Raw genomic sequence first — 57671 nt, forward strand, 5'->3', positions numbered from 1 at the left:
GTATGAGGATGCTGCGCTCGTTCCGGACGAATGAGCCGACGTTCCAAATCCCGATGGCCGGACTGCCGGCAGGACTGTACTTCGTGCGCGTGGTCAAAAACGGACAGACGTACACGCAGAAATTGATCAAAAAATGAGAAAAGTGAAAAGTGAGAAACGAAAAGTGAAAAGTGATGCCCTTCGGGCGTTGAATTGTTGAACTGTTGAGTTGTTTGATTGTTGGATGGAAGCTGATGGCTGAATACTGACCGATAAATTACATCAGGCTTACAGCCCTCCGAACAAGGTTGGACGGGACCCCACCCTTACGGGATGGGGCTGAAATATATCGGGTTTGCAGCCCTTTCGGGTAATGGTTATGTACAGGGTACACGGTGTCCGAATGCAAATTTCGCAAATGAACGCAGTACGCACCGTAGAGACGCAATGATTTGCGTCTCTACGACATGTACCCCTGTCATTCCGAACGCCGTGAGGAATCCCGCGAGGAAGAGGAAAGATTCATCGCTGACGCTCTGAATGACAAGGAAAGTGCTCTGAATGACAGGGTAGAGGAAAGGGCAGTTCATGTAGGGGCAAACCTCTGTGTTCAACCGTCATAACGCCGATATGCACATCCCCCTTTCCCCCCTTCCAAGGAGGAATGCGGAACTGACGGCTGACTGCTGTAAGAGCCCTGAAAGGGCGTGTTAATTCAGCCCAATGCGAAGCGCTGGGGAAAAAGGCATCGCGTCTCGGCGAAGGGCTGTAAGCCTGACGTAACCCTTGTCGTACATTCGTACGTTCATTATTAATGGTAAACGCCGAACCGTGTATCGCGTAATTTGGGTTCAATCATCCCGAAAAAGATTGGGAAGCGAGGCTTAAAGCAACAGCGGAATCACCTCTGCTACAATTATCGTTTTTTGACTGGGGGGCTTGGAAATCAAAAACAGATACTTGACTTTGGATTATCAATTGTCAAGCATCTGTTTGTTGGCTCTATGCCGTTTTATCGGACGGCAATGAATTTTTATTTCAAATAGTCGGTAATCGTACGAGGCAGGTAAAAGGTTTCGTTCTTGTCGACATAGACGATCACCGTCTGCAGCCGCATTTCTTCTTTTCCTTTCTTGCCCAGTTTGACAATGTTCGTATAAGGCGTGATGGTGAGCTGTTTTTTCTTGTTTTTCACCACCAGTGTGGGGTTTTCTTTTTCCGTAGCCGGAGGCAATATGGAATACGTATAGCCTTTCAGCACTTCGGTATGCGGTGCGAAGTTGGCGTCGGTCAGCTCGTCCAATTTGCCCGTCAGCCCCACGGCGGCGGTCATATAATGGTTCAGCTCAATATTCGTATGCATTCCCATAGGCAGAGTACCTGCCGGATGATAGGCCGCCAGAAGTACATCTTCGCCCGTATGGCCGTTTGTTGTAAAGCCGAAGCATGTTTTCGAGGTAATCAGTTTGGCAATGAACCCATTCAGCGAGCTGCTGTAGAGCGATGCAAGTGCTTCTTTCTCACTGCGTTCGTTCTCAGAGATCGGACTGTTCTTGTAGCCTTTGCAATGATAGAGACTCTGGAGTTCTTCGTCGGTCAATTCAAAGCCGGCATATTGGCGGAAAATCTCCTGCACGGCCGAAGACGGTTGTTCGTTGAGCTTCTTGGCAAATCCGTCGGCCGAGAGTTTGATTTGTGTAACGGTTCCGAACAGCTGATCTTTCGTGAGTTTGTCGTATCCTTTGCAGTCGCGGCGTCCGAGGCTGAACCCGCTGTTTCCATGGTCGGATACCATCACAACGAGCGTATGGCCGTCGCGGCGTGCAAAATCGAACGCTACGCGGCACGCCTTGTCGAAAGCCAGATAATCGGTCAGCATGCCCACCGGATCGTTGCCGTGCGCTGCCCAGTCTACTTTACTTCCTTCTACCATCAGGAAGAAACCGTTTTCGTTCTTCGAGAGTTTGTCTAATGCTTTTTTCGTCATCTCTTCGATGGACGGTTGTTGTGCCGGGTCGCGGTCGATGTCATACGCCATATCGCGGTCGCCGAACAGGGCCCACATTTTATTCGAGTTGTCGCTGCGCATTCCGGCCATGTCGTTACGGTATACATTGTATCCGTTTGCTTTCAGATAAGCTTCGCCGGCTTCGTCGAGCAGCGAAGTGCCTCCGCCAATAACTACATCAATATCGTTATGTACCATCTGCGGAGCGATCCATTCGTAACGTTTGCGGCTGTAACTGTGCGCCGAGCAGTCGGCCGGTGTTGCGTGCGTAAATTCACAGGTGAAGACTAATCCCGTAGCCTTGTGTTGCACAAGTTTCATGGCTTCTAACAGCGTCGTCATCGGCTGGTAGGCGCGTTTCGGGTCCATCGGATAAATGTCATTTCCGGGATCATGCGGCGGATAGGTCGCCACATAGCCTGTACGACTGGGGTGACCGGTCATATAGCATGAAGTGGTTGGTGCCGAGTCGCCGATCGGAGCGTTCGACGAGTGTGTGCGTACCGTACCACAGATGTAAGGGTCGATAGCCAGCTTGGGCATGTCAGGGTTCATGTACCACTGATACCAGCGGGCGGTAGAGATCGTGGCCAGCGACGTCCCGTCAGGGATCAAGACAATCAGGTTTTTAACCGGTTTTACCTGTTCCGGTTCCATAGCGCGGGCTTGCCATGCAAGACATGCCAGCAAGACCAAAAAAACTGTTTTTTTCATCATGTTAAAGAAATTATTTGTTCCTCAAATCGAGTCAATTTTTCAAGTCCCTCCGTCGTAACACGGAAGCTGTTTTCAATGCCTACGGCTCCCGAGCCTTCGATCACGAACTTCGGCTCGAAGGCAAAGACCATATCGGGTTGCAAGACTTCTTTCGAACGCGGTGTGAGTACGGGGAGCTCATTGATTTCGAGTCCGATGCCGTGACCGACAAACCTGGCCTGCTGGCGTATGCCCATGAAGCAGTCCGCCAGTCCGGCTTTCTCTGCCATCGAGCGGGCTAACTGATACAGCTCGGCGCAAGCTGTTCCGACCCGCGCGGTCGCCTCTACGGCCGCCTGTATGTCGAGCGCCGTTTGATGAGCGCGATATGCCTTATCGGACAGTCGACCGACGGAAAATGCCCGTGTCATATCCGTCTGGTAAGGCGTATAGTTTCCGGCCATATCGATCAGGATGGCTGTGCCGTCGGTCAGCGGCGTACCATTAGCGCCGATGGGGCAAATAGCCGTCTGTCCTGCTCCGCCAAGCGCGAAATCGAAAGGTGAAGAGGCGGCGGCATTTCGTCCGGCCAGCACGCTTCCCATAAAAATGCTCATGTTGGGGCCGTAGGTGCGGAACAGTCCGATGGAGCCGTTGAGCCGCATTCGGTGTTCAATCTCCACCTGCAACTCCAGATCGGTCATTCCCATGCGAAAACAAGAAGGGATTTCAGCGTAGGTGGTTGCATGTCGTTCGGCCGAGTAACGCATCTGCTCCAGCTCCCAGGGGGTCTTTACCATTCTTACAGTGCGCATCAGCGTGGAGGCATTGCCTGTCTCAACAAGAGAGAAGAGCGTAGCCAGACGCATATAATCGTTGTAAGAGAGTCCGTCGGCTTCGAGCATGAGTCTTTGAGGGAGTGGCCGGCCCTGCGCCTTGAAACAGGCGGTGATATCGTCCGGTCGGCGGATAAATATTGCCTGTTCGCCTGCAAAATCGATCGGACGCTTTACGAAAGACTGTGTTTCTCCTTCGGCCGATAAATAGAAATAGCCGTTGAAGACGTACCCGGTCATGTAATAGATATTTACTTCGGAGGCCAGTAAGAGACCTTCCATTCCTGCCCGAACGAGCGCTTCCTGTACCTTCTTTCGCCTGATCAAAAGATCGTCGACCAATGTGCTTCCTGTCATCATTGCCTGGTTTTAGAAATCATCGACCGCAAAGATATAAATTTTTTTTTGTGCTGTTTGAAGAATGCTGTGTTTTTGTGGCATCCATTCAAATGAGAAAAGAAACAAGAACAAAACAGATAAAAAATATCGGATTTCTTTATAGGGTTTTGAAAAGATTTGTATCTTTGCGGAAATTCTGATTGGAAACAATTATATACATATATTATAGTATTAACTTTTAAAAAATAGTTTAGTATGTCACAAGAAAACTTTACCGCAGATCCGCAAGATGTACAGGCTAACAAAGTAATGGCCATCCTTGCTTATTTTGGACTTCTCGTTTTTGTTCCGCTGTTTGCCGCTAAGGAATCGCGTTTTGCACGTTTCCATACGAATCAGGGGCTTATTCTTCTTATTGCAGGATTCGTGATTTGGTTACTATCCACGGTATTGACATTCGTGTCTCCTTTTTTCGGCATTATCGGTCTCTTGAACTTTGTAATCCTTATTTTTGCCATTATCGGGATTATCAATGCCGCTAAAGGTGAAATGAAAGAGCTTCCGTTGGTCGGTAAATTCAGGATCATTAAGTAAACATATTTCATCACTACAAAGAAAAGGGCTGTCTCGGGAAATACGAATCTTCGGGACAGCTTTTTTTTTGAGTTATAAAGACTCTTTTTTATCGTCAATTGTTAATTGTTCGTCGTCTTTTAGATAAGCACCTTCGATCATCAACAAACGGCTCTTTAATATCTCTTCCCGGCTTTGACGGATACGGAGTGTCATCTCGCAATTTGTTTCGAATGTTTGTGAAACGATCGCAGGTTGCATATCTTTCACCACCCGCATGATATCCTTCAAAGAAGGATATTCGAATACCACAGTACATTCCGCATCTACCGTACGCTCTTCTACTTCGGCGGCAGCAATCGCTTCGGCAGCGGCCGAACGATAAGCAACTATCAGGCCGCTTGTGCCAAGTTTGATGCCCCCAAAATAGCGCACGACGATCACGAGGATATCCGTCAGTCCTTTCGAATTGATCTGTCCGAGTATCGGTTTGCCGGCTGTCGATGAAGGCTCTCCGTCGTCGTTGGATCGAAAGGTGGTTCGATCGGCACCCAACATATAAGCCCAGCAGACATGACGCGCATCATAATATTTCTTTCGGCAGGCCTCCACCTGCAACTTAGCCTCTTCGGGGGTACGCACAGGGATGGCGAACGATAAAAAACGGCTGCGTTTCTCCGTATAATAGCCTTCGCTTGTGGCACGAATAGTTTTGTATAGATCGGACATCGGTTGCGGTTATCCTTCTCGTTGTTTTTTTTGTCAGCAGGTCAGTCCGGAATGTGCATCTGCTGTTCTTCCGAATAGGCGCGGAAGTCTTTCATGATTTCTTCGATCTCTTCGATAAAACGCGAATCTTTCACCTTGTCTTTAACATTTTCGTAATAAGTTTCGATGGCAGGAAGTGCACAAATATCCTGACCGCGCAACAGAAAGTAGGGCTCGTCCTTCTCGTTGCATTGCTTGATCATCTGTATCGGATTCTTCATCTTTTTATTTCATATTATTATTGTCAGATAGTTCTTCTTTTAAAAACGGTGCTGTAAAACTCTTTGTCCGCGCTTTTACCAACGCTTCCGGTGTTCCGGTAAACAGTATCTGTCCGCCTTGTTTTCCGCCGTCAGGGCCCATGTCGATTAAATAGTCGGCACATTTGATGATGTCCAGATTATGCTCGATCACGATGATCGTGTTTCCTTTGTCGACAAGTTTGTTCAGCACGTCCAGAAGTACGCGGATATCTTCAAAATGCAATCCTGTAGTCGGTTCGTCCAGAATATAGAGTGTACGTCCCGTATCGCGCTTTGACAGTTCGGCCGCAAGTTTCACCCGTTGACTTTCCCCTCCCGATAAGGTTGTCGAAGGTTGTCCCAGCTTGATGTATCCCAGTCCCACATCTTGCAGCACCTTGATTTTATTGAGAATAGAAGGTATGTTTTCAAAAAACTCGACAGCCATGTTGATGGTCATATCCAGCACGTCTGCGATGGATTTGCCGCGATAGCGTACTTCCAGCGTCTCACGATTATAACGTTTGCCGTGGCAATCTTCGCAAGGAGCCAATACGTCGGGCAAGAAGTTCATTTCAATCGTTTTATATCCGTTCCCTTTGCAAGTCTCGCATCGCCCTCCCGACACGTTGAACGAGAAACGTCCGGGTTTATACCCGCGTATCTTCGCCTCGGGCAGTTCGACAAACAGGTTACGAATATCCGAAAACACTCCGGTATACGTAGCCGGATTACTGCGAGGAGATCGTCCTATCGGCGACTGATCCACATCCACCACCTTATCGATATGTTCCAATCCTTCGACTGACTGATAGCTGAGAGGCGAGCGGTGCGAACGGTAGAAATGTCTGCTCAGGATCGGTTGCAAGGTCGCATTGATCAGGGTTGATTTTCCACTTCCCGAAACGCCGGTGACGCAAATCAGCGTACCTAGCGGGAACGAGACATCGACCTTCTTCAGGTTATTCCCTGTAGCTCCTTTTAACACAAGCCAATGGCCGTTCCCTTTACGGCGAACGGCCGGTACATCGATCGATCTTTTTCCGTTCAAGTATGAAGACGTCAGCGTGTCGGTTGCGATCATTTCTTGCGGAGTACCGGCAAAGACGACTTCGCCGCCCAGACGACCGGCCTTAGGCCCCATATCAACTACGTAATCGGCATTCAACATCATGTCTTTGTCATGTTCCACGACAATCACAGAGTTACCCATGTCACGCAATTCCTTGAGTGAGTCAATGAGCCGTTTGTTATCTCGCTGATGTAGTCCGATGCTCGGTTCGTCGAGGATATACAGCACATTGACTAATCGGCTGCCGATCTGCGTAGCCAGTCGGATACGCTGACTCTCTCCCCCGGAGAGGGTGGACGAAGGTCGGTTCAAGGACAAGTAATCAAGGCCGACTTCCAGAATAAATTCAAGCCGGGAACGAATCTCTTTCAATATCTCCACCGCAATTTGCTGTTGCACGGGCGACATTTTCTTCTCTATCCTGTTTACCCATCGGGCTAACTCGGCTATATCCATCTGAGCCAGCTCGGCAATATTCTTGCCATCGATACGATAATGAAGGGCTTCTTTATTCAGGCGTTGCCCATGACATTCGGGACATTCCGTCATGCTGATAAACTGCTCTGCCCATTTCTGCGCCGAAGCCGGAGCATCATCGTCCTGCTGCATCAGGATATATTTGACAACTCCTTCGTAAGCATAAAGATAGCCGGAATTTCCCATCGATTCGTTCCGAATATGAATCCTCTCTTCGGTACCGTTCATAATCTCATCCATCGCTTCTTCGGGAATCTCTTTAATAGGTGTTTTGATCGTGACACCATGTTTTTCGCAAAGTGCTTCGATCTGCCAGAAAATGAGTGACTTTTTATATTTCCCTAATGCCACGATACCTCCGTTATAAATGCTCATGGAAGGGTCCGGGACAATTTTTTTCATGTCCAGAATATTCACTTCTCCGAGTCCTTTGCAGCGTGGGCATGCTCCATGCGGGGAATTGAACGAGAAGTTATGCGGTGCCGGTTCACTGTAGGATAGTCCTGTCACAGGGCACATCAGTCGCCGGCTGTAATACCGCGTCTCGTCACGGTCGGCATCCAGCAGGAGGATCAATCCATCGCCTTGCTTCATTGCCGTACGGAGACTTTCTTTCAGGCGTTGCCCGTCGGTTGCGGAAACAATCATCTTGTCGACCACTACCTCGATGCTGTGCATCTTATAACGATCCAACTTCATGCCGTGACGTATCTCCTGCAACTCGCCATCGACACGAACATGCAGATAACCTTTCTTGCGTATCTGTTCGAACAGTTCCTTGTAGTGTCCCTTTCGGTTGCGCACTAACGGAGCCAGTATATAGGTTTTCTTGCCTTTGTATTCTTGAAAGATCCGTTCCAAGATTTGTTCTTCGGTATACTTGACCATCTTTTCGCCGCTCAGATACGAATAGGCATCGCCGGCACGTGCATAGAGCAGACGTAAGAAGTCGTATACCTCGGTGGTCGTCCCGACCGTTGAACGCGGGTTTCGGTTCGTCGTTTTCTGTTCGATCGAGATCACCGGACTCAATCCGGTGATCTTATCTACATCGGGACGTTCGATCACCCCTAAGAAATTTCGTGCATACGCCGAGAACGTATCGATATAACGTCGTTGCCCTTCGGCAAAGATCGTATCGAACGCCAACGACGATTTACCGCTTCCACTCATCCCAGTGATCACGGATAAACTGTTACGGGGCAGTACGACATCAATATTTTTCAGGTTGTGAACACGTGCTCCCCAGACGCCGATACTTCCCCTTTCGATCTGCTCGCTTTGACTATTTTCTTTTTTTTTCGCCATAATTATTTACTGAAACATTCCGTAGCCGGTATTTACCGTACCACCCAACGTTTATCGTGCACCGTTTGGTTCGGTTCGTTATAATACATGTCTTTTTTGTTCGGAATCAAGATTGCAAAGCTTTTCCCATTGACGACGAGTTTCGTATCTCTCAACCATGAATTAAAACGTTTCAGGTCGGCATACGTGATGTTATGCGATTTGGCAAATGCTACCAGATCGGGAATATCGTTTGAAACGATCACCTTTTCGCATGAAATCGGACGGTATAAATCTTTCGTATGTAGCACAAAGCCATATTTATACGGATTCTCAAAAATCTGTTTGATGGCGAAAATCCGATATACATAGCGCGATGTCTCTTCGACTAACCACAAATTCAGTGCCGACGCTTCGTTCTGACGAGCATATTCGGTCGAGATGCGCCCCATTCCGGCATTGTACGATGCGGCCACCGAAACCCAGTCGCCATACTTGACATAAGCCTCCCTGAGATAACGGCAGGCAGCTTCCGTAGCACGTTCCACATGGTACCGTTCATCTACTGTCGGGGTAACAATCAATTGGTACTGTTTGGCGGTTGCCTCCATAAACTGCCATATGCCCGCAGCCCGCGCCGGAGAAACGATTCGCGGATCAAGGTGACTCTCGATAACGGCCAGATACTTGAAATCGTCCGGGATATCGTTGGCTCTCAAGATCGGTTCGATCACGGGAAAATAACGGTTTGCCCGTTTGATCATCAGCATGGTCGTTGAGTGAAAGTAAGTGAAGCTGCTCAACTCTCTGTCCATGCTTTCATACATATTATATCGGGTCAGATCGATTTTCTCTCCGCAAAATGTAACATGCGTAGGGACAGCAGGCGTCATGGTGACCGACGAAACAGCCGGCCGTTCCTGCATCACCTGCTCCGAGTCTTGTGAACCGACCGACAGGCATGCCGTCAGGCCGATCCCACCAGTCAGCGAAATAGCAATGATAATTGTGCTTATGTCTTTTTTCATTAGGGTTTTTGACTGTTTCTTCTACTTGATCTTACGACATTAATATCTCCGCTCAGTGTATGCGTTTTTCCGTCGGTTCCCGTATATTCGATCACATAATAATAAGCTCCCGCAGGTACATACTTTCCGCGATACTTACCATCCCATCCTTCATTCGGATCGGTCCAGTGATACAATTCATTTCCCCATCGATTGAATACCCACGCCTGAAAACGTACCACCGACTTATGAACCACCTTGAAAATATCATTCACTCCCGGCGAATCGCCCGGAGTAAATACATTCGGAACCTTAACGACGGTCTCCGTAATATGGATATGGTATGATGTCTCGTTGTGCGTACATTTTCCCGAGCGATCGCTCACTTCGAGCGTTACCTTATATTCGCCCGCCGTATCGAACGTATAATCCATCTCCGGCTCCGTAAAACGGACAAGCGGTCTGTCGCCTGCCGGTTCTTTCTTCACAATCTGCCAAACGAACAGCGAAGCGACGGGAGTATTGGCATACGCTTTAAAATGAACATCGGCCGGAGCGAGCAACTCTCCGTCCTTTCGTGATAGATTCGTTTTGCTTTCCGACGAAACAAGCGTGTCGGCATGTACCTCGATGGCTGCCGTTTTAAATAAATCGGTCGCAGCGGATCGTTCTACTCCGAAGTGACGTGCAAACAAATCTCCCGTCAATTCAATTTTCGTATCGCGTAGAGGTGGACGGATTTGCGTACCGAACGGATTTCCTCTGAGCGTATCCATCGCCAACTCTTCAATAAATTGTTTTCCGGATTCACTCCATTTTTGCGTCAGATAACTTACTTCAAACTCGCGCTTGACCTCGGCTTCTTTTCCGTCCGGCAGAAAGTATGTTAACGACGGCATGTCCACCGTGCCGGCAAGACGTAAGCCCGAGCAGGGATCGGATGATTCGTCAACCTTCAGATGGTTGATGTTAAACGGATATTTGCTGTAATCGATTAGCCAAACATAATGTTTCATCCCCCCGTCATTAACAAAATAGCCGTATCCTTCCGCCGGATTGATCACCGTCGAAGTTGTTCCGTTCTGTGTTGCAGGGACAGCTTCCCATTCATCTTCAACGGTTGCCTTCGTTTTATAACGAAACCATTGATGCGAAGCAGAGGCGGAAGTATATCTGATCGTCACCCCTTCCATGCCATAGACTAAATAGACCTGCAATTTATATGCCGTATTTTCCACCACTTTCAACGGCTTTTTGGTGCTACCCTCGACCTGATACTGTGCCCACAGTTTAGCTCCTGAAAGTATCAGTAGGAGCATACTGCCTGTGATTATCCTAAACATTCTTTTTTGCATACGTATTCCGAATCAGCTTACAAAAGTACAACTTTATCCTACAACGACAAGGAGACTCCACCCACTTTCCTTCACGAGTTTTTTCTATTATCGGTTGTTCGGATGAAAAAATATATGCTATCTTTGCCTAAAAAAAATAATTGAAGAACAATGAATAGATATACCATTCACCTGCTCACCTTTTTATTCAGCTTGTCGATAACGTTTGTTTTCGCACAGGAAAATCGGTCACAACCTCTTACAAATAACGGAGAAGACGAAAATATATTTCACCATACGGTCGAACGCGGACAGACGGTATATGCCATCTCGGCAATGTATAATATTGATAAAGAAGAAATCTATCGTCTCAATCCGACAAGCCGAGACTATATCAAAGTGGGTGAGATATTGAAAATCCCTCAGAAACATGCTTTTGATCATCCCGCTACGGGAACAGAAGACCTACACACGTATCATACCATCCGTGCAGGTGAAACGCTGTATGGCATATCGAAACAATATAATGTGCAGGCTGAAGCTATTACGAAGGCTAATCCAGGGCTGACATCTTTGACTTTCTCTGCCGGAAAGACCATCCGTATTCCGGCTACCCTGATCGAATCGTTACCGACGAGAGCCCTCCAAAAGGTCACGAAAGAAATCGAATATAAAGTCAAGAAGAAAGAAACGATGTATCGCCTCTGCAAGAAATTCAACACGACCAGCAGTGAGCTCATCAAACTTAACCCGGGGTTGAAAAGCGGACTGCAAGCAGGCATGATCATCAAGGTGCCGATGGAAACGGAAGAAACGGTCACGACACAAGCGCATGAAGCGAATGAATTCGATATCAATGCTCTGATTAAGTACCGGAAAGAGATGCAACGTGTCGATGTCGCGAAAATAGCTTTGCTACTGCCGTTTCAAACGAGCGACACAAAGAATTCGGCGCGTATCGTTGAGTATTATGAAGGTTTTCTGCTGGCAGTAGATAGTTTGAAGAAGATGGGCTGTTCGATCGACTTGTCGGTGTTTGATATTGGCGACGGCATACAGAAAACACAAGAAGTGCTCAAAAACGAACGTCTGACGGATGTACATCTGATGATTGGAGGCGTTACAAACGAACAAATCGAGATGATTGCAAATTTTGCCAGAAAGCATGAGATCAAATACGCGATCCCTTTATCGTCGAAGAGCGACAGGGTTACTTCGGGCAATGCCTACGTCTTTCAGGTGAATACCCCTCAATCGTACCTCTATTCCTTTGCGACGATGCGCGCTTGCACATTGTTCGCGAATTACAATGTGATACTGGTCAATACGGGCGATAAAGAACCGAAAATGGAGTTTATCCGCACATTCAAGGCTGATATGAATCAGAAAAATATTCCGTTCCGTGAGATCAATTATAACGAGCGAACCTTCCGTAACGATATTGCCGGCATGCTGAGCACTACAAAACCCAATCTCGTCATGCCTTTATCAGGTTCACTCGAGGCTCTCGTGAAAATCAAAGGGCCGTTGCGCACACTGGCCGACAAAAATCAGGCATATCAACTGACGCTCTTCGGCTATCCGGAATGGCAGACGTACACGAATGAGTGTATCGAAGATTTCTTTGCACTCAACACCTATATCTATACGCCGTTTTATGTGAACAGCCTCTCGTCACAGACACAAAGCTTCAGCGCAAAGTACAGATACTGGTATAAAAAAAATATGAGCCAGACGTATCCCCGTTATGCGATGCTGGGATTCGACACGGGCATGTACTTCATGAGCGCCATCTGTAAACTCGGTGCTCATTTCGAAGACTATCTCCGGCAGATGCCTTACAAGAGCCTGCAGACCGGTCTGCGCTTCGATACGCGCACCAACAACTGGGGCGGATTCATGAATACGAACCTCTACTTTGTGCATTACAACAAAGACTTATCTATCGTACGAACCGAATGAGGACGAAAAGACGGAACTTACTTTTTATGGCTCTGGCTGTCGTGCTTTTTTGCCCTTTACAGGCGCAGGAAACGTTTCATAAGGAATGGGTAGCCGGTGTTTCAGGTGGCATCAATGCTTCGTCGGTGTTTTTTGCGCCCAAGGTGCAGCAACAATTGCTATTAGGGTACAACGGGGGACTGACGGTGCGATGGATTACGGAAAAAAACCTTGGCTTGCAACTCGAAGCCAACTTCAAGCAGCAGGGCTGGAACGAACGTTTCGAAGCGCCCGAAGGTTATCCCAATCCCGAAACGTATCTTGATTATCGATACATCCGCCGAATGAACTACATCGAAATGCCGTTTTTAACGCATATTTATTTTGGTAGTGAACGGGTGCGTTTTTTCTTCAATATGGGTCCGAAAATTGGATGGCTGACGGGTGAAAGCACGGAAGAAAACCTGCGGGGAGCAACCCCCAATAAAACAAATGCTCAGCATACGATGGCGGCCGAAAAAAAATTTGCGTGGGGACTGTGCGGCGGGCCGGGACTTGAAATACGTACCGGAATCGGTTGCTTTCAGCTCGAAGCACGCTATTACTATTCGTTGGGAGACTTCTACAACACTCGCCGTCAAGACGTTTTTTCCAAAGCCTCCCCTCAGGTGTTCTCGGCCAAACTGTCTTACCTGATTCCTATTCGCTGAACGAGCGTTAGCAAAGAGCAATTCTTCCGAATAAGCCGGTATCACAAATTACAAACCATGACGTAATCTTCACTGTTTTCTTTTACGACGGTGAAGCTCAATTGTTGATACCGCCTTGCCGCATCATTCGTTTTCTGCACGGAAAGAGAGGTGCTTGTAAGCAACAGCCCGTACCGGAGCGGCAGACCACCGCAAAATATTCATAGCCTATCTTGTTTCTGTAGGCTAAAAGTGCTTATCTTTGTTGCGATGAAAATATTGATTACAGGAGCAAGCGGATTCATCGGGAGTTTTCTCGTTCAGGAAGCCCTCGCACGAGGCTACGAAGTGTGGGCCGGTGTGCGTAAAAGCAGCTCGCTGAACCGTTTGCCGAAAAACCAAATACATTGTATTGATCTTCGCTACAACGATGTCGACATGCTGACCAAACAACTGCAGGAGCATATCTCGGTGTACGGAGCATGGGATTTTGTCGTGCATAACGCGGGGCTGACCAAAGCCGTGCATCCGGCCGATTTTTTCGAGGTCAACGCCGAAAACACACGCCGCCTGCTCGAAGCCTTGGCTGCAACCGGCGAACATCCGAAAAAATTCTTGCTGATGAGCAGTCTCAGTGTCTATGGCAAAGGTGATGAGCAAACATTCCGCCCCATCTCGCTGGACGATCCGCAGAGACCGGATACCATTTACGGAAAAAGTAAATTGCTGGCCGAAAGTTATGTGCGAAAACAGAAAGCATTCCCCTATATCATTCTCCGACCTACCGGCGTCTATGGGCCGGGCGACAAAGATTACGGAATGGCCATCGCAAGTATCCGCTCGGGATTCGACTTTAAAGTCGGAAAAATCCCTCAGCGGCTCACATTTATTTATGTGAAAGACTTGGCCAAAGCCGTTTTCCTCGCATTGGAAAATAAGGAGATCGTAGACCGCCACTTCTTTGTTGCCGACGGCGATGTCCATACCGATACGCAATTTGCCGGATTGATACAGGAACTGCTTCGGAAGAAACATGTTTTTCATGCGCGTATCCCATTAAGACTCGCGTATCTCGTATGTTTCTGCTCCGAAAGAATCAGCCGTTTGCGAAACCGTCCGTCGACCCTCAATACCGACAAGTATAATATTCTAAAACAGCGCAATTGGATTTGTGACGTGCAACCGTTACACGAAGCGCTTGGTTTTGAACCGTCATACAACTTGCGTAAGGGGCTGGAAGAAGTGATTCAAGCGGATTTCACCCCATCGAAACGATCGAATCGGAATCCATCGGAAACAAAACAAAAAACATGATTTATCGTTAAAAAATCACCCTCAGATCATCGAATACAAAAACATGCAAACAATGAAAAATAACTGTCGTCTATCGAATATCAAACTTTCTCTCTCCCCTCTTCTGTTCGGCTTGCTTGTCCTCTGTTCATCATGTGGTACTTCACGGATGATAAAGCAGGAGAAACTGCTGTATCCCAAACGGGAATTTCGCGGAGCATGGATTCAGACAGTCCATCAGAACGACTACCGTACCCTCTCGGCCCAAGCCTTCCGCGAACTGATGAATGAACGGCTTGACCGATTGAAAGATTACGGCATCAATGCGATCCTTTTTCAGGTACGTCCTGAAGCCGATGCGTTTTATATTTCCGAATACGAACCATGGAGCCGTTTTCTGACCGGTACGCAAGGGGTTGCCCCGGACGAGCCGGATTTTGATCCGATGGCGTTCCTCATTGACGCCTGTCATCGCCGTGGAATGGAGTTTCACGCGTGGCTGAACCCGTATCGTGCCGGAACCACCGACTTTACGGATTTTGCCGATACGCACATCTGCAACACTCATCCCGAGTGGTTTGTAAAGTACAACCGATTGACACTCTTCGACCCCGGGATTCCGGATTGCCGAAGATTTATCCGACAAGTGGTAAGAGATATCGTATATCGCTATGACGTAGATGCGATTCATATCGACGATTATTTCTATCCGTATCCGGTAGCAGGCGAAGAATTTCCCGATGCCGAGAGCTTCGAACGCTACGGCAAACCGGCAGGTTATACCCTCAGTAACCGGAACGACTGGCGGCGCGACAATGTGAACCGTCTCATTCAAGAACTGAAGCAGACCATCACTGCAACAAAACCATGGGTACGGTTCGGAGTCAGTCCTTTCGGAATTTATCGCAACAAAAGCTCCGACAAACACGGAAGCGACACGCGCGGACTGCAAAATTATGACGATCTGTATGCCGATGTCCTGCTCTGGATGAAAAAAGGCTGGGTCGATTATTGTGCACCGCAACTCTATTGGGAGATCGGACATAAATCGGCCGATTATACAACCTTAATTCGCTGGTGGGATAATCAGAAAACCTATGTCCCGCTTTATATCGGACAAAGTGTGAAGCGCACAATGGAAGCCCGACAGCTTACCCCCAAGATGCTCGAAGAACGCGAGTTGAAACACGTACAGGGGCATGTGCTCTGGCCTGCCAATGAACTGCTTTGGAACAACGGTGGAGTGGTAGACAGCCTGAAACGTATCTGGCACCGCTATCCGGCGTTGATCCCTCCTTATACACACATGCACGCCCAAGCCCCCAATGCCGTGCGTAATGTACGGATCGAACGTGCTACCGACGGGATCATACTGCGATGGGATGCTCCCCAGCATTCCGGTCATCCGGAACAAGTCTTCCGTTACGTCGTTTACCGTTTTGCTCAAAATGAAAAGTGCGACACCGGGCGAGCCTCTGCCATTCTTGCCGTGACGAGAGAGCCATCCTACCGCATCATATCAGACCTTACGGGTAGATATACGTACGTTGTGACAGCCCTCGACCGGTTTCATAACGAGAGTAAGCCGAGTAAGAAAATAAAATTTTAACAAATATCTTCCAATCCGTAGGCCTTCAAAAATTATTTTCTACCTTTGTGAAGCAAATAAAAACAACGCCTCCTCTGAAAAAGTTCAGGCATCAGATTTCGCAGCATATATAAATATAATGTATGAAAACGGATAGCATTGTCATTATTCCGACGTACAACGAGAAGGAAAATATCGAGAACATCATCCGGGCCGTTTTCGGCCTCGAGAAAGCATTTCATATCCTGATTATCGACGACGGCTCGCCGGATGGCACAGCCGCGATTATTAAACGACTTCAGAACGAGTTTCCGGAGCAATTGCATCTCGTTGAGCGATCCGGCAAACAAGGTTTGGGAACAGCATATATATGCGGCTTCAAATGGTCGATAGAACATCGTTACGATTTCATTTTCGAGATGGATGCCGATTTCAGCCACAATCCGAATGATCTGCCGAGGTTGTATGCAGCTTGTACGGAACAGGGAGCCGATGTAGCAGTCGGTTCGCGCTATTGCAACGGGGTCAATGTCGTGAACTGGCCGCTCGGACGGGTGCTCATGTCATATTATGCTTCTACTTATGTGCGTATCGTGACCGGTATGAAAGTGCGTGACACAACAGCCGGCTTTAAATGCTATCGTCGGGAAGTGCTCGAAACCATCGAATTGGACAAGATACGTTTTAAAGGCTATGCTTTCCAGATCGAAATGAAGTATACGGCCTACCGGTGCGGCTTCAAAATTATAGAAGTGCCGATTATCTTTGTAAATCGCGTGTTAGGCACCTCGAAAATGAACACATCCATCTTCGGAGAAGCCTTATTCGGAGTATTGAAACTGAAGTGGCGAGGTTTCTTTCGCAAATATCCGCAGAAGAAGAATCATGCAGCTATCGGTCACGGAAAAAAGACAGAAGCATCATGAAAACCTTGATCCGGAATGCCACGATCATCAACGAGGGGCGCTCATACATCGGTTCGGTGCTGATTGAAGGAGATTTTATTTCAGCAATTTACAAAGGAGAGAGCCTCCCTTCGGAGGCAGACATGAAAGGAGCGATGATCATGGATGCTTCGGGGCAATGGTTGTTGCCCGGCGTGATTGACGATCAGGTACATTTTCGCGAACCGGGACTGACACACAAAGGCTGCATTGCCAGCGAAAGCCGTGCGGCCGTAGCCGGAGGAGTAACGACCTACATGGACATGCCCAATACGCAGCCTCAGACAGTCACCTTGTCCGAATGGGAATGGAAGATGCAACGTGCGGCTGAGACTTCTGTAGCTAATTATGCGTTTTTCTTCGGAGGCACAAACGATAATTTTACAGAAATTCACAAGCTTGATCAAACAAGGCTCCCCGGGTTGAAGTTATTCTTAGGCTCCTCGACCGGTAATATGTTAGTAGATCGTCCGGATACGCTACGTCGTTTTTTCGGAGAAACAGACCTGCTGATTGCTGTCCATGCAGAAAAAGAAGAGATCATCCGGCGCAACAAATCGTTTTACATCAACCTGTTTGGTGAGGAATTAGAAGCCTCTTTCCACTCCAAAATACGTGACGAAGAATCGTGCTATGCTTCGTCGTCAGAGGCTGTAGAGTTAGCCGATAAATTGGGGACACGTCTGCATGTATTGCATCTGTCGACAGCGAAAGAACTTAAGCTGTTCGATAACAGCAAACCACTGGAAGAAAAAAAGATCACGGCCGAAGCCTGCATCCATCATTTATGGTTCTCCGACGAAGATTATGCGGCCTACGGTAATCGCATCAAATGGAATCCATCCGTCAAAACCATGGCCGATCGCACAGCCTTACGTGCGGCTGTAGCGGACGACACGATTGATATTGTAGCAACCGATCACGCTCCACATCTGTTATCTGAAAAAGCGGGTTCGTGCCTTGTGGCGGCATCGGGAGGACCGATGGTACAACACTCGCTGACAGCCATGCTCGAATTGGCCTATCAAGGTGTCTTCACACCCGAAAAAATAGTGGAAAAGATGTCCCATCATCCGGCGAGCCTCTTCGGTATCGACCGCCGCGGATACATCCGTCCCGGATACTATGCCGACCTTGTATTAGTCGATCCGGACACGACGTGGACTGTTTTACCCGAAAACAGCTTGTATCATTGCGGGTGGTCGCCCATGGAAGGGCAAATATTTCATCATGCCGTTCAAAAGACTTTTGTCAACGGGGTTTTGGCTTACTGCAACGGACAAATCATTGATTCAGCACGGGGAATGGCTGTCAGATTCCACCGAAATACGAGTAGTGAAAAAGGGTTTGGGAAATAAACAAGTCCCAAAACATGTTTTATAATATAATAATTTATTTGTGAATTAGTGTGATTCGCCGTTATTTTGCGTGTGATAACCTAAACAATCTTTTTGCCTTAGAAACTAATACCTATTAAAATCTTAGTAAAAGCAACTTTTGTAAAAAAGTTGCTTTTACTTTTTTCTCCCTCGACCAAGTTTTCCAAAAACCTGCAAAATAATGACCGTTTCCTCCAATAGTTCCAACATTTTCTCTCTCTGTTTTTACGCATATAAAACTTAATCATACAACACTTTAACAATATCAAGCAAAAAAAATATTTGTATAAAACAGACCAAACGCGTATATTTGAGGGATAACTGAAATCCGTAAAAAACAAATTAAACATTGGTAAAAATTAAATGATAAACAGTTATGAATAAAATTGCGTCTTTTTTAATCAGCATGGGATGCCTTTTTACCTTGTTCCCAATGCGACATGGTTGAAAATCCGAACGACGAAACTCCTATCGTTCCCTCCTCGGATTATGCAAAAATAGCATTCCTTGCTCGAATCACTGACGGTAGTTCGGTACGGAGTCTCTGTATTATGGATAAATCAGGAGGAGGATTGCGAAAAATAGTTGATAAAACAGTGGCATGTCAAAAGCCCGTGTGTTCTCACAGCAGGACAAAATTACTATTCGCTTCCGTCAATTTCAAAACGTGGACTAATCCGGACAATTCCGTTGGAATGAGTAGTGAATACGGATTGTATATCGTCAATACGGACGGTACAGGCCTCTCTTTAATCGATCATATAGGTCCAACCGAAGCGGCACAATTCGGCCATCTTGCCTGGTCGCCTGATGACAAGCAGATCGCGTATGTCAAGTATTCGGGTGAAGGCTTTAGAAAGCACGATTTGATCTTGTACAATATGACGGAAAATACGCGACAATCATTGAAAACAAAAGGTGATATATGCACGATGAGTTTTTCTCCGGATGGAAAATATATGGCTTATTGCGCTTCGACGGAAGCCTGTCATTCTATTTATAAAATGGATATCAGCGGGGGCAACAGTCAATTGATTATTCATAATGGTTCTTCTCCGAAATGGTCTCCACAAGGAGATAAAATCGTATATTCTGCTCAAGGGAGCGAGGGAGAAGCGCAACTGTTTATAGCCGATAGTGATGGACGAAATCAGAAACAGCTTACTTTTACGGTCTCGCCACGAAAGTGGCCGGGTTGGCCCCCCCATGGAAATCAGAATCCACAATGGACACCGGACGGGCGTAAAATCGTCTATGTGTCATGGGAAAATGCCAAACCTGAAATCTTTATTATGAATGTGGATGGCAGCAAACAGACTCGATTGACAAAGGCGGAATATCGAGATGAGAATCCTGAAATAACGCCGGACGGACAGTCTGTTTTATTTTCTTCGAGAAGAACTGATATGATGGACTTCGGCATCGTGATGATGTCATTGGACGGAAGCAATCAGAAAGTCCTCTCTCGTTCAGGAAACTATCCAGTTGTCTGTAAGTGATAAAACATCTTTGTTGCCGAGGATAAGACAAAGAATGTCGGAAAGAATCGAGATGAGGAATGCGACAAAATATGAACTGTTTTTTTGAAGCTGAAAAAATCAACTTACCCCAATTAATTACCCGACTGAAAAATAAAGAGAAGCATGTGAGGATAGCATGAGGTTTTTCGTGTTCTCTCATCAAATCCTTAACATGCAAACAGACAACTGTATAAAAAAAACACGACCGGACAAAAAGTAAAAAATCACTACATGTAGTGATTGTCGTAACAGACGTTTTTATATTCCTTTGCAACTCAAAAAAGTTTAAGGATGAAAAAATTTTATTGGCTGGTGTGGCTTGCGTGTATGGGTATGTCGGTGGAGTCGGTATGGGCAGAGAAGGAGAATGTGCAACCCGATACGCTGAAAACGTATAATATCGATGAAATAGTCATCACTTCTTCGATGAAAGAAACGAACGATCTACGCACGTTTCCGGGTGCCGTTTCTATCTTTACCCCCCAACAGATTAAAGGTCGTCAAATGCAATCGTTGAAAGATATTCGCTCGTTTGTTCCGAATTTGTATATTCCCGACTATGGGGCTAAACTGACATCGGCCATTTATATTCGAGGGGTTGGTGCACGAAGTAGCGGTCAAACAGTCGGTTTATATGTCGATCATGCTCCTTATCCGGATAAGAGCACTTTCGATTTTGAGTTGCCGGATATCCAGCGCATCGAGGTGTTGCGAGGTCCGCAAGGAACCCTCTACGGCCGCAATGCCATGGGAGGGATTATCAACATACATACGCTTTCGCCCCTCCACTATCAGGGCACGAAGTTTTCGGTTTCGTATGGGAATTACGGAGAGCTTCGTGTTAAAGGATCGCACTATATGAAGCCGGGACATTCGTTCGGATTATCGATAGGAGCATATTACAGTCGGAGGGATGGCTTTTTTGAAAATGTTTACACAGGAAGAAAAGCCGACGACGAGAAAACAGCCGGCGGACATCTGAAACTGCACTGGCAGATCAATCCCCGTTTGAAAGCCCTTTATTCGCTCTCGGGTGAATATGCCGATCAAGGCGCTTTTCCTTACGGACTGTACGACGAAAAGACAGGAAACGTGGCATCGGTAAATATCAATGACCCTTCATCGTATCGCCGGACAATGCTCAACCAAAGCCTTTCGCTAACACATGAAACGGAAAAAATCCTTTTCGCTTCGACGACCGGTTATCAGTACTTCGATGACGATATGAAGATGGATCAGGACTTTTCGCCGGCTTCGATTTTTGTATTGAATCAGCTACAGAAGCAGCATGCCGTCAGTCAGGAATTTTCTCTCAAGAACCGTAGCGGCAAGCACTATCAGTGGTCGATCGGAGTATACGGATTTTATACCGGCCTGCATACGGAAGCACCGGTCGAATTTAAAGAAGACGGCATCAAGAGAAATCTGCAATCTGTTTTCGACCGGTTGAAAACGATGAACCCGGAGATGCCCTCGCTCGTTATTACGGACAAATCCATCGATATGCCCAGCACGTTCGACATGCCGTCGTACGGCGCGGCATTGTATCATCAATCGACGTATAAAAACTTGTTCGTCGAAGGACTTTCGTTGACAGCGGGAATCCGGATCGATTATGAAAAGCAAAAACTGCATTACAACGCCAAATCCAAAATGCACCTGACGATGCAAAAGCCACCCGGAATCCCCGAACCGAAAGATATCAGCAGCCTTTATCCCGCTTCGGTAGTCGACGAATCGATATCGTCGGACTTGTGGCAGGTACTGCCGAAGGTATCGATAAAATACGAGTGCTCTCCACGCACGATGACCTATCTCTCGGCATCGAAAGGATATAAAACGGGCGGATACAATGTACAAATGTCGGCCGACATCATGCAAGCCCGGATGCAGTATGATATGATGAACGTGTTCCGGAATTTTGTGCCGTCGATTCCGAAAACCGAACTGATGCCCGTTAAGGATGTGATCACATACCGTCCTGAGACGAGCTGGAATTACGAACTGGGAGTCAAAAGCGAGCTGATACGCGATCATCTTCATGCCGAGCTCACCTTTTTCTATATGGATATCGAAGACCTGCAGGTTACGAAATTCGTGGCCAGCGGAAACGGACGTATCCTGACGAATGCCGGAAAAGCCCGGAGTTACGGCGCAGAAGGATCATTACGCGCCGTTCTGACGCACACGCTCACTGCCGACCTGAACTACGGCTACACGCATGCTACGTTTCGCAATTATCACGACGGACGTACCGATTTCGCCGGCCGTCGTATCCCATATACACCACGTCACACGTTCGGCATCGGTCTGCAATACGCTCAATCGTTGAAGCATTGCTGGATAGACCAATGCTTCGCAGCGGCACAATGTAACGGTGCGGGAGATATTTACTGGACGGAACAGAATGATATCTCGCAGAAATTTTATGCTACCGTGCACGCACAAGCCGGCATACGCAAAGGCATCGTTTCGTTCGAGGTATGGGGAAAGAACCTGACGGATACGGACTATTCGGCTTTCTATTTCAAATCATTCGGCAAGTCGTTCATGCAAAAGGGCAGACCTTTGCAGCTCGGCATAAAACTTAACATTGCGTTTTAAAATCGGAAATCTTCATGGAATTTCTTACTGCATACAACCTTTGGGGGTTAACAACAGGTATTTCAACGTTTCTTATTATCGGACTTTTTCATCCGATTGTCATCAAGGCTGAATATTATTTCGGTACGGGGTGCTGGTGGGCGTTTTTAGCGGCCGGACTCGCACTGACGGGAGTATCGGTTCTGCTCGACCATCTTTTCTTATCGACCTTGGCGGGAGTTGTCGCTTTTTCGTGCTTCTGGTCTATTATCGAGATTTTCGAACAAGCCCAACGTGTGAAAAAAGGCTGGTTCCCTGCCAATCCGAAACGGAAAAAGAAGAAGTAATCCCATATTTGCAAAAGATTAACACAAGTTTCCAAGCCTAAGAGATATAATGCGTGCTTTTTATACGACTTGTCATCAAAACAACTTTGCCAACAGCTCGTTGTCAAAATTATGTTCTATAATATGAGAAAATTCTTCAAAATATCCTTGTTTTGTTTTATTTTTGCATCGGTATAATGCAGGAATAGTTTTTCTCACATCTTGTATTGGCCATGATAAATACAAAAAGATGGTTGTTCGAATGGTAAAATCGTACCCAGAAGATAAAGTATATATACATGAATCTCTGATTATATTGAGAAATATCGATTCGGAGGGGATCATCTTAACACTTGTAAAAAAGAACCGTATTTTCCACAATCGGCAAGTAAAGAGCATTCAACAATAAAAAATAAAGAGCACATATATTGAGAATAATAAGTTGTTTAACAAGTCTAAAAAATGAAAGAATGAGAAAGCGGGAATCATTAAAGCTGATGAAGTGGGCGATGTTTATTTGGTTATGGACATTTCCCGTAAGTGTGTTTGCACAACAGATTACCGTTCGCGGTAATGTGAAAGATGTAAAAGGAGAGCCGTTAATCGGTGTTTCGGTTCTGATATCGGGTACCTCACTGGGTACGATTACGGATGTGGACGGAAACTTTACATTGAACAACGTGGCATCGGACGGAAAGTTGCATGTCTCGTATGTCGGTATGCAATCCGAAACGATACCGGTAAATAACCGTACGGTGATTGAGGTTGTTATGAAAGAAGATATTGCGGCACTGCATGAGGTCGTCGTCGTAGGCTACGGTACGCAGGAGCGCCGCAACCTGACTTCAGCCGTAACGACCGTGACGAGTAAAGACTTTCTACAAGGCGCAGCCAATAACCCGTTACAGATGATAGACGGGAAAATACCGGGAGTGACAATCTCGAATTATGCTATTTCCGACCCGAACCGTAATCCGATGGATAACTTTCAGGTGCGCGGCTCTACGTCGTTTAAAGGGGGAAGTGCTCCGCTGGTGGTGGTAGACGGTATGCCCGGGGCAGACCTGAGACAGATCGCAAATCAAGATATCGAATCTATTACCGTGCTGAAAGACGGTTCGGCCGCAGCGATCTACGGATCACGTGCAGCAAATGGTGTCTTGCTGATTACGACCAAAAAGGGGAAAGCGGGCAAAGCTTCTATTTCGTACGATACTTACATCGAACATGATAGAGTATACCGAAAACCCGATGTCCTGTCGGCCGAAGAGTTTCTGCAAAACAAGCGAGACGAAGACCGTGGCGCTCGCACCAATTGGTACGACGAACTGATCCGCAAAAATAATTTCGGACACACGCATCACATCTCATTGAGCGGAGGAGGCGAAAATGCAATCTACCGCATCTCGGCCGATTACAAAGACAAGAATGCGATCGACATTGCTTCTGCCAGACGCGAATACGGCGTACGTGCGAATTTTAATCATACTACGCTGGAAGGATTATTGAATATTATCGGTAACTTGTCGTATCGTACGACGAAGGAAGATTATACGGATTATAATGCTTTTTCTCAAGCTGTCAAACTCAACCCGACAATACCGGTGATGGATCCGAAAGATCCGGGCAAATATACTTTTCTGAAGGGATATGACACATGGAACCCCGTCGACAGGCTCAAAAACCGCGACAACTTCGGAAAAAACGATTACAGTACGATCGATTTTACAGCCCGTTTGAATATACTTTCGAACTTGAATACGGAGTTGAAGGTGGCACGTCAGGGACGCTTCTTAAAACGTTACGAATGGTATCCGTCTACACATCAGGAATCGATATCCAACAGTCGTAAAGGACGCGCACGCCTTGAGTCCGAAAGATGGGAGGATTACACCCTCGAATGGATCACCAACTATTACACAACGATTCAGGATGTACATAATATCAAACTGATGGGGGGCTATTCTTATCAAGAATTTAACTGGGAAAAATACGGTGCTGAGAATATGGATTTTCCATCGGATGCGTTGAAGTATAACAACCTCGGAACCGGCCAGTGGAACACGAAAGAAGGCCGTCTGGGAATGTGGTCGGAAAAAGAGAAAGAAAAGAACATAGCTTTTCTGGGACGTTTGAATTACGATTACAAAGACGTTCTTTTGTTGATGGCTTCGTTGCGTTACGAGGGAAGCAGCAAGTTCGGAAAAGATCATAAGTGGGGATTGTTCCCGGCGCTTTCGGCGGCATGGCGTTTAAGCAGTCTACCCATTTTTCAGCAAACGGAGATCGTGGATGATTTGAAACTGCGTCTGTCATACGGTGAGACGGGGCGCTCGAGTTTCCCACGCTATCGGTCGTTATCGCTTTACAGCGGATTCGGAAAATATTTGGATCGGAACGGACAATGGATTCAGGTTTGGGGACCGGGTAATAACTCTAACGCGAGCTTGCATTGGGAGAAACAGATCTCGTATAACCTGGGTGTGGACTATGCTCTGCTCGGACAACGTTTGTCGGGTAGCCTCGATTTTTTCCTTCGCAAAGGCAACGACTTGATCTATGAATATGATGTATCGGTACCGCCTTATCTGCATGATAAAATGTACACCAACGTGATTTCTACGAGTACACGCGGAGTAGAGTTAATGCTTAACTACAACGCTATTCAGACGAAGACATTCAATTACACGACGAACTTGAATGTGTCGTGGGCTAAAACGCAAATCGACTCATGGTCGAACGACGAATTTAAAGGGGAAGACCGCGACGTGTATGATCTACCTTCGCCCGGTAATCCCGGACGTGCACAGATTCTCGGTGAGGGAATGGAGATCGGTACGTTCAGAGGTGGCCGGTATGCCGGTGTAAATGAAAAGGGTGAGATTATGATTTGGAAAGAAGGTATCGTAGGCGGAGAAAAGAAACTGGCTTCACAGAAAAACGATAAAGATCGTGTACCGCTCGGACATGGGATGCCTCGATGGGAAGTTTCTTGGGGACACACCGTTACGTATAAAAACTTCGACTTGTCGCTCTTCTTCCGTGGGAAATTTGACTATAAGATTCTTAATCTGTATCAGATGTATTACGGTTTGACAGCTCAGCCTAAAGTGAATCTTATCCGCGATGCCTATACACGCAACGCTGAGATTAAGGGAGAAAAGCAGATCGTCGATTATTTCCTTGAAAACGGCGACTACTTTAAACTCGATAACATTACACTGGGATATACACCGAAAGTCAATTGCAAATACATTTCAAACCTGCGTATCTATGCTACGGCACGGAACGTATTTACCTTGACGAAATATTCCGGTATCGACCCGGCAGGGGTAAATATCGTCGGGCTGGAGCCGGGGATCGGCAATTTGGATGTTTATCCTTCTACCACGAATCTTTCGTTCGGTATTCAAATTTCATACTAATCTTATAAAACAGAATTACCATGTTGAAAAAATATATAAGTAAAGGATTAATGATCGCAGGTGTGGGATTGGCTGCACTGGCGTGTACGGATCTGGAGGAAGAGATCTTTTCGAACATTGCTTCCGAAAACTATTATCAGGATAAAAATTCGATTGAAGCTGCTCTTGTCCGTCCCTTCGAACATGGACACTGGTGCGGTTGGGACGGCTCACGCTGGATTCTGCAGGAGTTGACTGCCGATCAGTTTGTCTGGACGCAGAAAGGCAAGCACGGATACGACGGAGGTCAGTGGATACGTGCTCACGGACATACATGGACAGAGGAAGAAGGAATTATCAACGGCGGATGGGTAGGCCCCTATCAAGGTATCGGACAGTGTACAAATTATATTGCTGACTTTACGGGGCTTGATTTTGTCAAATATGGTCTGACTGATGCCGACAAGCAGAATTACATTGCTCAGTTGCGTACGTTGCGGAGTTGGTTCTATCTCTTTCTGATTGACTATTTTCGTTCCGTTCCAATCCCAATGGATACGAAGACGAAAGTAGGACAGTCCTCGCCACAAGAAGTATTTGCCTACATTGAAAAAGAGCTAAAGGAGAGTATTCCCGCACTGCCAAAAGAAACGATGGCAGGACGATTCGGGCAGGCCGGAGCTGCAGCATTACTGGCTCGGTTATACCTGAATGCCGAGGCATGGATCGGCCAGAATCGCTATGCCGATGCCCGTAAGGTAGCACAGGATATTATCGACGGGGCGTATGGAACATATAAACTCGATGAGGATTATCGCGGACCGTTTGCCGATGGATTGACCGACAGACAATCTCCCGAAAATCTGTGGGTGTTCCCACATAAGAAAAATGTTTATGAATTCAGTTGGATGTACAATGCCATGATGCACTATCAGGCGCGTTATTCGCTGGGCAACACGTGGGGAGGTTGGAACGGCATCCACCTGACACCTTCGCGCGATTTAGAGGGGAAACCATATACCTATAAATTGGGCAGACCTTACGAAAAGTTCAGCAATGACGATCGGCGTAAACAGCCGTTCCGCACGAATGCCGACGGCACGTACGACGGATTCTTCCTGATCGGTCAACAGTATGCCTTCGATGCTCAAAAGGGGTATGGCTTTACTGACGAGAAAGTGAACGGAACGGAAGAATACAATGGCAAACCTTTGAGTTATGTCGATCAGGTAGGTCGTTTTTCGGAAGGCGCCGAAGGGACCTCGAAAGGTTCACATGTAAATATGGGTGAAGAAAATTCCGGGGTACGCCTGATAAAATTTCCGTGGTTGTCCGAAAGCAAAAACTTGTTCCAAAACAACTGGGTCGCCGAAATTCGGCTGGCTGAAATGTATTATATCGTAGCCGAGTGCATGTTCCGCGAGAACGACAAGGCAGGTGCGGCCAAAATGCTCGACGCCGTGCGGAAGCGTAATTTCCCCGCCGACAAATGGGCTGCTAACAGTTATGAGGCTAACCCTGCCAAGTTGACGGAGGATGAGTTCGTCGACGAACTGGGACGCGAATTTCTGGGCGAGCGTCACCGCCGTACCGACTTGATCCGTTGGAAACGCTATGGTAACGAATGGTGGGATAAGCCGGTCGATACGCGTGACAATACGATCTTCCCAATTCCCAAGAATCAGCTGACCTCGAACGAACTGCTCAAACAGACTACACCGGGATTCTGATGCTCCCCAAAAAACAGATGCCTGACCTTGCCGGAAAGGTATCTGTTTTTTTCTTTTTAACCCGAATTTTTCCTAAAAATCCGCCCAACTGTCACATAGATTACATTTTCAGGGTAAGGATCGAGCTATCTTTGCGCTTGTAAAACGAATCATAAAATAAATACGATGACAACTTTCGACAAAGCGACCGTGATAGCTCTCGAGGCCTCGGTCGATTACACGCAGGGCGGCGTAATCAGTAAACAGGTGACAAAAAACCGGGCGGGAAACATCACGATTTTCTCGTTCGATAAAGGACAGGGATTGAGTGAACACACGGCGCCCTTCGACGCTTTTGTGCAAGTGCTCGACGGTGAAGCAGAGATACGCATCGACGGTGTGCCGCACGTATTAAAAAAAGGCGACTGCATCATCATGCCGGCTAATCATCCGCATGCGCTGAAGGCCATAGAACGCTTCAAAATGTTATTAACGATGATCCGCGGCGAGGAATAAATAAGCTCTTCGGCGCAGAAAATCAAACAAATCCGTTTACATATCTAAAAAAAATCATGAGTGAATTCATTAATAACTCGTCGCAACGCAAAGAGATGTTGCGGCATTTGCTCCTTCGGTTGCATGAAGGAGACAACCCTGATGTCTTACGTAATCGTCTCGTAGAAGTACTGAGTTCGATTCCGTACAACGAAGTCGTGGAAGTAGAACAGGAACTGATTGAAAGCGGTACACTGAGCGAAGATGAAATTCTCGCGTTTTGCGACCTGCATACGGCCGTACTCGACGGAAGTATCGACCAACGCGGCGCCAAGCCGATCCCCGCGGGACATCCAGTCGATACGTTCAAGCGTGAGAACCGCGCTATCCGCGAGCAACTCGACCGGTACGAGGTGCTGAAGAACGAAGACGCGCAGCTGACTGACGCGCAGGCGGCCGACCAAGCCTTGAAACTGCGTGCCGTCTTCAACAGTCTGGCCGACATCGACAAGCATTATAAACGAAAAGAATATCTTATTTTTCCGTATCTGGAAAAGCATCAGATCACGGGGCCTCCCAAGGTGATGTGGGGTAAGCACGACGAGATACGCGAACTGCTCAAAGGCTCCTTCGAAGCGCTGGCGACTCCTTTCCGAAGCGCCGAGGAACTGAATTCGATCGTACAGCTCGTACTTGATCCGGCAATCGAGATGATTTCCGGCATGATCATGAAAGAAGAAGAAATCCTGTTGCCCATGACCATGGATACGTTTACCGACGAAGAATGGTATAAGATTTATCAGGAAACACCCGAATTCGGTTACTGTCTGTTCGATCCTACCGACGAGTGGAGACCCGACGGCGTACAGATCGAAAAACAGGAATACATCACGGCTGATGCCATCCGCCTCTCGTCCGGTGTATTCAGCATCGAAGAGTTGGAAGCACTCTTCATTCATCTGCCTATCGACATTACATTCGTCGATAAGGATGATAAAGTCGGTTTCTTCTCGCACAGCCCCAACCGGGTGTTCGAGCGTAACCGTTCCATCATCGGACGCGACGTGCGCATGTGTCATCCGCCCGGAAGCGTACACATCGTCGAACAGATTCTGACCGATTTCAAGAATGGCAAAGAGAACAAGGCTGTCTTCTGGCTCTCGAATTTCATGGGACGATTCATCTACATCGAATATACTGCCGTGCGCAACAAAAACGGCGACTATCTGGGTGTGGTGGAAGTAACGCAAGATATTACGCAACTTCGCCTTCTCGAAGGCGATCAACGGCTCTTGTCTTATGCACAGAAATAAACCGTTGATTACACCGGAAACCAAGGTGGGCGAGCTGCTGACGCATTACCCCGAACTGGAGGAGTTGCTCCTTCAGTTCTCTCCCGCCTTTGCGACACTGAAGAATCCCGTCCTGCGCCGCACGGTTGCTCAAGTCACTTCGCTCCGGCAGGCAGCCAAAGTAGGGAATGCAAATATTGTAGAGATGGTCAATACGTTGCGTCGAGCGGCGGGACAATCCATTTCGGACGAAAATTTGCTTATCGAAAGCGAAAACGCTCGCGTAGCGTTGGCCGGAAAAGCCCCCACAGCAATCACTTTTACCCTCGATGTACGCCCTGTGCTCGAAAAAGGTGAACATCCAAAAGAGCTTGTAATGAAAGAAGCCAACCGCTTACAAGCCGGAGAATGTATGGAACTGCTCGCCCCTTTTCCACCCGTTCCGCTGATCGAGCTGCTTGAAAAGAAAGGCTTCGCCGTAACTATGGTCGAACCGGGAGACGGAGTTGTACGGACGTTTATCCATCGGTAAAAAGAAGAGATACCCCTGTCATGATCTCCTGAAAAATCGTAGCGTAATGTTTTCCAATCTTCCGTCGCAACGGGAAAGCACAGCTCAATGCAAGAATCCTTCCGGCCATGGCCGGAAAGATTCACACCGGTGTGTTTGAACTGTGTTTCCGGACGAAACAGGCTGCTACGCCTCCAATGCTTTTTCTAAAAGCGCCTTCACCTCATCGGGAAAAATACCGCCTTCGTGCACTTTCTTCCCGTCGATGTAAAATGTCGGGACGTAGTAATAATCGTACTTTTCGGCAATTTCGGGATGTACGGATTCTTCGATCCGGTTGATTTCAATGTCTTTGTATCGGTCTTGCTTTTGAAGCTCGCCGATCGCCGCTTCCGCTTTTTTGCAGAACGGGCAGTTCTCCAGATAAAATAATGTAATCGGTTTCATTCGTTTTTTTATTGTTTCATTCGCGGTTTATATATAATGCACCCTTCTCCACATACCGACGGTTCTGTTACTTACACGTCGCAAATGCGGATACATTTTTCGAGCGAAGCGATTTTGTCCGGTTGTTTAGGCACGAACTCCTGTCCGACAAAACCTTTATACCCGATCTCCAACAGCACCCGCATAATGGCCGGATAGTAAAGTTCCTGCGTCTCGTCGATTTCGGCACGTCCCGGATTACCTCCCGTATGGAAATGGGAGATATATTCGTGATACTTGCGGATGTTGTCGATGATATTGCCTTCCATGATCTGCATGTGATAAATATCGTAAAGCAGCTTGAAATTGGGCGACCCGACACGCCGGCACAGTTCCGCGCCCCAAACCGTATGGTCGCACAGATAATCTTTGTGGCCTACGCTGTTAAGCAACTCCATCGACACGGTCACGCCGTACTTCTCGGCTGTCGGCATAATGCGCCCGAGTCCTTTGGCGCAATTTTCCCATCCTTGCAGATCGGTCGCGCCGTTGCGCCGTCCGGAGAAACAGATCAGGTTTTTCAATCCCGCATCGGCCACCATTGGGATCACTTTCTCGTAGCTCGCCACAAGTTCGTCGTGCAGCGACGGATCGTTAAATCCGCGGTCTATTCCCAATCCGGCTCCTTGCGCCATGGCGACCGTCAGACCGTGACGTTGAACGACCGGCCAGTCCTTCGGGTCTAACAGTTCGATGGATTCGATGCCCAGGTCTTTGCATATCACGCAAAACTCATCGAGCGGATAATCGCCGAAGCACCATTTGCTTACGGAGTGACGGATATTTCCTTTGAGGGGTTCTTTTTTTGCCGCTGTCCGGTCTTTCCGCTTTGTCTGCGCCATCGTTTCCACACCGCCGGCTGCGAGGGCCGCACCGCCGACCAATACTGTCCTGATGGCTGTTCTTCTGTTGATTCTATTCATAGTTCCTGTTGTTTTTTAATTCCACATCGCAAAGATACGTTTTTTTGAAACGCCTCCCCGCGCTCCTCGCGTCCTTTTTTTAGTCGCAGTATGTCTAACCAACCTTTCTTTTTTACCGATACGTGATTTCCATATCATACTCCCATCGGTCGAAATAAAGATTTCCATGGCGGGATTCCACTTCGCCTCGTTGAAAATCGACCGTTTCGCTTCGCGGAAACTCTTTCGGGGGATAGAACGCGCCCGAATAGTCCGAATTGATATACAGCCGGTACGAGTCGATACCGCTCATAAAAAAGAATCGTCCGGGAGCGATCGCTACAGGTCCGCCACGTCCAAACGACACATCGACCGGTACCCATCCCGTATCTTCGAAATATACTTCCGCCCAGTCGTGCAGATTCACTTCTCCCGGATGCGTCATCCATCCGCTCTGCCAGCGAGCCGGGATTCCCTTATAACGCAACATCGTAATCAGCAGCAAGGCGACCTGCCCACAATCGCCCTTGCGGTTCTTGATCACATAGGCAGGTATATCGGCAATCGTCGAATATTCCAGCGCACTCGCCCACGGATAATGAGCCGTGATATAGGCGTAGACGGCTTGTAAAGTCTCGACCGACGTACGGGCATCGCGCGTGATGCTGTCGGTTAATTGGCGAATATCCGCCGAAAAACGGATATGTGGAACCCGTTCGGCCGTGTAGGTCATGAATAATTCATTCCTTTCGTTATAGGGCTTCACCGTAATTTCCGACAGATCGAACCATTCGCCACGCGACGTCACTTCGGCCTCGAAACCGAAGACGGCGGGTTGATCTTTCTTTGCCTGTTGTTCCATATACAGACTTGTATGGACGGTACGGTCGTCCGACAAGGTGTACGCTCCCTGCGTCGTCGACAACAGTTTAACATCTGTCTGCCGTTCTATATCTTTTCGGGGAAAGGGAAGCCATACTTTCAGCGTTTCACCGTCGGCCACCGCATTAGGTTCGACCGTGAGAGTATAACGCAGACGGACGGTTCTCTTCGGAAGCAAGTATTTCCCTTTCGTATCGATTGCCGTTTTATTTGTAAAAGCATCGATCAAGAGCGAATCGCGAGGCGTATCCGACCGGGGGACGGCGTTTTTCGAGAGTGCCCGTGCCGCGGAATCTACTCTGAAAATATTGGGCGCAGCATTACGGAAATAACGCTTTTCTCCGTCAATCGTCCGAAATTCCAACACATTCGATTGTTCCCATGCATTCAAAAGCGAATCGGAAGGCATGAATCCGCAATTCTTTTTAATCCAATCGACCACCTCGGACCTTGTCTTCCGGAAATCCAGCTCCACTCTGTGCAACGAGTCAAGGGTAAACAGGTAAGCCTTTCGCTCTTCTTCGGTAAGCAGCTCATTTTGCATGACACGATCAATCTGTTCTCTTGCGAGGGTATGATTCCCCAGCTCAATCTGCGCGTAAATCTCCTCTTTTGTACTTTTCTTCTGCAAAGAACACGAAGAGAGTAACATCAGAAGAGTAATAGAAAGGAAAGAAATGTTTTTTTTCATTTTATCTGTTGTTTAATCATGTTATTCGAAAGTTGTAAGAAAGATTTCTTTTTAGAAAAACTCACGGAAGGAAAGGTACATGAAAATCCTTTCTATTCATAAATAGAAATTCAAAAAACCATTGCACCGCTTAACCACAAAAAAAGAGCTACCCTTTTTGTGGAGGTAGCTCTCTATCGTTTTTCCTGTACGTGCGCTTACTTTTCAGTGCCTTCTGTGTGATCAGGTTGGATGATTTCCAATAGCTCTACTTCAAATTCAAGCGTTGCATGAGGTTTGATCATCTGACCTGCTCCGCTGGCTCCATATGCCAGCCCGGACGGAATCCATACCTGATATTTGGCTCCCACGGGCATGAGTTGCAACACTTCCTGCCATCCGCGAATCACCTGCGTAACCCCGAAAGTTGCCGGTTCACCACGCTGTATGGAGCTGTCGAACACGGTACCGTCAAGCAGCTTGCCGGTGTAGTGTACTTTCACCTGATCGGCTTCGGTCGGTTTCGCTCCCGAACCCTCGGTAAGCACCTTGTATTGCAGACCGCTTTCAGTCGTAACAACGCCTTCTTTCGTTTTGTTCTCGGAGAGGAATTTCTCCCCTTCGGCTTTCAAGGCCTCGGTTTCACGCTGCTGTACAGCCATGACATATTTCTGAATACGATTCTGTGCATCCTCCGGATTCATCATCAGGGTAGTATCCCCTTTCAGCGCCTTCACCAAAACATCAGTGAAGACTTCCATATTAACCGGGCCGTCGGGGAATGTTTTTAAATTTTCCTTCAAACTTGTACCGATGTTCACTCCCAGCGCATAGCTTACCGTATCGAGTTCCGAAACCATTACCGGTTCCTGAGGAACAGGAGGAGCCACGACCGTCTTCGTCGTATTACAAGACGTTGCAGCCATCATTCCGATAACTGTAACACTTGCGATCATGATGCGAATGTTTCTCATTTTTTCACGATTTCGAGCAACTCTACTTCAAATTCGAGAGTTGCATTCGGTTTGATCATCTGACCTGCGCCGTTAGGACCATATGCCAGTTCGGAGGGAATCCACACCTGATACTTCGATCCTACAGGCATCAATTGCAACACTTCCTGCCAACCGCGGATTACCTGACCTACCCCGAAGACTGTCGGTTCACCACGCTGTACCGAGCTATCGAATACGGTTCCGTTAAGAAGTTTGCCCGTATAATGGCATTTTACCTGATCTTCAGCCGTCGGTTTTGCCCCTGTACCTTCGGTGATCACTTTATATTGCAGACCGCTTTCGGTCGTGATAACGCCTTCCTTTGTTTTATTGGCTGCGAGGAAATCCTGACCGGCTTTCAATTCGGCTTCAGCATCAGCCTGCTGAATCTTCATGACATAGTCATTCACATACGTTTGAGCCACTTCAGGAGTCATTTTCATGGCTGCCGAGTCTTTCATTGCGGCCATCAATCCGCTCATAAAAGCATCGTGATTGACCGGTTTTTCACCGGGGAACGTTTTCAGGTTTTCCTTCAGGTTACTTCCGATGTTAATACCCAACGCATAGCTTGCACTGTCGATCGGAGCGCTTAGCGCCACATTTGCTACTCCACCCTGCTGATTACACGAGGTGATTACCATCCCTGCGGCCACTGCAGCCGCCGTCATTAACACATTTACTTTCTTCATTTTCTTTATTATTATCTATTGATCAATTCCTATCATACAATATCAAGCAGTTCAACCTCGAACACGAGCGTACTGTTGGGTTCAATCGTTTCGCCGGCTCCACGTTCCCCGTAGGCCAGTTCGGAAGGGATGAACAGACGCCATTTGGAGCCCACATTCATCAATTGCAACGCCTCAACCCATCCGGGAATCACCTGCGATACGCCAAACGTTGCCGGTTCACCGCGCTGTACGGAACTGTCGAACACGGTGCCGTTAATAAGTGTCCCATGATAATGGCATTTCACCTTGTCAGAAGCTTTCGGCTTCGTTCCATCACCTGTTTTCAGTACTTCATACTGCAAACCGCTGGGTAACGTTACCACGCCCGCCTTTTCTTTGTTGATACGTAAAAACTCCGCACCGGCCTGCTTATTTATTTCATGCCTTTCAGCCTGTAATTTCATAAAAAAATCATGGAGAATTTGTTTGGCCTCGTCGTAACCGATAGCGGGCTCCGCTTCGGAAAAAACATCCTTCAATCCCTTGAGAAAGTCGTCCATTTTCAATTCCTTGATGCCCGAAGCGCGAAAGTTATTACCAATGCTTAACCCTAAAGCATAGCTGACATTTTCCATCTTTTTTTCGTTGTCCTTTTCTATATGTAAATCAAGGGGGCAAAGGTAATAACATATTCGGTATAGACAACGTCTTCTCTCTGTTTTTTTGCAAGAAGAAAAGAAATTTTGCAGAGTGACGGTGTTTCATCGCATGCAATCGACGAACGACATATAGCCAATAGTAGGGATTGTATAATCCAAATGAATGTTTTTACTTTGCAGCCGAATTGAAACGGGTATTTTCGTATTATGCGGAAGCCATGATACCCATACCAATAGAGCGAGACGATGAACATGACGCGGACAGTAAAAAAGATAACGACCATCTGGTTGCTTATCCTGTTTATAGGATATGCGGGCAGTACGACGCTCTTTTACCATACGCATCGCATCAACGGCCGATGGATTACCCATTCGCATCCCTATTCCGATGCGCCCGACACGGGAAATCATACTCATACATCGGCAGGTTTTGTAACCATCACCTCTTTGAACGCATGGTTAATCTTGGCATTTCTACCGGGTGCTTTCTGTAAACCTTTTACACGACTCTCCGGCATCATCGTCAGCCCGACGATTCATAAAGGCATTACTCGGGAAACAACTTCCTTATCGCTGCGGGGGCCCCCTCACTGTTAAAACTTATTTTTCACCTGTCCGACCTCATGAGTGCCGGACAACAGGAATCATACCGTCATCCGGTATGGAAATACGTCGTATATCCTGATATATAAATTATCAGAACAGGAATATTCTATTTTATTATATCTTTATTCATTAAGATGGAGACCATTCTTGTCTTGTGCCATGCGTTAGCGTTATCGACTATTTACATCTTACAGTACACAGTCAATCAATGCTGGGCAAGGTATGAAAGGATGTGCTTCATCCCAACAAAAACAAATCATATGAAATCATTTTATCGTATACTTTTTGCTTTATTTTTGCTCCCGTCGATGATGCTTGCCGACGGAACAAACGACAGTCCGGAACAGATTAAACGTGGAACGGATGCCAACATTACCGGTCATGTACAAGATGCCACTACAAAAGAGCATTTGCCTTATATCAACATCCAGGTAAAAGGCACCACTATCGGCGTAACAACCGATGCGACAGGACACTACATGCTGAAAGACCTGCCTGTAGGAGACCTTACGCTCGAAGTTTCCTTTATCGGATACAAGAAAGTCACGAAAAAGGTGACTACGAAAGCCAACACTTTGCTTGAAGTGAACTTTTTACTTGAAGAGGAGGCATTGGCTATCGACGAGGTCGTGGTTTCCGCTACCCGGAGCGAGACGATGCGTCGCGAGGCCCCTGCATTAGTCAATGTACTTGACATGAAACTGTTTGAACGTACGCAGTCGACTGACATCTCACAGGGATTGAAGTTTCAACCGGGTGTACGCGTGGAAACGAATTGCCAAAACTGCGGGTTCAGTCAAGTACGTATCAACGGAATGGACGGTCCTTACTCACAGATTTTGATCGATTCGCGTCCGGTATTCAGCGCACTTGCCGGTGTGTACGGTCTGGAGCAAATTCCCGCCAACATGATCGAACGTGTAGAGGTGGTACGGGGCGGAGGATCCGCTTTGTTCGGTTCGTCAGCCATTGCGGGTACCATCAATATCATCACCCGCGAACCGCTGAATAATTCAGCCAGTATCTCACATCAGACACGTGCTTTAGGCGGATTGAACACCTTCGAGAATACAACGAACTTTAATGGAGCTATCGTTTCGGATAACCATAAATTAGGGATTACGATGTTCGGACAGACCCGCCATCGCTCGGGCTACGACCACGATGGAGACGGTTATACCGAAACGCCTGTACTCGATGGTCGTACCCTGGGTTTCCGGGCATATGTAAAGCCGAGCAACTACTCGAAACTAACTGCCGAATATCATAACACCCACGAGTTTCGCCGTGGCGGTGATTTGCTTAAAGAAGAACCTCATAATGCTCACGTAGCCGAACAACTGGAACACACGAACAACACTGGAAGTTTGAATTACAGCTTATTCAGCCCGAACGGCAGACATCGTTTCAATGCATATGCTTCATTCATGAAAGTCGACCGTAAGAGCTACTACGGAGGTGGAGACAAGACGGCCAACGAAATCATGGCCGAAGGTAAAAAGAACATCGAAAAAGCCAAAGATCAGTTTATCGAAAATCTGAAAAAAGCCACCCCCGGTATATCCGATGAAAAGATTGAAGAAGAACTGGCCGCCAACTTCTTTCCGAAAATCAATAACGGATTAAGCAATGAAGACATGCTCGAACTGAACAAGCGTATGGCTTCGTACGGACGAACGGGAGGATTAACGCATATGTTCGGTGCGCAATATGCTTATGAGATGCCCCAACTGTTGTTTATGCCGGCAACTCTTACGGCCGGATTGGAATACACACACGATAAGCTTGATGACGTAAGTGGTTATCGGGAAGCTCCGCTCATGCAGAAAGTCAACACCCGGAGCGCTTTCCTGCAGAACGAGTGGAAAAACAATCATTGGAGCATCCTTCTCGGTGCGCGCCTTGACAAACATTCGCTGGTGAAAGACATGATTTTCAGTCCTCGTGTCAACCTGCGTTACAACCCGTCTCAGGCCTTCAGCTTCCGGTTAAGTTACAGCAAAGGATTCCGGGCTCCTCAGATTTTCGATGAAGACCTGCACGTCGACAATGCCGGCGGCGACCTTATTCTTTCGCAAAATGCACCCGGTCTGAAAGAAGAGACCTCTCACAGTTTCAGCGGGTCGATCGATTGGTATCACCGTATGGGGGCATGGCAGTTGAACCTTCTGGCCGAAGGATTTTATACAAGTCTTGTCGATGCTTTCAGTTTCAACCAAAAAGATACTGTGGTGAAAGGCATGAAACAAATCCTCAAAATACGTAAAAATTCAGAAGGAGCCAAAGTGTACGGACTGAATTTTGAAGGTAAGATTGCCTATCTGAATACATGGCAACTGCAAGCCGGACTTACGGCGCAAAAGAGTCTTTGGAATAAGGAACAGCAGTGGCACGAAGACGATACGTACAAAACGCGCCGTATGTATCGCACACCGAATCTGTATGCCTACTTCGTAAGCACGGTTAACTTTACACGTGATTTCACCTTGTCGATTTCCGGAAACTACACAGGAAATATGCTGACCGGGCACGAAATCCCGACCGAAGATGATGGCAGCTTAACCCTGTTCAACGGTAAACCCTCGGCAACGATCCATCCGGACCGTATGCAACACGGCAAAGGGCAGACAGCAACGACCTACGGTCCGCGTACGTTTCAAACACCCTCCTTCTTCGAGATGGGATGCCGCCTGGCCTATAATTTTCCGATCTATAACGTCTATACGATGCAAATCTATGCAGGTATACAAAATATGTTCAACGCTTTTCAAGACGATTTCGACAAAGGACCGGCACGCGACTCGGCTTACATCTACGGACCAGGCATGCCGCGCAGCTTCTTTGCCGGCGTAAAAATCAGCCTGTAACTTTTTCATAAATTAGTCGTTTGGGGTTGGAGACGGGATATCTCTGATAAGCCATAAAAAACCGAACCGTTGTAAGGAAAACTTTACAACGGTTCGGTAAATAAATCTTTGTTTCAGAAAGCGCTCTAAGCCTGTCCTTCAAGAGAGGGTCAATCAGTCCGTTCAGAAATGATAAGCGACCCTGACGGCTACCAAAGCCTGATCATAATCTTTCGTCAGATTGTATTTCATGTCCGTACCCACCGATATTTCGTCCGTAGCGTAAAGTTCGGCGCCTATCCCGACATTCAATCCCAAACGGGTACGATTTCCGTCAGACCCTTTGAAGTCCCATACAGACATTCCCATGCCTCCGATCGGATAGAACGCAAAATAGCGCGTCACAGATACCACATAGTGGGCATCGAAATCAATGTACCATGCGCTGGCGCCATTGTTACGAAACATATGCGTAACAGAGGGAGCAATACGTACATTGCGCCACACATTATAACGAAAATCAAGGCCGAACGTGACAGATTCACGGTCCAATGCATATCCCGTATTGACGCCTGCCGACGCATGTCCCTGCTGTGCATATCCGGCAGCCGAAAGGAATGCCAGAGCAACGGTTACTATTAATTTCTTCATGTCTTTTTTTATCGTTCAATGATAGAACATCATTGTACCTTCAATTGTTCACCACCTCTACGAACAATTTCCTTATAATATTCTTCGTCGTATCCCGGAAAATCGGGCGCAGCAGGAAGTCCGTACGGGTTACGCTTGAACCGGCCATCCTGCTCTTTCTTCACGTTTCCGTCAATATATTTGACCATCAGATATTCACCCAGTTTCTTCCAACGTGCGGTAGCCTGATCGGCTGTCGTCGTGCTGTACCATGTCAGGAAACGGCGTGCCTCTTCAGGACTTTTTTCATACAATGCCAACGCAGCTTTGTCGATAGCTGGGAGAACCTCACGATATCCGTTCTCCAACTCGGTTTGTACCTTACGAATATCTTCGATCATGAAACTGTATTTATGGTATGCCATATTCGCCACCCAGTTATGAATCCAGAAAGCCGAACTCCATGAAAACGTCAACATATCCCCATTGCCCACCCGGTAGCATTCGGGTACTGCCAGTGAAGAGGCATAAACAGGATTAAAGACAGTCGTGTTGGCATCGTCGACCCCAAACCATAAGATACCGCCAATGGCATCAGGCAGCCAGCTACGCATCTGCGGCACGATGACAAAACCCGTTTGCTGTGTAGCGATGGCGCGTTCGTGCAGGTATTTCTGCCCGTCTACGGTGAAGTGCATCGGACGCCAGCGGTAAGGCACCTTATACGCTCCGGCACCGATATCTTTCGTCATATCCATGCTCGTCCCCTCGTAGTGGTTACGCATAGCCTGTTGTACATCCTGCACCGATAGTTTGCGGTCAGGTTTGATATAAAGCGGCATCGGCTCTTTCGTCGCATCGCCTCTGACAAAAGCCTCGTACTTGCTCATCCCTTTGTCATACAGACGGAAAAACGACCATACACGCGCTTCGCATGCACGCAGTCCGCTGAAATCATAGGGACAGTATGCATTAGCAAAACTAAAGTCTTTGTCTTTACCTTTGAAATACCCTTTTTCACGCGCATACGAAACGACATCGGGTGCATACATACAATTCTCCTTGTCATCGAACGGAATTTGATGGATACGCGATTGGTTGGCATGCGCAGCGATGCAATCGTCCGGAATACGGATAGCGACCCACAAAGCTCCCTTGTTTCCGACTCCTTTTCCGACCATCTCCATGATCCAAACCTCGTTTTTGTCGGCAATTGAGAACGACTCACCACTGCTATAATAACCGTATTCAGCCACCAAGTCAGTCATCACCTTAATCGCTTCACGAGCCGACTTAGAACGTTGCAAGGCAATATAAATCAAACTGCCGTAATCCATAATTCCGGTTGTATCAACCAACTCCGGACGTCCGCCAAATGTGCTCTCCGTAATGGCCACTTGATATTCATTCATGTTTCCGATCACGGAATATGTCTGTGTCACTTGCGCAATCTTACCCAGCGGCTTGCCGGTATCCCACTCCGATACCTCAAGCATCGTGCCTTGCGGATACGTTGCAGCCGGCCAACGATACATTTCGCCGTAAAGCGTATGGGAATCTGCCGAATAACTAATCATAACCGAACCGTCTGTCGACGCTTTTTTTCCTACCAGCAAGCCGGTACATGCTAATACTTCAGAACCTGCCGCCAAAAACAGACAAGCGGCCCATGCGATACATTTTTTCTTCATACGTTTTGATTTTATGTTTCTCATTTTACATCTATGGGCGACAAAGATAAAAGATGTACAACGAAAAGCCAAACTTATTTAACCAAGCCTTCAAAAGCCTGCCCCTTCTTATTTATTCATTGTTGTCCGTTAAAAACGATGGATAAGCCTCCGCCCAATCATATAAATTCGGGAGAATCTTTATTAGAATTTATTTCCCGATAAAACTGAATAATATCAAGATGGTATGGGCACTTTCACCATAAAGTATTTTAACGAGACGTTCTGTTTTTTATCCTAATCAAATACTTTTATCGGGCAGCAATGACAAAAAAATGGCTTTTTTATGTAAGTTTGCAGGAAAAAGAAGGAACGAATTGGACAGGAATCATCAATTGACCGTAAGTTTCAAAGCCATGTACGTATCGTATTACGCACGGATGAAACGCTTTGCCGAAGCCTACATCATGTCGGGAGCTGATGCGGAGAACATTGTACAGGATGTATTTCTCGATTTGTGGGAGCGGCAAGACGTGCTTGAAGGGCATATCAATAAAACGGGATGGCTGTTGACTTCCGTAAAAAACAGATGCGTGGACTTCCTCCGGCACAAGATGGTCGAACAACGCTCGGCCGAGCAGCTCCAAGAGGAATACACACGTACCCTGCAGATGAAATTTGAGTCGCTGAAAGCATTCGACGAAGAATATGTTGCAGAACGCGACATTGAGTCGGTCGTATCAAAAGCCATTCAGACCTTGCCGGAAAAATGCCGACTGATTTTTATCAAAAGTAAAATCGAAGGGAAAAAACAAAAAGACATTGCCGAAGAACTCGGATTATCACTTAATACCGTCGAGACCCAGATGGGGATTGCCTATAAAAAACTGAAGATCGCCCTCGAAAAATTACTCCCCGTTCTCCTCTTTCTATTCGCATGAAACGAGTTGCTTCTTAGCGGATTTTTTATTCTTATACGTTCTATTATCAAAAAATGGAAAAGATGGACGAACAAGTACGGAGATATTTTCAAGGCATGCTTGATGACTCTGAACGATTAGATTTATTGAGAAAGGTGGATACCGATCCTCAGTTAAAATCCGAATTTATCGGGCAGCAGAACATCGAAGCATTATCGCTGCTTTCGGAACAGGAAGAAGACGAATGGGTGGCAAAACGAAAATATTCACAACTCATCCGGAGCATGAAAAAAGAAGGACCTCTCCAATCTTGACCCTCGTTTCCGACCATTTCGGTCACGACATAGTCATAGCAGCGCGTGAACTTGTAAAAAAGAGCAAGAGAAAAAGTGATTTTTCAGAAGCCTGTTTCCCGTCTTGGATCACTCAAAGTTCAATGATTCCTCTGCCCTGACGGACGATGGAAAACGGCTCCTGCGTACAGTCCACCACCGTCGATCCTTCCGTGCAGCCATAGCCACCGTCAATCACTAGGTCTACTTGTCCGGCATATTTCTCTTCTATCAGCTCCGGATCGGTAAGGTATTCCGGTTCATCGTTGCTCTCCCGGTCATAGACTGACATCGAAAGCAACGGATTGCCCAGCGCAACGGCCAGTTCACGTACAATCGGATTGTCGGGTACACGGATACCGACCTCCTTACGGCTTTTGTAGATCTTCGGCAGCTCGCCGCTTGTGGGTAAAATGAAGGTGAAAGGACCCGGCAAACAACGTTTCATCAGTTTGAAAACATGGTTGTTGATACGTGCATATTCGCTGACGGACGACAAATCCGGGCAAATAATCGAGAGATTGCTCTTCTGCGGATTGACGCCTTTGATACGGCAAATCTTTTCTACCGCACGCACATCAAGCGCATCACAGCCCATGGCGTACAGCGTATCGGTGGGATAGATCACCAATCCGCCGTCACGCAACACATTCACCACTTTATCAATGTCTTTCCGGTTCGGATGATCGGGATAAATTTTCAGCAGCATAAAAACAAGTTATTTCCTAATAGAGAGAAGATACAAGTCTCCGAAAAGGCAGACAAAAAAGCACTATTTTTTAATCAGGTTCATAAACTCTTCACGCGTTCGGGCTTGTTGAAACGAGCCGGTAAAGTCGGACGTCGTTGTCAGTGAGTTCTGTTTTTCCACGCCGCGCATCTGCATGCACATGTGTTGCGCCTCAATGACGACCATCACGCCCAGCGGGTTTAACGTTTTCTGAAGACATTCCTTAATCTGAAGTGTCATACGCTCCTGTATCTGCAAACGATGAGCAAAAATATCGACTATGCGCGGAATTTTACTCAGTCCCGTAATGTAATGATTCGGGATATAAGCCACATGCACCTTACCGAAGAAAGGTAACATGTGATGCTCGCAGAGAGAAAAAAAATCGATGTCCTTAACGATAACCATCTGCTTATAGTCCTCTTCCTTAAACATGGCTGAGGCCAACACGGCCTCCGGGTCTTCATCGTATCCCTTGAGCAGAAACTGCATGGCCTTAGCCACCCGCATGGGGGTTTTCTTCAATCCCTCACGATCCGTATCTTCACCCAACAGTTCAATGATTTGACGATAATGCTCGCTCACTTGCCGGCGTACTTCGAGTAATGCTTCGGTCTCTTTCATGCTTACCGAACGAAGGTACGAATTTCTTCTTTCGTAATAAACATCTCTTTCCGGAACGAAGGAAAGGCGGCAATCAACTTTTGCATCATGCCGTACGCTTCTTCGTACGAAAGATAGTCCCCTACACGAAGTCGCCAGAAAGGAGCGGTGTACGACACATACGTCGACAAGCCTGAGAACCGGTTCTTGATCTGCTGCTCCTTGCCGAACGCTTCATCTTTCGAATTGCGCTGATTGTTTCCGGAAAAGATCTGAATACGGTAGCCGGCCGATAAGAGATACACCCGACCGTTCACTTCTTCAGTATGCTCCGAAGCCACCGGCCGGCCAATCATCTGACGGATGGCCGAAGACTGGTGAATCGTCACCGTACCCCGACCCGGGACATCTCGTGTCAGGGCCTCAACGATGGAATCTTGTGCCATCAGCACACAGTTGCCGCACCACAAGAGCCCCAGTATAAACGCATATCGTTTCATAATTAAACGTCTTCCCGGCTCTGTCGCCTTCTTTAAAATGCCTCAATGACGGGCATAAATTTCTCTACCTCGAGCGATGCTCCGCCAATCAGCCCGCCATCTACATCGGGGTTGGCAAACAATTCTTTCGCATTGCCCGCATTGCAACTTCCGCCATACAGAATGGATGTGCTGTCGGCGACCTCCGGACCATATTGCTGCGCAATGGTATGGCGAATGTGTGCATGAATCTCCTGTGCCTGTTCCGCCGTAGCCGTTTTGCCCGTTCCGATAGCCCACACCGGTTCGTAAGCGAGCACCAACTTGCCGAATTCTTCGGCCGATAGCTCGAACAGCGATTCACGTACTTGTGCATCTACGACTTCGAAATGCTTGCCGGCCTCGCGCTCTTCCAGCACTTCGCCGATGCAGAAAATCGGTATCAGATTATGTGCCAACGCCAGCTTCACTTTTTCCTTCAAAATCCCGGGAGTCTCGTGGTAATATGCACGACGCTCCGAATGTCCGAGAATCACGTACTTAGCGCCCGTCGAAGCGACCATCGCAGCCGACACCTCGCCCGTAAAAGCTCCCTTTTCCTTGTCGGCACAGTTCTCCGCTGCCACCCCAATCTTCATCGTGTCGACGGCCGAAACGATACTTGCCAGATGCGTGAACGGTACACCTACAATCACGTCGCAATGTACGGCCTTTCCTTTCAAGGCTGCATTCAAACCTTTGGCCAGCGCCAATCCTTCGGGCAGGGTGGTGTTCATCTTCCAGTTCCCCGCAACAATATTCTTCCTCATTTGTTCAGTCTGTTAATTATATGTATTCTTTATTCCTCGATATCTACGGTTTCGAAGATAATCGTAGATCCAAACCAGCAGCAAAGGTAATACAAAAGCTGCAATTACGGATAACCAAGGGTTATGATCTGTCCGGTTTTCCATACGGTTATCGTTCAAGTATCCGTTTATCACGGTGTCTAATTCATCCTCGCCGGGGATGTCGTTATGATGCCATTTGGCCAGAATCGTACCTTCGCGAAGCAATACCATCCCCGGATTCGAGCGGATGATAGTCTTGAGCAGCACCTCGTCGGCCGTCAGGAAAGGATAATCGGCGCCCGTATGCTTCACCCATTCGGCAATATGTCCGTCGGACGAGCCTGTGACGCCATAGAAAGTCAGCTTATGCTCCATGGCATAATCATACGCATGGTTGATCTCGTCGATATGTTTGTCGCTTGCCTCTTCCAGCCGGTAAGCCACAAGCAGCATGACAATACCCGGCCGGGTAAAAAGCTCATCGGCTACATTCTCTCCCTGCTCGTTAAACAGCCCGAAGGAACTGACCTTCGGTACGAATCCCTGTTTAACGAGTCGCGCATCAACGTACGTCCATGTAGAATCATCGGCCGGAACGTCCTCTAATTTAAATTCTTTCGTTTCGCCGTTCTTCTGATAAATAAATACATATTCATCTTGCGGTGCATCGGGTGGAACCTCCATCAGCTTCGGGATATTCGCTCCCACTTTATACGGACGAAAATCGGTAATCGGCAAATGATTGTAATTCCAATAGCAGAAACCGAGACAGAAGAGGTACGAAAAAAGCCCGACAAACCAATACGACCGATACGTATAGAACGATGTCAGTTGCTTGTAATACATCCATGCAAAAACGGCTGCTGCAAGTAGAACGAGGTTCTTATAGAATGTCTGCCAGTTCGTAATGATCCATGCGTCGCCGAAACATCCGCAATCGGGCACGGGATTAAAAACCGCCAGATAAAGCGTGAGCGGCGTCATGAAACTCATGAAGATCAACACGCCGAGTGTCGTCAGCTTACGGTAGACAGCCGTCAACATACACACACCGAGCATAAACTCAACGGCAATGATGTTGAACGACAAGAGCAACTCGAACCACTTGCCGTATTCCATGCCAAATGAGGCGAGATATTCCCCGGTCTTAATGGCGGTACCCATCGGGTCTATCGCTTTGACCGTACCGGAAAAGATCAATGTCCCCCCCAATAAAACGCGACAACACTCCGCGATCGTTTTTATGAGAATTCGCTTAGGCATCTTCCCCGAAAGTCAGTTTGATCAATCCGAACAGGGCATAATTCACCATATCCCTATAATTGGAAGCGATTCCTTCCGAAGCAATCACCTTCCCGTCGTGGTCTTCGATCTCCTTCACACGGTTCAGTTTCGTCAGAATAAAGTCGGTGTACGAACTGATGCGCATCCCCCGCCATGCCTCGTCATAATCGTGGTTTTTGGCATACATCAGTGTTTGAATTTCTTTCATATGCGCATCATAAAGTTCCAAAGCCCGATGCACATCGATATCGCACGTATCGACAGCCCCCAGTTCAAGCTGTATCAACCCGATCACACCGTAATTCACAATAGCGATAAATTCGGGTCGGATGCCTTCGCCGACTTTACTCACTTTCTTCATCTCAAGGCTCCGGATACGCTTGGCCTTGATGAAAAGCTGATCGGTAATCGACTCGGGACGCATGATACGCCACGAGGGACTGTAGTCCGACAGCTTGGCCTGAAAGACCTCCCGGCATTCTCTGATCACCGCCTCAAATTGTTGTTTGGTATCTGCCATAACTCTACTTTATATAACATCAACGTGCCAATTACGGAAGATGCGACATCTTCCGTAATTGGCACAAAACGCTCTTTTCCTCTTCATGAACAACGCAGCGAACGTCCAACTTTCAAGGTCGTCGTCTTCTGTATCTTGTTCAATGTGCACAATTGCTCCACGCTCACCCCGTGACGCCGGGCGATCGCACTCAAGGTGTCCCCTTTCTTCACTCGATGATAAACGGGCGCTTTCAGACGTGCGGCGGTTTTCGTCTTCTTTGCGGCAGTCACCTTCGACTGAGCAGGCGCAACCGTTTGCCTGCTTTCCGTAACCGTAACAGAATTATCCTCCTGTATCCCGTTCTCCGATCCCCGTTTATCATCTTCTTCCGGCAACTGATCGCTTGCAGTATGTTCTGCTATAACCATTTCTTCTGTTTCTTCTTTCACGACATGCTTTGTACTATGCTTTACCGCACGGTAGCAAATCTCCTGCCCTTCATGCAAAGGGTCCGTCGGGCGGATACGGTTCAACTTGCAAAGCGCATCGACCGTCATGCTATGTTGACGCGCAATCGAATAGAGGGTCTCTCCCTGCCGTACACGATGATAAACAGGCTTTTCTTCTTTTGCAACGGCTGTTTCATCCGCTACCGTTTGTTGTGCTGGTTTCAGCCGTGTGGCTTTTTTCGAAACCCTTGCCGATGTTTTCCCGCAACGGAGCGTTTGTCCGACACGCAGCACAGATGTTTTTTTCAATCCGTTCAGACGGCACAGCTCCGTAACGGAAAGACCATGCTTCCGTGCAATGACTCCTAAAGACTCACCTTTCTTCACACGATGATAAACGATATGTTCGGATGTTGAAGTATAGAGATTGTGCCGGTTACGATAAGAGTCTTTATGAAAAACGTAAAAGTCCTGATGAGGAACACCGTTTTCGAAATCGATGATGTGGCTTGGATCAATGGCTTCGCCGAGAAAGCGTGTTTCAAAGTGAAGATGAGGACCTGTAGAACGCCCTGTATTTCCACCGAGAGCAATGGGCTGCCCTGCTTTGACGATCTCATTTTCGGAAACCAAGGGCCTCGACAGATGACCGTAGATCGTTTCGAGGCCGTTGGGATGACGAATCACTAAATAATTTCCGTAACCGCGACGTTCAAAACTCTTGATTCGTACTTTCCCACTGAATGCACTGCGAATCGTATCGCCGACATGGACTTTCAAGTCAATTCCACGGTGCATCCGGCGACGGCGTGGACCATACTTGGAAGTAATCTTCAACTCATTGTCAATAGGAATTACAAAGGTAGAACAATCAATCCTGAACGAATCCGGCATGACAATATCTCTGTCTCTGGTGCGAAAGGGATTTACCCAGCACGTATCCCAATTGGACTGATATAATTCATCGGCTGGAAAAAGAAGGTTTTCTGCTTCAATCAATTCCTCCTGCGTCGCAAATGTAACCGACTCCAATTCTCCCGTTACAATCTTTTTCTTCGTTACATCCACCCGATCCGCAATAAGTTTTGAGACTTTCCGCTCTATCGCAGGAGTTTTTAGTGCCGCAGGGAATTCTCGTTCCTGCTGTTTCTTCCTTCCTACCGGCTGTCCGTACGCTCCAACCGAAAAAAGGGCAAAGCCACATAAAATGCTTACATGTCGTAGTATAGTCATAGTTTATCCACTTCGTTTTTCAACAAAAAGTGTCCAAAGTTCTGTATTTCCAGCCTACCAGCCAAAAAAAATTATCCCAAAACCATGATAAACAGATAAAAATACGTCCTTACAATAGCTTAAATTGTTTATATTTAGCACCATATGATATTTATATGTTTTACAACATATCTCAAAACTTGCATGAATTAAGTTCAATGTTTCGTATTTCCCTGAAGATTTTTTTTCTTTGCCTGTCATATTGCATAAAATATAGCAAAGCAGCAAAGCAGTTAAAGTATAAAAAAGAACACAAAATACGGCACTTATGCTACTTTGCTACATTACTTTTAACGCATGACTATTCATAAGTGCTATGATGCTTTATACGAAAATCGATATTCCCCGATCCCCTGTCCGTTTTGCATACGAACACCGGACGATGCTCTTCGGCTCCTGCTTTGCCGAATCCATCGGGAAGCGTTTATCCGGCAGTCTGTTTCGTGCGGAGATCAATCCTTTCGGTACACTTTATAACCCTGCTTCGGTAGCCATGGCTATTGAACGACTGATAGAGGGAATGACATTCACGTCCGACGATCTGTTTCAGCATGAAGGCTTATACCACAGTTTCTTTCATCACAGCTCTTTTTCGTCCGTATCGGCCGATGAGTGCCTGCAACAGATAAACGAACGACTGCAACAGGCTGCGGTTATGTTATCGTCGGCCGACCGTATCATCATAACTTGGGGGACGGCATATGTCTATCGGTTAAAAGGGACAGGACAAACGGTAGCCAACTGTCATAAGCTTCCGGAAAAATATTTCGAGCGGGCACGCCTCTCGGTCGAAGAAATCGTTTCACTGTGGGAACCACTGATAGCGAAGTTACAGAAAAAACATCCGTCCCTGCAATGGTTGTTTACGGTCAGTCCGATTCGGCACTGGCGAGACGGAGCACACGAGAACCAGTTAAGTAAAGCGACCTTACACCTTGCTGTCGAGGCATTGCAAGAACGTTTTCCGGTACAGACCGCTTATTTCCCCGCCTACGAACTGATGATGGATGAGTTACGGGACTATCGTTTTTATGCCGACGATATGTGTCATCCGTCACCAACAGCTATCCAATACATTTGGGAGCGTTTTGTCGAAGTATGCATGGATGAGCCTGCACGTTGTCTGTTAAAGGAAGCAGAGGAGATTCGCAAAGCACTCGATCATCGGCCGTTTAATCCGCAGAGCGAGGCATACCGGCGATTCCTGACACAAACTTTGTTAAAAATAGACCGTTTCAATGAGAAAATGCCCTACCTTTGTTTCAAGCAAGAACGAAAAGATATAGAACGACTACAAACCGAACAATAATGATGAAGTATAAGATCCAAGAGATTGCCAAAATAATTGGCGCAACAAACCGCACCCTGAACGACAGTATGATCGATCGACTGCTGATCGACAGCCGTATGTTGTCGTTCCCGGAATCGACCCTGTTTTTTGCGTTGAAAACTCAGACCAACGACGGACACCGATATATCCCCGAATTATACCGGCTGGGCGTGCGTAGCTTTGTCGTCCATCATGAGCCGCCGGAAACACGGATGATGCCCGATGCCAATTTCTTGATCGTCCCGAACGTGCTCACAGCAATGCAAATGCTGGCGGCACACCACCGCAAGCAATTCGAGATACCGGTCATCGGTGTTACAGGGAGTAACGGTAAGACCATCGTCAAGGAGTTGCTTTACCAATTGCTTCATACGGATTTCAACATTGTCCGTTCACCTCGCAGTTATAACTCGCAGATCGGCGTGCCGCTCTCCGTATGGCAGATGGACGACAAGCATACGTTGGGCATCTTCGAAGCGGGTATCTCACAGCCGGACGAGATGGAGAAGCTGCAACGCATCATTCGTCCGACGATCGGCATGATCACGAATATCGGAGAGGCGCATCAGGAGAATTTCGCTTCATCGACTCAAAAATGTATGGAGAAATTATCGCTGTTCAGCGATTGCGATATCGTAATCTACAATGTCGACGATGAGTTTATCGCGCACACGCTCGACAAGGCGTGCCTCTCGCATAAGGCCGTAGGCTGGAGCCGCAAAGATTCGGATGCGCCGTTATACATTGAGAGAATACACAAAAAACAGTCTTCGACCGAAATCCACTGTGTGATGCTGAATCTGGAACAAACGTATGAAATTCCGTTTACCGACGATGCTTCGATCGAAGATGTGATTCACTGCATCGCCCTGATGCTGTATCTGAAACCGACGTCACTCAGAAACAGAAAGGTTTTTGCGGGACTGGAGCCGGTGGCCATGCGGTTGGAAGTAAAAGAAGGCATCAACGGATGTCAGCTGATTAACGACACGTACAATTCCGATATTAATTCGCTGGATATCGCGCTTGATTTTCAGCAGAGCCGTCGTGCGGAAAAAGACCTGAAAACGACCGTGATTCTTTCGGACATTCTGCAATCGGGCATGCTGCCCAAATCATTATACAGGAAAGTCGCAGAGCTGTTCCGCCGTAAGAAAGTAGACCGTATCATCGGGATCGGCCGTGACATGAAAGAATACGGCTCTGCATTCGAGATGCGCGAAAGCGAGTTCTACCTGACAACCGACGAATTTATTCATTCTCCTTCGATGAAAACCTTCCGCGACGAGTTGATTCTGCTGAAAGGTTCACGTGCCTTCCATTTCGAGCGCATCACGGAGCTGTTAGAAAAAAAGGTGCATGAAACGGTGCTTGAGGTAAACTTGGATGCGGTAGTGCACAACTTCAACCATTTCCGTTCAAAACTGCACCGCGACACGAAGATGGTTTGCATGGTCAAAGCCTTCGGGTATGGCGCCGGTTCGTATGAGGTGGCGAAGACATTGCAGGAACATCGTTGCGATTATCTGGCCGTGGCGGTGGCCGACGAGGGCGAGGCGCTGCGCAAAGAAGGAATCTCCATTCCGATCATCGTGATGGATCCGGAATTTAGCAGTTTCAATGTCTTGTTCGAGCGTCAACTGGAGCCGGAGGTGTACAGCTTCCGCCTGCTGGATGCCCTGATGAAAGAAGCCGGACGACGCGGAATCACCTCCTACCCTATTCATATCAAAATCGACACGGGCATGCACCGGCTGGGCTTTCGTCCGTCGGATGTGCGGGAGATTTGCCAACGGCTGGAACAACAAAGTTCACTCGTCGTGCGCTCCGTTTTTTCGCATCTGGTCGGGAGCGACTCGCCCGAACACGACGAATTTACACGGGGACAGATACGCCTCTTCACACAATCGGCCGAAGCCTTGGAAGCAGGATTAGGTTATCCGGTACTCAAACATATTCTCAATTCGGCCGGTATCGAACGTTTCACCGGACATCAGATGGATATGGTTCGCCTCGGCATCTCGCTTTACGGCATCAGCGCCTCGGTCAGCGAAGCGAAGAAGTTACAGCCGGTCAGTTCACTCAAAACAACGATTCTGCAAATCCGCGATGTACCGGCAGGCGATTCGATCGGTTACAGCCGCAAGACATACGCCCAACGCGATTTACGGGTGGCTATTCTTCCTATCGGCTATGCCGACGGTCTTGACCGTCATCTGAGCAACGGGGTGGGCGAAGTCGTTATCAACGGGACGCGCTGCCCGATTGTCGGAAATATCTGCATGGATATTTGCATGGTCGACGTTACGGATGCCGATGCGCAGGAAGGCGACACGGCGATTATCTTCGGTTTCCAACTTCCGGTGACTGAAATTGCCGACAAGCTGGACACGATTCCTTACGAGATTCTGACATCCATCTCGCCGCGTGTCAAGAGGATTTACTATCGCGAATAACGATTCGCCGTCATAGCGGAAGTCATCATCTTCTGCCATTGGCGGTAGCCGAAGACAGGCACAATAGAATAAACAACGTAGGTGACGGCTGTCGGGGTCATTCCTTTCCAGAAATAAAGGGTGGCGGAGACGGCACTCACGACGAGCCAAAACCACCATTGTTCAATATATTTCTGCGCGAGCATCCACATGGCCACGATGCTGAGCGCCGTCGTAAACGCATCGCCGAGAGGCACAGGGCTGTCGGTAAACCGGATCAGCACCCATGCGATCAGGGCGAATAACACACAAAAAACAGCCAACAGTTTCGGCCAGTAAGTCTTGGGAGTATACCGTATGGCCGCTCCCAAGACTGCCGTTTCACCGGATCGAAGGCTTTTCCGTTTGAGGGCAGACTCGCTTTTCCACCACCGGAACCAGCCGTAAGCGCTTGCCACGAGGTAGTAGATGTTGATCCCCATGTCGGCATAGAACTTATTAACAAAATAGATATAGATATAGAAAAGAGGGATTACGACCCCTACCGGCCACAGCCAGATGCTGGCTTTATATTCCAGCCACAGATAGATCAGCATGATCGCGGCTGCAACGATTTCAATCAATTCATATCCCATGTTGTTACGTAAAAAAGTTTCTATGTTCTTAGTCATACGGCGTCCGGACGGCGGAACAGCATATTCTTCGCTTAAAATTTCAGCGTTACACGTGCCATCATATTCGTTCCGGCCTGTGCGAAGTACCCGGAATCGGTCATACGTTTACCATCGAGGATATAGCTGTATGTCCAGCCGTTCGTTTCGTACATTTCGTTAAAGAGGTTGCGGATATTCAAGTCGAGTCCGATCTCTTTCATGAAACGGGGACGGAACGTGTATCCGATGCGCAGGTCGTTCACAAAATACGGATCCAAACTGCGCTGGCGCGATGAGGTATTGTCAAGATACTGCCGACCGACATACGACGACATGAAGGCTGCCGAGAAGCCCCTCCAATGGAAGACGAAGGTGCTTCCAAACGTCAGATTCGGAGAAAAAGCGATATCGGTCGTACCGAGATTTTTGGAGGTTTGAGGCAAGTCGTTCCCGTTGGCATCGTACGTATCGACATATTCCGTAAAGTTGCGGATTTTGTTGCTGCTCAACGTCAAGTGCCCGTTCCAGTCGAGCCACGATGCCACTTTTACCCCTCCGCTCAACTCGACTCCCATCCGGTAGCTGTCTTTGATGTTCGAGGTCAGCTGCTCTCCGATTTCACTGATTTTACCGGTAAGGATTAACTGATTGTCGTAATCCATATAGTACAGGTTCAGACCGGCACGAAAGATGCTTCCCGTGTACCGATAGCCGGCTTCGTAGTCGTAAAGCGTCTCGTAGGCAGGCTGTGCCGAAGGACCGTTCTCGGTGAAGTTATCGCGGTTCGGCTCGCGATGTGCCACGGCGAACGAAGCATAAGCATGATGACCGTTTCGCTCGAACGAAAGCCCGGCTTTCGGATTGAAGAATGAGAAGGTCTTCTTTACACGTACCTTATCACCGGCTTTATCATCGCTTCCGTTGATTTGGTAATCAATGCCGCGATATTGCAGGTCGGCATAGGCGCTTAGCGAAGGCAGGAAGCGACAGGTCGCTTTCACATAAGCGTTATAGTCGAGTTTCTCGCCACGGTTACGGTAATATTCGTGGTTGGGTTTGGGCAGCGCGGCTGAGGTCTTAACCCAGATGACACGTCCGAAGTGATCGCCGATGTAATTGTTGGCCGATGCACCGAAAGAAGCCTGCAACCGGTCGTGCGTATAATTCATGCGGAACAATGCCCCGTAAAAATCGTTTCTCAACCATTTACGACGAACAAGATCGGTTTTCTTGTGAATCTCACCCTTGGCATCTACATAGTTGTCGAGCTTGTACGATGCGTACTTCGCACCGGCCTTGTAGTCTTCGTAATATCCTTTCCCGTCGGTATAGTGCAGCGTTACGTTCAGGTTCAGTCGGTCACTGAAACGTTGCGTAGCGAGCAAGTGATAATGATGCTGCCAATAGTTGTCCGTCTGGTTATCGTAGAATTTCGTTTCGCCGTTCTCCTTATAGGCCCCGCAACTGTTGTAACGACGGTTTGTTTTAAGTTTGGCCGAATCAACCCCGTTCCATGCCTGATAAGTCACTTCGCTGCTGCCGAAAGTCTGGAACTTGATCATTGTTCCGCCGTTGTAATATGCAGCCGAGCCGTAATACGAATTCATATCCGCCCGGGCGCGTTCGATATACCCGTCGGTCTGCACATTCGAATAGCGCGCATCGAACACGAAATGCTCCCAAAGCAGTCCCGTCCCGCCGCAGAAAGTGTTCGTAAATGTCCCGAAACTGCCGGCCGACGAAACGACTTCGAGGTACGGTTTGAGCGATGGACGTTGAGTCTGCATCGAGACAGTCGCGCCGAAAGCGGCCGCACCATTGGTCGAGGTGCCTGCTCCGCGTTGAATCTGAATATTTTCGACCGACGAAGCGAAATCGGGCATGTTCACCCAAAAGACCCCGTGACTCTCCGAATCGTTGACAGGTACACCGTCGACCGTAAAATTGATCCGGTTAGCATCCGTACCGCGCACCCGCATGGATGCGTAGCCTATGCCATTCCCACCATCGGAAGTAACAACGACCGAAGGTGTCTGCATAAATAAATAGGGCAACGACTGCCCGGTATTGTTGGCCCTGAGTTCCGCCGCCGACACATTGCGAAACGCCACGGGCGTCTCTTTCCGCGCCTGCACGGCCGAGACTACCACCTCGTTCAGCTCATACACACTTGTCGAATCGACCCTTTCCTGGGCCATCACCGATACGCCGGACAACAATAAGCCGGCTACTCCATAACAAATCTTCCTCATTTTCTTTTCGTTTTAAATAAAATGGGGAGCTACGAAATATACAGAAAAAAAGAGACAAAAAAACCTACATCTTCCTACGCCGGCATTACCCGGATCAGGTGTAAGGGTATGATCTCAGCCTGTAAAAGTAAGGCACCCCTGTTATATAAATTCGGAGGCAAAGGTAATCATTTTTATCATCAGACGTTCATCTAACCCGGATTTTTCGGGAGCTGACGCATCAAAACCCGATTGAGGACGAGATGCGGTACGGGACGAAGATAATGAGAAATATGCGCGGAAACTTCCGTGCATCGACGAAAGGCTTAGCGAGCTTCGCGGAGACTTCCGGAGGCATCCTTACGAAGGCGCTATTTCTCTCTATTTTCAGCCATCTCAACGAGTCGTTCGGAGCGCTGCCCGACCGATTGCCTCCAAAAAGTCTTTATTCTTTTCTACCGGCGCTTTAATCAGCTCCGGAACATTATATGTGTACGTAAACGTATCGTAAAACTCCGGATCTTTCTGCGGAAGCAGAAAAGGTTTTCCGGCACGTCCGGTACGACGGTCGAATGCGGCCAGATAAGGACGCGCCCAAAGTCCGTCCATACGTTTACTGCTAAAAACAAACCAATCGCCCGACGAGGCCCACGTATGATAACTGTCCACATCGTTGCTGTTCACTTCGTCAAGCACACGTATCGCTCCGCTTTGCAAATCCATCAGATACAAGTCGCTTTCAGGATGCCAGATCGAGAAGTTCCCGTAATCGAACTGCGTAAACATCAAATATCGTCCGTCGGGCGAAACACGCGGAAAAGAAACGGAACGACCGAAAGCAGACGCCTGATAGACGCATTCAAGATCGTACAGGCGTTCCTCTTTTTCGTCGAAACGAATGCGATACAAGTCGTACCGGATACTGTCGAGCGGCATTGCGGGAGCATACGCTGCCGCACGACAAAAATAAAGCGTTGTTCCGTCGGGCGACCAAGCAGGAAAAGTCTCCATATAGTCCCGTGTATAAACGAGCGAGTCGGTGAACATCCTTCGGGTCTGCGTATCGTAAAGTACCAAATCGGCATCGAGGTCGGACACTTCAATCGGTTTCTTGCCCGAAGCGTGAAAGAACTGCTGGATCTCATTCATCGAAAAAGCGATGTAACGTCCTTGCGGATGCCAGACCGGATACGTCGCCCCGTTTTTATACCCTTCCGGTTTGAGGTTCACCTTCTCGGTCTGTCCGTTACGGCGAATCAGCGTCCCTCCTTGCTTTCCGCGTATATGCAGCATCATCGTCGCAGGTGAGTTGAGAGTGAACGAATGGCAGTTCACACATTGTTTGCCGAAGTCGCGGTTTTCCAGCAGCGGAGTCTCCTTATACGAAGTCAAATCGCGCTGATAAATTCCCATTTCGTTCCACAATTCATACCCGGGATACAGGAGACGATAAACGAGAAAAGGGTCTATCGGATGCTCGGATACGGTGTCGATAATATCCGCATAGCGTATCCACTTTTCTTCTTTCAGCAAACTGATACGAAAGAAAATCTCCTTGCCCTGTGCCTCTTTCAGCAGACTTTTCCATTTTTTTTCCGGGATATGCACCGTCGGATCTTTGCTGCGAATGAGGATCGTCACGTTTTCCGCATAACCGATCTCCGTCTGATAAGCCTCCGCCGTATCACGGATGACGAAATTGGGCGGAGCTATATTGATGGGAAAGGTAACGCCGGCATAATCGGGATATATCTTCGGCTGTGCTTCACGATGTGCTTCGGGAGCATGATAGGAAACGCATCCGGCAAGCACGCAAGCAATCAGCAACAGGAAGTATGCAAGAGATCGAGTATTCATATCGATTGTTTCTAAATTTGTCGTTTAATCACGGATCACTTTCGGTCCGTAAGGGCTGATATAATTGAGGTAAAACCAGTACGTATTCCCAAACTCGGCCTGTAAGGCCTCCATCTGTTCGGCTTGTGCCAGTCGATAGTAACGATCGAAACGGCGCTTAGTATCTTCACCGACGGTAAGGCCGGTCATCTCAAACACCTTCTCCCGGCCTACGCCAAGTTCGTAAATATAAAGAGCTTCCTCATAAGTCTGCGGTAAACGAGGATAAGCAAAACGGCGCATAAGCGGGAGATTTTGAGCAAACCGCTCCACGTGATTACTCAGCAGCAAATGGCTCATCAGGTATTCAAAAGCCATACGATTGGTCGTATCTTTTTCGCACAAATACCGGAGTTCGGGACCGAGATTCAACACATTGGAAAAACGTGCAGGAATATCGTCGACGTTTGGCA

General features: G+C 47.7%; 48 protein-coding genes and 1 riboswitch (1 of these 49 running past the window's edge). Of the genes, 22 read left to right on the plus strand and 26 right to left on the minus strand.

The features are described from left to right. The coding region (locus Tanf_RS13970) for a T9SS type A sorting domain-containing protein (RefSeq protein ID WP_152652233.1) at positions 1-137 on the plus strand (137 nt) is incomplete at its 5' end. Positions 138-1012: 875 nt separating this feature from the next. On the opposite strand, the gene Tanf_RS00090 is transcribed toward Tanf_RS13970, so the two are convergent. Together Tanf_RS00090 and Tanf_RS00095 are read right to left on the minus strand one after the other, a co-directional pair. After that, complete coding sequence (locus tag Tanf_RS00090; RefSeq protein WP_046824488.1) at positions 1013-2701, minus strand: alkaline phosphatase; 1689 nt, start codon at positions 2699-2701, stop codon at positions 1013-1015. Beyond that, complete coding sequence (locus Tanf_RS00095) at positions 2701-3876, minus strand: M24 family metallopeptidase (protein WP_046824489.1); 1176 nt, start codon at positions 3874-3876, stop codon at positions 2701-2703. Before Tanf_RS00095 ends, Tanf_RS00090 begins: the two co-directional genes overlap by 1 nt. 237 nt (positions 3877-4113) lie before the next feature. On the opposite strand from Tanf_RS00095, the gene Tanf_RS00100 reads away from it, so the two are divergent. Beyond that, a complete protein-coding gene (locus Tanf_RS00100) occupies positions 4114-4452 on the plus strand; it encodes a magnetosome magnetite crystal formation protein family (RefSeq protein ID WP_041590884.1) in 339 nt (112 codons plus the stop codon). A 72-nt stretch (positions 4453-4524) separates the two neighbouring features. Here the strand turns inward: Tanf_RS00100 and Tanf_RS00105 are convergent, their stop codons facing one another. From Tanf_RS00105 to Tanf_RS00125, 5 genes are read right to left on the minus strand one after another with little or no spacing between them, the layout of a single operon-like run. Then, positions 4525-5160, minus strand: coding sequence for an IMPACT family protein (locus Tanf_RS00105; protein ID WP_014225790.1), 636 nt, complete (start codon positions 5158-5160; stop codon positions 4525-4527). A gap of 41 nt (positions 5161-5201) precedes the next feature. Continuing rightward, positions 5202-5420 carry a hypothetical protein gene (locus Tanf_RS00110; protein ID WP_014225789.1) on the minus strand — a complete coding sequence of 73 codons (219 nt, stop codon included), beginning with the start codon at positions 5418-5420 and terminating at the stop codon, positions 5202-5204. A gap of 4 nt (positions 5421-5424) precedes the next feature. Beyond that, entirely contained in the window at positions 5425-8298 is a 2874-nt protein-coding gene (gene uvrA / locus Tanf_RS00115) for an excinuclease ABC subunit UvrA (protein ID WP_014225788.1), read from the minus strand. A gap of 32 nt (positions 8299-8330) precedes the next feature. Further along, entirely contained in the window at positions 8331-9305 is a 975-nt protein-coding gene (locus Tanf_RS00120; RefSeq protein ID WP_014225787.1) for a lytic transglycosylase domain-containing protein, read from the minus strand. Further along, on the minus strand, positions 9305-10627 hold the full coding sequence (locus Tanf_RS00125) for a T9SS type B sorting domain-containing protein (protein WP_052448942.1): 1323 nt from the start codon (positions 10625-10627) through the stop codon (positions 9305-9307). Before Tanf_RS00125 ends, Tanf_RS00120 begins: the two co-directional genes overlap by 1 nt. A gap of 162 nt (positions 10628-10789) precedes the next feature. Here Tanf_RS00125 and Tanf_RS00130 point away from each other — a divergent pair, with 162 nt between their 5' ends. The 14 genes from Tanf_RS00130 (at position 10790) to Tanf_RS00200 (ending at position 30313) form a co-directional block, all read left to right on the plus strand. Continuing rightward, on the plus strand, positions 10790-12580 hold the full coding sequence (locus Tanf_RS00130) for a LysM peptidoglycan-binding domain-containing protein (protein ID WP_046824463.1): 1791 nt from the start codon (positions 10790-10792) through the stop codon (positions 12578-12580). Further along, positions 12577-13269: a porin family protein gene (locus Tanf_RS00135; RefSeq protein ID WP_046824464.1), complete on the plus strand. Its 693-nt coding sequence runs from the start codon at positions 12577-12579 to the stop codon at positions 13267-13269. Before Tanf_RS00130 ends, Tanf_RS00135 begins: the two co-directional genes overlap by 4 nt. Before the next feature lie 249 nt (positions 13270-13518). Continuing rightward, a complete protein-coding gene (locus tag Tanf_RS00140; RefSeq protein ID WP_046824465.1) occupies positions 13519-14562 on the plus strand; it encodes an NAD-dependent epimerase/dehydratase family protein in 1044 nt (347 codons plus the stop codon). A 43-nt stretch (positions 14563-14605) separates the two neighbouring features. Continuing rightward, entirely contained in the window at positions 14606-16150 is a 1545-nt protein-coding gene (locus Tanf_RS00145) for a glycoside hydrolase family 10-like protein (protein ID WP_046824466.1), read from the plus strand. A 122-nt stretch (positions 16151-16272) separates the two neighbouring features. Next, complete coding sequence (locus Tanf_RS00150) at positions 16273-17055, plus strand: polyprenol monophosphomannose synthase (protein ID WP_046824467.1); 783 nt, start codon at positions 16273-16275, stop codon at positions 17053-17055. Next, complete coding sequence (locus Tanf_RS00155; RefSeq protein WP_371706639.1) at positions 17052-18431, plus strand: dihydroorotase; 1380 nt, start codon at positions 17052-17054, stop codon at positions 18429-18431. The genes Tanf_RS00150 and Tanf_RS00155 overlap by 4 nt, the downstream gene beginning before the upstream one ends. A gap of 716 nt (positions 18432-19147) precedes the next feature. Next, positions 19148-19951, plus strand: coding sequence for a PD40 domain-containing protein (locus Tanf_RS00160; RefSeq protein ID WP_211346873.1), 804 nt, complete (start codon positions 19148-19150; stop codon positions 19949-19951). Positions 19952-20263: 312 nt separating this feature from the next. Beyond that, on the plus strand, positions 20264-22576 hold the full coding sequence (locus Tanf_RS00165) for a TonB-dependent receptor (RefSeq protein WP_046824469.1): 2313 nt from the start codon (positions 20264-20266) through the stop codon (positions 22574-22576). Positions 22577-22590: 14 nt separating this feature from the next. Beyond that, positions 22591-22902, plus strand: coding sequence for a DUF4491 family protein (locus tag Tanf_RS00170; protein WP_046824470.1), 312 nt, complete (start codon positions 22591-22593; stop codon positions 22900-22902). Positions 22903-23351: 449 nt separating this feature from the next. Then, positions 23352-26306: a SusC/RagA family TonB-linked outer membrane protein gene (locus Tanf_RS00180; RefSeq protein ID WP_052448943.1), complete on the plus strand. Its 2955-nt coding sequence runs from the start codon at positions 23352-23354 to the stop codon at positions 26304-26306. Between the two features lie 20 nt (positions 26307-26326). Next, on the plus strand, positions 26327-28015 hold the full coding sequence (locus Tanf_RS00185) for a RagB/SusD family nutrient uptake outer membrane protein (RefSeq protein ID WP_046824472.1): 1689 nt from the start codon (positions 26327-26329) through the stop codon (positions 28013-28015). Positions 28016-28180: 165 nt separating this feature from the next. After that, entirely contained in the window at positions 28181-28510 is a 330-nt protein-coding gene (locus tag Tanf_RS00190) for a cupin domain-containing protein (protein ID WP_014225770.1), read from the plus strand. A 56-nt stretch (positions 28511-28566) separates the two neighbouring features. Next, complete coding sequence (locus Tanf_RS00195; RefSeq protein ID WP_046824473.1) at positions 28567-29802, plus strand: DUF438 domain-containing protein; 1236 nt, start codon at positions 28567-28569, stop codon at positions 29800-29802. Beyond that, positions 29789-30313, plus strand: a complete 525-nt coding sequence (locus Tanf_RS00200; protein WP_046824474.1) for a DUF1858 domain-containing protein — start codon at positions 29789-29791, stop codon at positions 30311-30313. The genes Tanf_RS00195 and Tanf_RS00200 overlap by 14 nt, the downstream gene beginning before the upstream one ends. 165 nt (positions 30314-30478) lie before the next feature. On the opposite strand, the gene Tanf_RS00205 is transcribed toward Tanf_RS00200, so the two are convergent. The 6 genes from Tanf_RS00205 to bamJ (Tanf_RS00230) all read right to left on the minus strand — a co-directional run bounded on the left by Tanf_RS00205 (position 30479) and on the right by bamJ (Tanf_RS00230) (position 35536). Further along, positions 30479-30751: a glutaredoxin family protein gene (locus Tanf_RS00205; RefSeq protein ID WP_257123024.1), complete on the minus strand. Its 273-nt coding sequence runs from the start codon at positions 30749-30751 to the stop codon at positions 30479-30481. Positions 30752-30810: 59 nt separating this feature from the next. Further along, positions 30811-31701, minus strand: coding sequence for a hydroxypyruvate isomerase family protein (locus Tanf_RS00210; protein ID WP_046824476.1), 891 nt, complete (start codon positions 31699-31701; stop codon positions 30811-30813). A 112-nt stretch (positions 31702-31813) separates the two neighbouring features. After that, entirely contained in the window at positions 31814-33253 is a 1440-nt protein-coding gene (locus tag Tanf_RS00215) for a transglutaminase-like domain-containing protein (protein ID WP_052448944.1), read from the minus strand. Positions 33254-33450: 197 nt separating this feature from the next. Further along, the gene (gene bamJ / locus Tanf_RS00220) at positions 33451-34206 is read right to left on the minus strand and encodes a BamJ family beta-barrel-assembly machinery protein (RefSeq protein ID WP_080948508.1); all 756 of its coding nucleotides are present in this window, start codon (positions 34204-34206) and stop codon (positions 33451-33453) included. Further along, positions 34203-34919, minus strand: a complete 717-nt coding sequence (bamJ, locus tag Tanf_RS00225; protein ID WP_014225762.1) for a BamJ family beta-barrel-assembly machinery protein — start codon at positions 34917-34919, stop codon at positions 34203-34205. Before bamJ (Tanf_RS00225) ends, bamJ (Tanf_RS00220) begins: the two co-directional genes overlap by 4 nt. A gap of 32 nt (positions 34920-34951) precedes the next feature. Then, a complete protein-coding gene (gene bamJ, locus Tanf_RS00230; RefSeq protein ID WP_046824477.1) occupies positions 34952-35536 on the minus strand; it encodes a BamJ family beta-barrel-assembly machinery protein in 585 nt (194 codons plus the stop codon). A 270-nt stretch (positions 35537-35806) separates the two neighbouring features. Here bamJ (Tanf_RS00230) and Tanf_RS14620 point away from each other — a divergent pair, with 270 nt between their 5' ends. Both Tanf_RS14620 and Tanf_RS00235 read left to right on the plus strand, forming a co-directional pair. Further along, the gene (locus Tanf_RS14620) at positions 35807-36157 is read left to right on the plus strand and encodes a DUF8478 family putative metalloprotein (RefSeq protein WP_041590881.1); all 351 of its coding nucleotides are present in this window, start codon (positions 35807-35809) and stop codon (positions 36155-36157) included. A gap of 317 nt (positions 36158-36474) precedes the next feature. Beyond that, positions 36475-39033 (plus strand): TonB-dependent receptor, encoded by a 2559-nt coding sequence (locus Tanf_RS00235; protein ID WP_070098097.1) that lies wholly within the window; start codon positions 36475-36477, stop codon positions 39031-39033. 162 nt (positions 39034-39195) lie between these two features. Here the strand turns inward: Tanf_RS00235 and Tanf_RS00240 are convergent, their stop codons facing one another. Continuing rightward, complete coding sequence (locus Tanf_RS00240) at positions 39196-39663, minus strand: outer membrane beta-barrel protein (protein WP_046824479.1); 468 nt, start codon at positions 39661-39663, stop codon at positions 39196-39198. Positions 39664-39692: 29 nt separating this feature from the next. Next, positions 39693-41333 (minus strand): dipeptidase, encoded by a 1641-nt coding sequence (locus Tanf_RS00245; protein ID WP_014225756.1) that lies wholly within the window; start codon positions 41331-41333, stop codon positions 39693-39695. A gap of 314 nt (positions 41334-41647) precedes the next feature. On the opposite strand from Tanf_RS00245, the gene Tanf_RS00250 reads away from it, so the two are divergent. Both Tanf_RS00250 and Tanf_RS00255 read left to right on the plus strand, forming a co-directional pair. Continuing rightward, positions 41648-42253, plus strand: coding sequence for an RNA polymerase sigma-70 factor (locus Tanf_RS00250; protein WP_014225755.1), 606 nt, complete (start codon positions 41648-41650; stop codon positions 42251-42253). Between the two features lie 62 nt (positions 42254-42315). Then, positions 42316-42546, plus strand: coding sequence for a hypothetical protein (locus Tanf_RS00255; RefSeq protein WP_140230670.1), 231 nt, complete (start codon positions 42316-42318; stop codon positions 42544-42546). 112 nt (positions 42547-42658) lie between these two features. On the opposite strand, the gene Tanf_RS00260 is transcribed toward Tanf_RS00255, so the two are convergent. The 7 genes from Tanf_RS00260 to Tanf_RS00290 all read right to left on the minus strand — a co-directional run bounded on the left by Tanf_RS00260 (position 42659) and on the right by Tanf_RS00290 (position 48674). Continuing rightward, positions 42659-43273: an L-threonylcarbamoyladenylate synthase gene (locus Tanf_RS00260; RefSeq protein ID WP_046824480.1), complete on the minus strand. Its 615-nt coding sequence runs from the start codon at positions 43271-43273 to the stop codon at positions 42659-42661. 63 nt (positions 43274-43336) lie between these two features. Beyond that, positions 43337-43918: a GTP cyclohydrolase I FolE gene (folE, locus tag Tanf_RS00265; RefSeq protein ID WP_014225752.1), complete on the minus strand. Its 582-nt coding sequence runs from the start codon at positions 43916-43918 to the stop codon at positions 43337-43339. 2 nt (positions 43919-43920) lie between these two features. Next, a complete protein-coding gene (locus tag Tanf_RS00270; protein ID WP_014225751.1) occupies positions 43921-44397 on the minus strand; it encodes an SPOR domain-containing protein in 477 nt (158 codons plus the stop codon). Positions 44398-44429: 32 nt separating this feature from the next. Further along, positions 44430-45185, minus strand: a complete 756-nt coding sequence (gene tpiA, locus Tanf_RS00275; protein WP_014225750.1) for a triose-phosphate isomerase — start codon at positions 45183-45185, stop codon at positions 44430-44432. Positions 45186-45197: 12 nt separating this feature from the next. Next, positions 45198-46469, minus strand: a complete 1272-nt coding sequence (locus Tanf_RS00280; protein WP_041590880.1) for a BT_3928 family protein — start codon at positions 46467-46469, stop codon at positions 45198-45200. Further along, positions 46462-47010: a DUF1599 domain-containing protein gene (locus Tanf_RS00285; protein WP_014225748.1), complete on the minus strand. Its 549-nt coding sequence runs from the start codon at positions 47008-47010 to the stop codon at positions 46462-46464. Before Tanf_RS00285 ends, Tanf_RS00280 begins: the two co-directional genes overlap by 8 nt. Before the next feature lie 83 nt (positions 47011-47093). Further along, positions 47094-48674: a LysM peptidoglycan-binding domain-containing protein gene (locus Tanf_RS00290; protein WP_080561814.1), complete on the minus strand. Its 1581-nt coding sequence runs from the start codon at positions 48672-48674 to the stop codon at positions 47094-47096. A 355-nt stretch (positions 48675-49029) separates the two neighbouring features. Between Tanf_RS00290 and Tanf_RS00295 the strand changes: the two genes are divergently transcribed. Continuing rightward, positions 49030-50022 carry a GSCFA domain-containing protein gene (locus Tanf_RS00295; RefSeq protein ID WP_046824481.1) on the plus strand — a complete coding sequence of 331 codons (993 nt, stop codon included), beginning with the start codon at positions 49030-49032 and terminating at the stop codon, positions 50020-50022. Between the two features lie 2 nt (positions 50023-50024). After that, on the plus strand, positions 50025-52499 hold the full coding sequence (locus tag Tanf_RS00300; protein ID WP_046824494.1) for a bifunctional UDP-N-acetylmuramoyl-tripeptide:D-alanyl-D-alanine ligase/alanine racemase: 2475 nt from the start codon (positions 50025-50027) through the stop codon (positions 52497-52499). On the opposite strand, the gene pnuC is transcribed toward Tanf_RS00300, so the two are convergent. The 4 genes from pnuC to Tanf_RS00320 form a co-directional block, all read right to left on the minus strand. Further along, positions 52487-53149 carry a nicotinamide riboside transporter PnuC gene (pnuC, locus tag Tanf_RS00305; RefSeq protein WP_236684341.1) on the minus strand — a complete coding sequence of 221 codons (663 nt, stop codon included), beginning with the start codon at positions 53147-53149 and terminating at the stop codon, positions 52487-52489. The genes Tanf_RS00300 and pnuC overlap by 13 nt on opposite strands. Positions 53150-53184: 35 nt before the next feature. Beyond that, complete coding sequence (locus Tanf_RS00310) at positions 53185-55383, minus strand: TonB-dependent receptor (RefSeq protein ID WP_046824483.1); 2199 nt, start codon at positions 55381-55383, stop codon at positions 53185-53187. Positions 55384-55437: 54 nt separating this feature from the next. Further along, a riboswitch (TPP riboswitch) is annotated at positions 55438-55533 on the minus strand. A 225-nt stretch (positions 55534-55758) separates the two neighbouring features. Then, on the minus strand, positions 55759-57219 hold the full coding sequence (locus Tanf_RS00315; RefSeq protein ID WP_046824484.1) for a TolB family protein: 1461 nt from the start codon (positions 57217-57219) through the stop codon (positions 55759-55761). Positions 57220-57243: 24 nt separating this feature from the next. Continuing rightward, on the minus strand, positions 57244-57671 hold the end of the coding sequence (locus Tanf_RS00320; protein ID WP_046824485.1) for a DUF6057 family protein. 1042 nt of this gene lie beyond the right edge of the window; only the last 428 of its 1470 coding nucleotides appear in the window; its start codon lies off the right edge, out of view; its stop codon occupies positions 57244-57246.

The organism is Tannerella forsythia (assembly GCF_001006485.1).
Lineage (GTDB): Bacteria > Bacteroidota > Bacteroidia > Bacteroidales > Tannerellaceae > Tannerella > Tannerella forsythia.

Coding starts and splice junctions, on each gene's coding strand:
- Tanf_RS00090 (WP_046824488.1), bottom strand. CDS start 2,701: ATGAAAAAAACAGTTTTTTTGGTCTTGCTGGCATGTCTTGCATGGCAA.
- Tanf_RS00095 (WP_046824489.1), bottom strand. CDS start 3,876: ATGACAGGAAGCACATTGGTCGACGATCTTTTGATCAGGCGAAAGAAG.
- Tanf_RS00100 (WP_041590884.1), top strand. CDS start 4,114: ATGTCACAAGAAAACTTTACCGCAGATCCGCAAGATGTACAGGCTAAC.
- Tanf_RS00105 (WP_014225790.1), bottom strand. CDS start 5,160: ATGTCCGATCTATACAAAACTATTCGTGCCACAAGCGAAGGCTATTAT.
- Tanf_RS00110 (WP_014225789.1), bottom strand. CDS start 5,420: ATGAAGAATCCGATACAGATGATCAAGCAATGCAACGAGAAGGACGAG.
- uvrA (WP_014225788.1), bottom strand. CDS start 8,298: ATGGCGAAAAAAAAAGAAAATAGTCAAAGCGAGCAGATCGAAAGGGGA.
- Tanf_RS00120 (WP_014225787.1), bottom strand. CDS start 9,305: ATGAAAAAAGACATAAGCACAATTATCATTGCTATTTCGCTGACTGGT.
- Tanf_RS00125 (WP_052448942.1), bottom strand. CDS start 10,627: ATGTTTAGGATAATCACAGGCAGTATGCTCCTACTGATACTTTCAGGA.
- Tanf_RS00130 (WP_046824463.1), top strand. CDS start 10,790: ATGAATAGATATACCATTCACCTGCTCACCTTTTTATTCAGCTTGTCG.
- Tanf_RS00135 (WP_046824464.1), top strand. CDS start 12,577: ATGAGGACGAAAAGACGGAACTTACTTTTTATGGCTCTGGCTGTCGTG.
- Tanf_RS00140 (WP_046824465.1), top strand. CDS start 13,519: ATGAAAATATTGATTACAGGAGCAAGCGGATTCATCGGGAGTTTTCTC.
- Tanf_RS00145 (WP_046824466.1), top strand. CDS start 14,606: ATGCAAACAATGAAAAATAACTGTCGTCTATCGAATATCAAACTTTCT.
- Tanf_RS00150 (WP_046824467.1), top strand. CDS start 16,273: ATGAAAACGGATAGCATTGTCATTATTCCGACGTACAACGAGAAGGAA.
- Tanf_RS00155 (WP_371706639.1), top strand. CDS start 17,052: ATGAAAACCTTGATCCGGAATGCCACGATCATCAACGAGGGGCGCTCA.
- Tanf_RS00160 (WP_211346873.1), top strand. CDS start 19,148: ATGAGTAGTGAATACGGATTGTATATCGTCAATACGGACGGTACAGGC.
- Tanf_RS00165 (WP_046824469.1), top strand. CDS start 20,264: ATGAAAAAATTTTATTGGCTGGTGTGGCTTGCGTGTATGGGTATGTCG.
- Tanf_RS00170 (WP_046824470.1), top strand. CDS start 22,591: ATGGAATTTCTTACTGCATACAACCTTTGGGGGTTAACAACAGGTATT.
- Tanf_RS00180 (WP_052448943.1), top strand. CDS start 23,352: ATGAGAAAGCGGGAATCATTAAAGCTGATGAAGTGGGCGATGTTTATT.
- Tanf_RS00185 (WP_046824472.1), top strand. CDS start 26,327: ATGTTGAAAAAATATATAAGTAAAGGATTAATGATCGCAGGTGTGGGA.
- Tanf_RS00190 (WP_014225770.1), top strand. CDS start 28,181: ATGACAACTTTCGACAAAGCGACCGTGATAGCTCTCGAGGCCTCGGTC.
- Tanf_RS00195 (WP_046824473.1), top strand. CDS start 28,567: ATGAGTGAATTCATTAATAACTCGTCGCAACGCAAAGAGATGTTGCGG.
- Tanf_RS00200 (WP_046824474.1), top strand. CDS start 29,789: ATGCACAGAAATAAACCGTTGATTACACCGGAAACCAAGGTGGGCGAG.
- Tanf_RS00210 (WP_046824476.1), bottom strand. CDS start 31,701: ATGAATAGAATCAACAGAAGAACAGCCATCAGGACAGTATTGGTCGGC.
- Tanf_RS00215 (WP_052448944.1), bottom strand. CDS start 33,253: ATGAAAAAAAACATTTCTTTCCTTTCTATTACTCTTCTGATGTTACTC.
- bamJ (WP_080948508.1), bottom strand. CDS start 34,206: ATGAGAAACATTCGCATCATGATCGCAAGTGTTACAGTTATCGGAATG.
- bamJ (WP_014225762.1), bottom strand. CDS start 34,919: ATGAAGAAAGTAAATGTGTTAATGACGGCGGCTGCAGTGGCCGCAGGG.
- bamJ (WP_046824477.1), bottom strand. CDS start 35,536: ATGGAAAATGTCAGCTATGCTTTAGGGTTAAGCATTGGTAATAACTTT.
- Tanf_RS14620 (WP_041590881.1), top strand. CDS start 35,807: ATGAACATGACGCGGACAGTAAAAAAGATAACGACCATCTGGTTGCTT.
- Tanf_RS00235 (WP_070098097.1), top strand. CDS start 36,475: ATGATGCTTGCCGACGGAACAAACGACAGTCCGGAACAGATTAAACGT.
- Tanf_RS00240 (WP_046824479.1), bottom strand. CDS start 39,663: ATGAAGAAATTAATAGTAACCGTTGCTCTGGCATTCCTTTCGGCTGCC.
- Tanf_RS00245 (WP_014225756.1), bottom strand. CDS start 41,333: ATGAAGAAAAAATGTATCGCATGGGCCGCTTGTCTGTTTTTGGCGGCA.
- Tanf_RS00250 (WP_014225755.1), top strand. CDS start 41,648: ATGGCTTTTTTATGTAAGTTTGCAGGAAAAAGAAGGAACGAATTGGAC.
- Tanf_RS00255 (WP_140230670.1), top strand. CDS start 42,316: ATGGACGAACAAGTACGGAGATATTTTCAAGGCATGCTTGATGACTCT.
- Tanf_RS00260 (WP_046824480.1), bottom strand. CDS start 43,273: ATGCTGCTGAAAATTTATCCCGATCATCCGAACCGGAAAGACATTGAT.
- folE (WP_014225752.1), bottom strand. CDS start 43,918: ATGAAAGAGACCGAAGCATTACTCGAAGTACGCCGGCAAGTGAGCGAG.
- Tanf_RS00270 (WP_014225751.1), bottom strand. CDS start 44,397: ATGAAACGATATGCGTTTATACTGGGGCTCTTGTGGTGCGGCAACTGT.
- tpiA (WP_014225750.1), bottom strand. CDS start 45,185: ATGAGGAAGAATATTGTTGCGGGGAACTGGAAGATGAACACCACCCTG.
- Tanf_RS00280 (WP_041590880.1), bottom strand. CDS start 46,469: ATGCCTAAGCGAATTCTCATAAAAACGATCGCGGAGTGTTGTCGCGTT.
- Tanf_RS00285 (WP_014225748.1), bottom strand. CDS start 47,010: ATGGCAGATACCAAACAACAATTTGAGGCGGTGATCAGAGAATGCCGG.
- Tanf_RS00290 (WP_080561814.1), bottom strand. CDS start 48,674: ATGACTATACTACGACATGTAAGCATTTTATGTGGCTTTGCCCTTTTT.
- Tanf_RS00295 (WP_046824481.1), top strand. CDS start 49,030: ATGATGCTTTATACGAAAATCGATATTCCCCGATCCCCTGTCCGTTTT.
- Tanf_RS00300 (WP_046824494.1), top strand. CDS start 50,025: ATGAAGTATAAGATCCAAGAGATTGCCAAAATAATTGGCGCAACAAAC.
- pnuC (WP_236684341.1), bottom strand. CDS start 53,149: ATGACTAAGAACATAGAAACTTTTTTACGTAACAACATGGGATATGAA.
- Tanf_RS00310 (WP_046824483.1), bottom strand. CDS start 55,383: ATGAGGAAGATTTGTTATGGAGTAGCCGGCTTATTGTTGTCCGGCGTA.
- Tanf_RS00315 (WP_046824484.1), bottom strand. CDS start 57,219: ATGAATACTCGATCTCTTGCATACTTCCTGTTGCTGATTGCTTGCGTG.